The following is a 57,671-nucleotide window of genomic DNA, read 5'->3' on the forward strand; positions in this document are numbered from 1 at the left end:
CGGTATGCGGAGGAAGATCGCGCTCCTGTGTGGCGCCTTGACTGTTGCATTGGCGCTGGCGTCTGGGGCTACGGCGGTGGCTGATCCTGCAGATGACTTGGCGGCCGCTCAGGCGAGGAAGCTGGCCCAGGTCGAGGCCGAGGGCGGCTACCAGCCAGCCCCACCGTCGCCAGATGACCCGGAAGTGATCTGGAGCAACGCGTTGGGTTCCTGCTACGAGATGCTGGTCAAGGTCGAGGAAGGCATCCCAGCCGAGTTCAAGGCGGGCAGCGAGTGCCCCGACCCGATGGCGAAGAAGGCCGTCGTCTACCTGGCAGGCGGCACGGAGGCTGTCGCCAACGTCGGACCGGGCGTGGTGAGCGATGCCAAGGCGGCCGGTTTCACCGTCCAGATCGTGCCGGTGAAGTACAGCACCCAGCAGTTGGAAGCCGTGGTGGAGGGAAGCTCGCGGTGGTCGCCCGAGGTCCAAAAGGTCCTCGGTCCGGGGCTGGTCGGCATCGGGATCTCCTCGAAGGACAACGCCATCGCGATCTCCGCTGAACGATCTGCCACCTGGACCGAAGCCCAAGCCGCAGAGCTGCTCGGTGTCCCAGTCATCCGGACCACCGACACCATCCCACTCGCGTCCAAGGTCGAAGGCTGAGATCCCCTCAGCCCGGGTCACCCTCGGATTTCTCGTTGTCGAACCAGCTCCTCGAGGCGACCGGCGGGGGCAGCCTTGGATGCCTTCGGATGTGCACTTCCAAGGAGCAACGGCTTCTCGGCAGGGGGGCGTCGGCCGCCTTGTGTAGATCTCGCACCGGTCAAACCGTCAGAAGGGAACGCTCAAGACACACATTGCTGCGCAGCGAACCTCTTGGCGCCCTCCATGGCGGAGTCCCGGACGGCGATCGCAGAAGCCAGCATGGTCCTACTGCACGCAAGCCTCCGGACACACCAACAGCAGGCCCGCCGAACTCCGTAAATCTTGCTATGTCTATCCCCTCATAGCTTTCCGTTAAGGCCGCTTAGATATCGTTAGGATCGGGGGATGGACGAACTCACCAACCCCTACTCCCCCGGGGCTGGGCTGCGCCCCGCCGCGCTGGCCGGCCGGGAAACCCAGCTGCGGGTCTGGTCCACGGCCACCGGGCGACTGGAAAGCCACCGCACTGCCCGGTCGGTGGTCCTTCAAGGACTGCGAGGGGTGGGCAAGACCGTCCTCTTGGGAGAGTTCCAACGACTCGCCTCCACAGATGGATGGATCACCGCCATGGTGGAGGCCGGAACTGGGCAATCCCTGCGGGCCAGCCTCGCGCAAGCACTGCACCCCGAACTGGCCGACCTGGCCAAACCGTCGGCCGGGGCACGCATCCGCAAGGCGCTACGCACCTTCTCCGCCTTCACCGTCAAGGTGGACCTCGAGGGAACCTGGTCGTTCGGGCTGGACCTCCATGATGACCCACCCTCGGCCGCCAACACCGGCAACCTCGAGCTTGACCTCATCCAACTGGGACGAGACCTGTCAGCAGCAGCAGCCGAATCGGGGACCGGCCTGGCCCTCCTCATCGACGAAGCCCAAGACCTCACCCGCGACGAACTGACCGCCCTGTGCTCCCTCAGCCACCAGGCTGGCCAGCGGGGATGGCCCCTCCTGATCGCATTGGCCGGTCTCCCCTCCCTCCCCCGAGTGCTCTCAGAGGCGAAGTCGTACTCCGAACGACTCTTCAGCTACCACCGGATCGGCGAACTCGACCCCACCGCCGCCGGACAAGCCCTCACCTTCCCAGCCCAGCAAGAGGGAGTCGACTGGGAACCAGCTGCAGTCGAGTTCGTCATCGCCGAGACGGCCGGCTACCCCTACTTCCTGCAGGAGTACGGCCAGGCCACGTGGAATGCTGCCCCCGGCAGCCCCCTCCGACTGGACGACGCCCGTCTGGGTGCGGCTTTGGGACAAGCCCACCTCGATCAGGGCTTCTACCGCTCCAGATGGGAACGAGCCACCCCCCAACAACGGGCCTACCTCCAAGCCATGGCCGAAGACGGCAACGGGCCCAGCCTGTCCTCCACGGTCGCCAAACGACTCGGCAAGACCCCCACCGCCCTGGGCCCCGCCCGAGATGCCCTGATCAAGAAGGGGCTGGTCTACGCACCCGAACACGGCCATATCGGGTTCACTGTCCCCCGCATGGCCGACTTCATCACCAAACAATCAACCACCTGACCCACCCCCAGTCCTCCGCAGCCCCGCCCGCGACACCCACGACAGCTGATACCGCCAACCACAAGGACGCGCCCGGGGGCAGGGTCACCCCGTGACCCCAACCAAGTCCCTCCGCCGTGACGGGCCACGCCCCCTGTTGCAGCATCGCAGGGACGTGGTCGGCCGCCGTGGTCAGTGGGCGGCCGAGAAGGCCTCACGAATGGCTGCCGGCACTCGTCCACGCTCAGAGACGTTCATCCCCTGGGCACGGGCCCACTCGCGGATCTCGTTGGTCGACCCAGTGCCCTGACGCGGGCCCCGACGGCGACCGGCGGGCCTGGCTGCCTTCCGGGCATGCGCCACCCACGGAGCCACAACCTCACGCAGCTGGGCCGCGTTCGCCTCGCTCAGGTCGATCTCGTAGGCCGTGCCGTCGAACGCGAAGGACACCGTTACATCGGCCGGGGTGCCATCAATGTCATCCTCAAGCACCACATTCACACGCTGAGCCATACTCGGGTCCTCTCTCACCAATCACATCGCGCCGGTTCAGCACCGGCCATACTTTGGCACAATCCCGGTGAAGCATTGAAATGCGACCACGCCCACTCCCCTCACGTTGCCACCCCCATGACATGACACGCTCCGGGCCGATATCTCCCACCATGCGCCACGATGGTGCTCGATGACCATGCCAGAAGAGACCGTGTGGCTGACCAGATCCGAGACCGCAGCCGCACTCGGCGTCGGAGTGCACGCCCTTCCCGGCTGGATCGCCGAGGGTTTCCTGCCTCTCCCCACTCGCCGCGGCCGCGGCGCAGGGCACCACTGGCGCCTCACCGACATCGCCCCAGCCCTGGCCGCCCGCGCAGCACACGTTCAGAGCCGCCTCCACATTTCCGACGTTGCCGCGCGGCTGGGCGTCAGCCGCGAAGCGCTGAAGTCCCGTCGCCGACGAGGCACGATCCCTCCCCCCGACGGGCGGGACGGTGAAGGATCCTGGTGGCACTCCTCGACCATCGACGCCCACCAAGCCGACGATCAGACCCCACCCGATGCCGTCATGGGGCTTGCCGGCGCGGCCGCGTTCCTCCACGTCGGCCGATCGACCATCAACCTGGCAGCACTCCCCCACCCCGACGGCCGACGAAGCGGCGTCAGCTGGTGGCTGCCACAGACGCTGTCTCCCACCCGGACCCTGCTCCATCAGCCTCAGCTGTGGACCCTGCAGGAGGTCAGCGCGCACCTCCGCGTCCCCGTCGACGAGCTGCACGCCATCCCCGCAATGCCTGCCCCGGTCGCCACCTTGCCCGACCGCTGGGAGGCGCAGGAGATCCGACTGTGGTGGACCGCATGGTGGCAGTCGATCCGCACCAACCCCGACGTCCTCTTCAGCCGGGACCTGCCCGAGGTCACCGGCCTCACCTACGACACGATCCGCACCTACAACGCCAAGGGGCGACTCCCCTCCCCCGACGGCAGGCTGCGGGGGCTGCCCTGGTGGCACCGTCGCACCATCACCGACTGGGTGACCACCCGCCCGCTGGGGCCAGGAGGCCGCCGACCCATCAGCGAGCGCTCCTCCTAGCCGGAACTGGCCTCCATCGGTCGAATCCTTCCGGCAGCCATCCACTGGGTCTCCACATGGCCAGGGGCGGATGCCAGGCCCACGCATCCTTCCCATCCAGCAGCGGTCCGACGCCACCCCACCAACAGTCCGAGCTCGTGGCCATCCACCACCACATGCGCCACCTTGGTCACAATCCGAGGAGCCGCCACGGCCTCCACGCCCCGCCGATCGGACAGCCCGCCGAAGGCAGACAACTTGGTGGTCATGGCCCGACCGTAACGACCGACCCTGACACACCTGATGGACCGCTCGGCAGGCAGGAAGCCCACCGGCCCACAGGTGGACAGCACCGGTCCGTCGACGCAACAGATCGGGGCGTTGGCAAATGGCTTCCGTCGGCCTCACTGAGGGACGCACGTGACCCACACCACCTGCAGGGCTTGATATCGAAGGGCACCGCTGGTCGAAGCGTGAATCAGTGGGGTTCTGTGTGTTCACCTGCGTGCACCAATAGGCACGTGTCGAGTGGTGGGTCACCCTGGTCCTAATGCGCGATCCTCGGTCTCTCACAGTCGCAGACAGTGCGGCGGAGGATAGCGGGGACCCGACCATGGGGAAGCGCCCACCCCGGGCCGGGGTGGGCGCGTTTCGTCCTCAATGCGGGCCGCTCTTCGGTGCTCGTCCCAGGGGGAGGTCTCAGTACATCTGGGGGGAGAGACCGATCCACCGATCGGGGGGGATTGGACGATGCGGATGAAGGGCGGCCCGCAAGCAAATCGTTACACATGGCTCGGGCCGCTGTGAACCGAATCGCCCATTGAAGACAACCCTCGACCAGAGCATCATGTTCGACGGGCACCGCATCTGTGATCTGCGGGGGCACAGCAGGGTCGGATGATGGACGCTCCGGCCCCTTCTACAGTCGGCGGCGGCGGCGATGTACATGGTGACGCGACGGTCCCTGCTGCGCAGTTCCTCGATGACTTGGCACGAGGCCAACCGGCCCACGGGTGGACAGCACCGGTCCGTCGACGCACACAGATCGGCGCGTTGCTCGGCTGTAGCTGGACGTTCACACGGCGCGCGGAGTTCTGGTCGGCGCCAACGAGTCATCCGAACACGTCGTGACGAGCACCACTAGCCGCCGTGGTGTTGGTCATGGTCAATCGCGCTGCCTGATGTCGGCGGCGTCTGGGGGCCGGGCCCGCCGCCGACACCACTGATGGCCGGTCCGACGACCAGAGCAGAGACGAGGAACATCGCAGTGAAGACGGCAACGCCGATCGCGGGGGCCTTGACAGTGCCAAACCGCCGACGAATCCGGATGAGCAGGGGAATGCTGAGGATCAGCCCGAGCACGTACAGCAACGCGTTACCAAACACCCCGGTGAGGAGAGCCGCGCCCGCCAAGATGCCGACGTGATGAATGACGTGCGGTAGCAGTCCCAGCAGTGCGCCGACCGCGGCCCGCAACCCCGCCCAAGCGCTCCCCCACCGCCCCCACCGCGTGGGTGCATCGAAGGGTGCCACAGCCGGGGTCGATGCCCGGGCCCCGGGGATGGGAACGGTATCCATGTCATTTCCTTGTGTTGTCGAACTAGGTGGGGCTGAACGCGTGGATGTCTCGTTCATCGCTGCGCCGTCTGGGTGTCGATCCTGACAAGGCCGAGGCCTGCTGGGATGGGGGGCCTTCGCCGCCCGTGAAGGATCAGAACGGCCCCGATGATCATGCTGGCGACCCCCGTGAGCTGGGCTTGGGTGAGACCCACAAGGATTGGGGTGTTGAGCCGGACGAACTCGACCAGCAGTCGGGCCAGTCCGCTGAGCACCAGATACGAACCGAAGACTGACACCGGTGCCCATCGTGTGCGCAGAGTCCACAGGATGCCGGCGATCGTGAAGGCTCCAGCCGCCTCGTACAGCTGGGCAGGGTGAACGGGGACATTGACTGGGACGACCCCACGCGGGAACGTCATCCCCCACGGCAGGTCGGTGGGTCGCCCGTAGGTGCCGTCCCCCGCCAAGAAGCAGCCGATCCGGCCGATGCCGTAGGCCACCGACAGGGGCGCCGCCATCATTCCAGCGACGGTGGCCAGGCCAAGCTGGTGGCGGCGGGTGATGACGATGACCGCAGCTGCTCCACCGATCAAACCGCCATACCACGTGAATCCTGACCCCCCCAGCATGTGCCAGGCGAGGTGGCGTCCGTTCTCAAGGAGGAAGTAGACCTTCGCCCCCACGAACCCCCACACCGTCGCCCACAGGACCAAGGAGTGCGCCGTGTCCTTGTCAAGCCCGACCCGTTCGAACGCCCGGCCCAGCAGGTACGCCGCCACAAGGGCGGCGGCGGCTTTGCTCACCCCGTACGCCTGAATCTGGACACCGAAGATTGAGAACAGGACCGGCCACACGATTGGACTCCCTCACGTTGTCGTCGCTGACCCATCGGTGGCGACCATCACTACCCTCGCCGGTCGACATCAAGGCAAGGCTTCGTGGACGAGCAAGGTTCGATCAAGACGTGGCCGGGCGCACCTCTCGGGGTGCCCACATCGGGACGAGCGGGCGGGACCCGGGTCGCCCCGCACTGTTGGCCTGGCGTTCACAACGGTGATACCTCACCAGGGCGGGTGACGAAGAGCTGCCCGTCGGGCATGCCTGCCGACCAGGTGAAGCCAGGGCCGCAGCCATGGCCGAGGGTCGGCGCCGCAGGCAGGCGGGCCGTGTTTCGTCTCCGACTGACTGTGGTGTCAGCTGAGGCGACCGGTAACCTCCTTGAGCAGATCGCCGGGGGCGATCCACATGGACGGGTAGTCCCCCTGCCATCGCTGGTTCCCGTCCGCGTCGATCAGCACGAAGCCGTGGCCCGGCAGGCCTTCATGCATGCCCTTGCCGAGAGTGTCGTAGGCCTTGGAGACGGTTCCGTCGTCCAGCAGATAGGGGGTCTTGACTCCGAAAGTGGCCAAGTCAGGCTCGATCTGCTCGGCGGTGTTCATGACGATGGGCAGCACCGTGATCCCAGATCGTGTGAAGCCGGGGTCCTTCTCGATGGCCGCCATCTGTTGGGTGCAGGAGCCACACCCTGCCCCTTCGTTGAAGTACAGGATGACCGGCTTGCCGCGGTAGTCCGACAATGACACCGTGGTGCCCGCCGTTGTCGTGAGGCTGAACGCCGGCGCCTGACGGGAGACGTTGGAGTCGGTCGAGCGCGCGCTCCACAGTCCGAAGGCCACCAGTGCGGCCACCGCCACCACCAAAGCGCCCCCGAGGAAACCGATGACGCGGCGGCGGATGACGTCTCGAGCCTTTTCACGGATCAGTTGCTGCTGGAGTTGTTGGCGGGCCGTGGCCCCTGTGACGGTGGGGTGGTGACGTGTGGCCATGTCAAGTCCTGGGTGCAGTGGTGGGGTGGGCGGATGTCCCGTCCGTGGACGGGTTGGGTGGCTGGTCATGACAGGCCGGTGTCTCGACCTGCGACTGGCTGACAGCGTCAGGGTCGAAGGGATCTGGTCCTTGGGCGGGTCGTCGCCGGTCCCGCAGCGTGAACCAGACGAAGACCGCAGCCAAGCCGAGCAACCCCAGCCCCAGGGCCGCATCCGGTACCGGGGCCAACCAGCCCAGGACGGACTGGGCGAATCTGGTCACCCCCTGGCCAGCTGCTCGCTGGAACCACGTGGAGTTGCCCGTCATCGTCGTGGAGCCGGCCAGAGAGATCACCCCGATGCCCATCGCGACAAACACGACCGCCACGGCGAGGTTGACCGTCGTGGTGTGCAGCCGGTGACCCGCCACGTGGAAGGTGAGGGATCGAGCCCTGCCCCAGCGGCGTCGGTCCAGGTGGGCGACGTCCCAGACCAGGGCCATGACCAGCAGCGGAATGACCATGCCGAAGACGAACGCCAAACCCAACAGCAGGCCCCCGAACGCTGTCCCGGACAGGGCTGAAAGGGCCATGACCCCCGCCAGGACAGGGGCGCAGCAGCTGGACGCGATGCCGGAGAAGACTCCGAGGCTGAAGAAGGTTCCAGAATCGCCGCGGCTGGTGTCGGGTGGCCGCAGGAACGACGGCATGGACCACATCTTCCCTGCCAGGGCCAACATGCCGAGCCCGATCATCAGCAGGCCCCCGGCCCAGTACAGGGGGCCGTGGTACTTGGCAATCGCCCCCGCCAGGACGCTCACCCCCAACGTGATCGGAACCAGGACCAGGGCCAGTCCTACCGCGAAGACCAGCGTGAGAGGCAGCAGGCGCCATCGGTTGTTCTTCACTGCCGCCGCAAGGTAGGAGGGGGCGAGGAACACGATGCAGCAGGGTGCGAAGAGGGCGACGGTACCGGCGAAGAATGCCGCCAGCACACTGCCCGTGTTGAGGAGTTCGGCACCCATCAGTTCGTGGTCCCGCGGGCGAGCATCCGGTCGAGTTTACGGCGCGGGAGCCGGCCGACACTGAACTGCTTCCCCTCGATGAGGACCAAGGGGAACATGGCCGGCCGATGAGTTGCTTGGAGCGCCTCACCCTCCTTCGATGCGAGGGGAACCACCTCGAGCTGCAACTCCCCCAACGCAACCCGAGTGGCGAGCTCCTCGCTGGCATCCTCGCAGTAGTGGCATCCCGTGGTGACGAGCAAGGTGACCTGGGGCGGGGATCCCGTGGCTTGCCCCCCGGGGGTCAGGGTGGGCTGTGAGGGTTTCATGCTGTCCAGCGTCATACGGTCAGATGTCCGGGTCGATCAAGGCATCATCAAGATTCGGTGTCCATCACAGGGCCCGCGTGCGGTGCGGGACGTTGCCCGGCAACACGGCAACCCCGCAGGAGTTCACTTCGGCTAACGGGATCCGACGCCATGCTGCCGAGGCCAACCTCGACTGCTCCCGCAGGGGGCGGACCACCGTTCAGTGTCGGTGGCCCCGACCACGACCGCCCGTGCCGTCGCTGGTGCCCCGGTTCATCATCACCATCATCGCGCCCATCATCGCCACACAGCCGATGGCGTACAGGACCGCGCCCCCGCCGGCCTTGCCGGTCAGCAGCAGGTAGCCGACGACCAGGAGCATGGGTGCACACATCAGCACATGCATCCAGTGGCTGTGTCCGTGGTGGCCGTGGGGAGAGGGCTCTGCCCCCGGTTGCGGTCTCTCGCCGGGCCCAGCAGGGGCAGAGGTCTGCGCGGCGACCCTGCCGGCTGTAGCCGGGTCGACGTCGGTCTGTGGGCCGGGGCTGTAGGGGGAGTCGGGATCCATGGTCACTCCTGGGTGCGCGCGATGGGCTGGTTGTGATTCGAGGGTCGCGCACGAACGTGGTGGCTTGGGATCGGTGCGGTCAAGATCCCATCAAGCCTGCCCCATCGGGCCGAGGGGGGAGGGCCCGGTGGGACAGACGCTTGGGGGTGCGGGGATGACGGCGGAATCAGCGAAGTACTCGAGTCAGCTGACGTACTTCAGGGCGATCATCATCCCAGCTTCGGCGTGGTAGATGTTGTGGCAGTGGACCGCCCAGTCGCCGGCATTGTCGGCGTCCAGATCGATGGGCAGCTGTTCCATGGGGGCCAGCAGCACCGTGTCTTTGCGCAGTCCGGACGGCAGGGCAAAGGTGTGGCCGTGAAGATGCAGCGGGTGGGTCATCATCGTCATGTTCACCACGTTGATGCGCATGCGCTGCCCGGCCCTGACCGTCAAGGGATCGTTCTTCCCGAAGACGGCACCATTGATGCCCCATCGGTAGGGCTGCATGGAACCTTCCAAGCTCAGGGCCTCAACCGTGTCGGGTGACTTGGACGGCAGCTTCGCCGACTCGGCGGGCTGCAACTGCGACGCCCTCAGCACCTCTCCACGCAGCTCGACCGGGCTGACGTCGGCTCCGGGCGCGGTGCCGGCACCGGTTCGGATGAGGCCCAGGGCCTGCCCACCCGAGGTCTTCCCGAACGGTTTGGCCACCAAGGGGAAGACTCCATCCCGGAGGGTGACGACCGCGTCGTAGCGCTCCCCCATCCCGATGTAGAACGCGGCGGCCTCGTGGGGTACCACCGGATGCCCGTCGGTGTGTGTGATCGTCATCCGATGCCCCCCCAGTGCGACGGTGAAGATGGTGTCGGAGGCGGCGTTGATGATCCGCAACCGCACCCGCTGTCCGACTTTGGCTTTGAACGTTTCAGGCGTAGCGGGCACCTTGCCGTTCAGCACGAAGTACGGATAGGTCACGTCCCCGGCATCACCCCACGGCTGCGCGCCGCGGGCAGAGCCGTGATCCATCCCGCCCATCGAGGCAGCTGGGGCGGATCCGCCAGCCTCGATCAGCTTCGCCAGCACCTCATCAGGGGTGCGGCCAGTGCCGTCGACCCAGTCGTCGAGCACCACGATCCATTCGGTGTCGTAGCCGCCGGGCTCGCCCGGATCGTCGATGATCAGCGGCGCATACAGCCCCCGGTCGAGCTGAACACCCACATGGGGGTGGAAGAAGTACGTGCCTGGGTCTGGGGCGGTGAACTCGTAGGTGAAGTTTCCCCCGGCCTGGATGGGATCCTGCGTCATGCCGGGAACACCATCAGCTGCGTTGCGCAGCCGGATGCCATGCCAGTGGATCGACGTGGGGGCGGTCAGCTGGTTGTTCACGCTGATGCGCAGAAAGTCCCCCGCGTTGGCGCGGATCAGCGGGCCCGGAACCGTGTCACCGTAGGCCCAGGTCGCAACCTTGGGGCCGCCCAAGTCGATGGTGGTGCGCTGGGCCGACAGTGTCTTCTCCAGCACTGTTTGCCCCGAGGAGGGGGTCGCGGACGCCACCGGTCCGATGGTGGAGGGCCCCGCGGTGACAGGATCCCGGTTGGAGCAGGCGCTCAGCGCTCCGGCGCCCAGACCTAGGCCTCCGATAAGGAGGGCCCGACGTGGTAGTCGTTGCATGGTAATGCCTTTCGTGTAGGTAAAGGAGCACGCGGCGACCGTCGACCAAGGGCGGTCAGACGTGGCTCGCTACTGTCTGGGCTCCTGCGCGGCTGTCTGGCCGCCAGCCCGTTCCCCCGACTCATTCGCTTCCCTGAACCGATCGGGCGCGGAGCTGGAGGCCCGATCGAAGTAGAGGGCCCGCACCGCGATGAAGACGGCAACCCAGAAGGCCACCGTGCCGACGATCATGATGATCCACATGACCCAAAGGGAATAGCCGCCTGCCATGTCAACGGTGCCCCCTCCCGGGCCGAAACGTTCATCACCGACTCTTACGGCCACAGATGGAGAGCGGGTCTCGATTGTGTTCAGGTTCGATCAAGATCGCTGCGGTGCGAACTGCTCTGATGAGACAGCAGGGACCACCGGTCTCACACTGAGGACGTGAGTGCAGACGAATCAGAACCCGCGGCGACCCAGGTGTTGGTGGTCGACGACGAGAAGCCACTGGCGGCCATGATCGCGGCCTACCTATCCAGGGAGGGCTATCAACCCCTGCTCGCCCACACCGGCCCCGACGCTGTTGCAGTCGTCAAGGACCATTCGCCGGAAGTGATGATCCTCGACCTCGGTCTCCCCGGATTGGATGGGGTCGAGGTCTGCCGCACGGTCCGCACCTTCAGTGATTGCTACATCATCATGGTGACGGCTCGGCAGGACGAGGTCGACAAGCTCATCGGGCTGTCGGTCGGAGCCGATGACTACATGACCAAACCACTCAGCATGCGTGAACTCGTGGCCCGGGTCCGGGCAGTGCTGCGCCGCCCCCGCAATCGGGGCCGAATCTCCCCCTTGATGGAGGAGCCCGTTCGCGTGTTCGGCGACCTGAGGGTTGACCCTGCCGGCCGAGAGGTCCACGTCGCCGGCGTACTGGTCGACCTGACTCCGACGGAGTTCGACATCCTCGCGACTTTGACGTCTCGTCCCAAGCTTGCCTTCTCCCGCCGCCAAATCCTCCACGACGTGTGGGGTGAAGACTGGGTGGGTGACGACCACGTCGTCGATGTCCACGTCGCCCACCTCCGACACAAACTCGGCGATGACTCGACCACTCCCCGCTACATACGCACTGTCCGCGGTATCGGGTACCGGATCGGTCAAGGATGAACCCCATGCGCTGGTCCCGTGAGACCCTGGCCGGCCGACTGATGCTCGGTCAGACGATTGTTCTTCTCGCCAGCATCCTCACTGCAGGTCTGGTCGCTTCGACCGTCGGACCCCAGATCTTCCATGACCATCTCGTCGAGTCCGGCCATGCGAAGAACTCCGCCGAATTGGTCCACGTCGAACGGGCGTACCGGGAAGCCAGCGCGTTGGCCCTGGGAGTCGCCCTGCTGATCTCCTTGGCCTGCGCCATCCTCGTGTCGTGGCTGGTCAGCCGTCGGCTGCGGCGGGCCCTGCATGACCTGACCCAAGCTGCGCGCCAGCTTTCAAGCGGCCATTACACCCGACGCGTCCCCACCGTCGGTGGCGGGTCGGAGCTCGACACCTTCGCCGCTGCCTTCAACTCCATGGCCGGACGGCTAGAGGATGTCGAGGCCACCCGTAGGCGCCTGTTGTCTGACCTCGCCCATGAACTCCGCACCCCGATCGCGACGCTGAGTGCCTACCACGAAGGCCTGGTCGACGGCGTCATCGAGCTCGACGTTGACACGCGAGCCGTTCTCACGGCCCAGACCGACCGTTTGGCGCGACTCGCCGAAGACATCGACGACGTGTCCCGGGCAGAGGAGGGACGGCTCCGACTCGAGCTTCGTCCCCATCGGGTCGCCGACCTGGTCGCCATGGCTGCGGACAGCGCCCGGGCCTCCTACACCGACAAGGGTGTCAGCTTGGTCGCTGACCTCGACCTGAATGCTCCGACCACCGTCGGAGTCGACGCGGACCGGGTCGGACAGGCACTCGGCAACCTGCTCACGAACGCGCTAAGGCACACCCCTGAGGGCGGGCAGGTCAGCATCAGCGCGCGACCCGAGCGCGACGAGGTCGTCATCACCATCACCGATACCGGCGAGGGCATCTCCCCGGCTCAACTGCCCCACATCTTCGAACGCTTCTATCGCGGCGACAGCGCACGTGACCGCAACCGCTCTGGTTCGGGAATCGGCCTCACCATCAGCAAGGCCATCATCGAGGCCCACGGCGGCACCATCACCGCCCACAGCAGCGGTCACGGGCACGGAGCCACCTTCGCAGTTCTGCTGCCCCGGCGACGCCTCTGACAGTAGCGATGAGGCTCGACCCGGTCTCTGGGCCGATACCGAAGCTTGACTGAATCTGAACCTCCGAGCGCTGGACTCCTCCCAACCAGGAACTAGGCTGATATATACCCCCTGGGGGTAATATCTTCTTCTGAAGGGAGACCACGATGGATCAGTCCGCCGTCGTCACCATCGTCCTTGCATCCGGTTTGACCGTCGGCGCGCTGTGGTTCTTCTTCGCCCCACGCAGGTCGCGGACCGCCCACGTGACAGACGGGGTGCAGGTCATCGAAGTCACCGTCAAAGGCGGCTACTCGCCCGACGTCGTCCGCGTGCGCCCCGGAATGCCGGTACGTCTGCTGTTCAACCGTCAGGAGGCAGGCGAGTGCACCTCGCACGTGGTGATCCCTGACGTCGGGGTCAACATGGCGCTACCGGCCTATGCCACCACCGCGCTCGAGTTCACCCCCGCGCACGCTGGCAGGATCGACTTCGCCTGTGGGATGAACATGATCCATGGCCGGATCGATGTCGTCGACGACGATCCCGAGGGCACGGCAGCCCTGTCGGCCGAGGCCGCGCTGCTGGCCGAGACGTCCGGTCCGGCCGCAGGCCGGGACCAGGCGAGGTCTGCCGCTGGCACGGGCGCCGACCACAGCGCTGCGGCCCTCACGGTGTCGCCGGAGGCCGCCGCCCAGGCCGAACAGGCCGAGATGGCCGAACGCCGCTCCGAGATCCGCGACCTCACTCGCAGGGTGGTCTTCGGTGCCGTGCTCACCGCGCCCGTCCTGTTCGCGGTGATGGCCACGGAGTTGTTCAAGGTGACGTGGGTGCCGCCGATCCTGATGAACCATTGGCTGCAACTGGCCCTGATCGCGCCGGTGATGGTCTACACCGGCTGGCCGATCCACAAGACCGGCTGGCTCTCGCTGTCCCACCGGTCGGCGGAGATGAACGCGCTGATCACCATCGGCACGTTCGCCGCGTTCCTCTACAGCCTGGTCGTCACGTTCGCGCCGGGGGTGGTGCCCGCCGACCTGCAGCGGGTGTACTACGAGGCTGTCGGGGTGATCCTGACCCTGATCCTTCTCGGCCGCCTGTTCGAGGCCCGCGCCAAGGCTGGCACCGGGGAAGCGATCCGCGCCCTGATCGGCCTGCAACCACACACTGCAAGGGTCATGCGCGAGGGCGCTGAGCAGGGGATCGCGATCGAGCAGGTCCTCGTCGGCGACGTCGTGGTCGTCCGCCCCGGTGAGAAGCTGCCGGTCGACGGTGAGGTCGTCGACGGCACCTCCGCGGTCGATGAGTCGATGGTGACCGGCGAGCCCATCGCGGTGACCAAGCGCGCCGGCGACGCCGTGATCGGTGCGACGATCAACCAGACCGGTAGCTTCACTTACCGGGCCACCAAGGTTGGCGCCGACACCCTGCTTGCGCAGATCATCACCATGGTCCGTCAGGCCCAAGGCTCCAAGGCCCCGATCCAACGGCTCGCCGACAAGGTCTCGAGCTACTTCGTGCCGGTCGTCGTGCTGATCGCGATCTGGACGTTCGCCGTCTGGATGGTGGTCGGCCCCCCGCCCACGTTCGTGTTTGCTCTGGTCGCGGCCGTGTCGGTACTGATCATCGCCTGCCCGTGCGCCCTCGGCCTGGCCACCCCGCTGTCCATCACCACCGGCACCGGCAAGGCGGCCCAGTACGGCATCCTGATCCGGTCGGCCGAGGCGTTGGAGACCGCGCACCGGCTCGACACCATCGTCCTGGACAAGACCGGCACGATCACCAAGGGCGCCCCGGCGCTCACCGACGTGGTCCCCGTCGGCCCGTACGCCGAGGATGAACTGCTGGCCGCGGTCGCCGCGGTCGAGCAATCCTCTGAACACCCCCTCGCGGCGGCCATCGTGGCCGGCACCCGCGACCGGGGCATCAGCCCCGGTGTGGCCGCCAGTTTCGACTCGCTCACCGGCCAAGGCGTGCGCGGGCTGGTCGAGGGCCTCGAGGTCCTGGTCGGCAACGCCCGGCTGCTGTCCGGTGCCGGGATCGACCCCGCGTCGCTGGCCGATGATGCAGCACGGCTGGCCGTGGCGGGCAAGTCCCCGATGCTGGTCGCGATCAACGGTCGTCCCGCCGGTGTGCTCGGCGTGGCCGACACGGTCAAGGACGGCGCGGCCGACGCGATCGCCGCCCTTCGCGGGCGTGGGATCGAGGTCGTGATGATGACCGGTGACAACCGGGCCACCGCCGCGGCGATCGCCCGCCAAGTCGGCATCACCCGCGTCGTCGCCGAGGTCCTGCCCCAGCACAAGGCCGGTGAGGTGGCCCGCCTGCAGCAGGAGGGCCGTGTCGTGGGAATGGTCGGCGATGGCATCAACGACGCCCCGGCGCTGGCCAAGGCCGATGTCGGGTCCGCCATTGGCACCGGTACCGACGTCGCGATCGAGTCCTCTGACATCACCCTGATCTCGGGTGCCCTGTCCGGGCTGGTCACCGCGATCGACCTGTCCCACGCCACGATGCGCAACATCCGTCAGAACCTGGCGTTCGCCTTCCTCTACAACGCCATCGGCATCCCCATCGCCGCCGGTGTGCTGTATCCGGTCGCCGGCGTCCTGCTCAGCCCGATGATCGCGGCGGCGGCGATGGCCCTGTCGTCTTTGTCGGTGGTCAGCAACGCCAACCGGCTGCGCGGCTACACCGCTCCCACGGTCGCGCCGGCAACGGTCCCGAACCTCGAACCGATCGTCGAGATCGGCGACGCCACCGAACTCCCCGATTCCGCCCACCATGGAAAGGAACCAGCAATGTCCCCCCTCTTCGGGAAGAAGACGAAGCAACCCAAGGCCGTCGACCCCGTCTGCGGCATGAGCATCGACCCGGCCCAGGCCGCAGCCACACGTGAACACGACGGAACCACGTTCTACTTCTGCTCCCCGCACTGCGCACAGACGTTCGACGCCGACCCGCACACCTACGGCCATCCCCAAGGGGCTGGCCACAGCCACTAACCCGAACCAACAACCTCCAGCAGGGACAGAGGTGATGAGCGTGACCAGGTCGACGCCCGACAAGGCCGCGCTCATCACCCGGCTCCACCGGATCGAGGGACAACTGCGAGGAATCGCCCGGATGATCGAGCAGGACTCCCCCTGCATCGACGTCCTCACCCAGATCTCGGCAGCCACCCAGGCCCTGCGGTCGGTCACCCTCATCGTCCTGGACGACCACCTCCACCACCGCGTGGACGTCATCTCACGATCCGAAGCAACCGACCGATCGGCCCTGACCCAGAAGGCGTGCACCGCAATCATCGAGGTCCTCACCCGACCCGAACACGTCCTCACCAAGGACGCCGAACCAGACATTCCCAGCCCGGACCACCCCGGCACGTGTCCATCCCTCGTCCTCGCCTGAATGTTGCCTCAACGGCGATGGTCTGGGCCCACGCTGTCGGCGTCCATCCTGATCGCTACAGTCGGCGTCGCCCGCGGGTGGGCCCTGCCGCGGCGGCCCTGCCGCGGAGCTCCTCGACGATCTGGTCGTGGGTCATCTCTGCCATGAGTCGCTCGAGGGCCAACCGGACGATGGCAGACCTCGACGCGTCGACCCGAGTCCGTCGACCAGCGAGGCTGGCTTCGGTGAGCCATTCGTCGGCGTCGGCGGCGATGTACATGGTGACGCGGCGGTCCTCGAGGATCGGCTGGGGTGCGGCACTCCCCCGCTCGACGGGCTGTGTCACCGTCGCCTGCTGCTGCTCGACCTCGACCGTGGCAGCTGGTGCCTGCGTCGCAGCAGGTGGGGCGGGGTTCCTGGGTCCCGGCATCCTGCGGCTCGGTGATGGCTGCTTGGTCAGGTTGGTGGTGGCCTTGCGGGTCGATTTGGCCCGCTTGGCGAGCATCTCGCTGATTCCGTCGCTCATGCTCCGTACTCCTTCACCAACTCGGCGAGCCGCCTGTACCCGTCGACCGCATCTTCCAAGGCCCTCGGTGTGGGGTCCTCGGCGCTCATCGCCATGCGACGTTTGCGGGTGGCGATCTTGCTCACGTGCGGGATCGGCACCCCCACCCTGACCGGGGTTCCGTGGACCATCGCCCCGAGACGTTTGATCTCCGGCGCCGGCGGGATCCTCGGCACCATGTTCGGGACCACCACCATCGGATAGTCGGCTGCCTCAGCCACGATCTGCTCCACCGCATCCAGGTCGCGGGTCCGCAGCCCGGTCGGAACCAGAACGACGTTGGCGGCCGCCATCGCCCCATGCGTCGACGCGGAGGCCCCCGGATGAGTGTCGATGACCACCCACTCACGACCCCACTCCCCCGCCCACGTGGTGAGGAGGTCCGCCCACGCCTCGGGGTCCAGCCCGACGTCAACCAACTCGGGGCTCCCCGGCACCAGATCCGGCTTCCTGAACCCGGTCAGCGGCCGCGGCGCCCGGTCATGTTCGATCGCAGCCATCAAGACGTCCCGAGCACGTTCCTCGGCGCGGTACCCCCACGCTCGGCTGACGCTGCCACCATCCCACTCCAGGTCGACGAGGACAGCTCCGAGACACTGAGCCACCTCGTAGGCGATGGTCGACTTCCCCACGCCACCCTTGCGAGACACCACCGCACAGATCTTTGCCATGTAAGAACGTTAAGTGGATTCAGCGCTAGAACGTTCCAGCAACACGCCGTTGGTACGAACTAACGTTAGAACGCTTCTCATGGGCTGCAGGGTTCGGGGGTCTGCGCGTTGCCGACACACCCGAGTGCGTGACTCAGCACAGCGTTGTAACGTTCGTTTCATACAACGTTACCCCGTTCTAACGCTATAACGTACTCGCGTTACAACGTTCTTTCCACGCTGCGAGCCGTCATCGGGCTTCGCCGGTGCTGGCTGTGGTGAGGTGGGACGTGGGACACTCGTGGTGCGCATGCAAGGCGCCAGTTGAGTGAGATTGATCCCTCCTTACTGTGTCGGCGGCCCCCTGATGAGCCAACATCATTCAAAGGGGGTCGCCGGCTTTGTCTTCCGGTCACGGTTGACCTGGTCGAGGTGACGGAAATGGGCGGTGAGCCCTGCGCGACGAGCGTGCCGTTTGGCCTGCAGTGAAGGGTCGGCCCGTTCTGCCTCCAGCTGGCTGTCACGGATGGCGGCAGCGGTGAGCCGCTGCTGGCGTTCGCGCAGGATCTCGGCGCGCTGTCGCATCGCTGCTTGTCGGGGGAGTTCTGGGACGTGGGGGAGAGCGGCCCGGAGTTGGTGGACCAAGAGCCCCAGAGGATGCCGTTGGGCATCCGCGGGGACGCTGGGGACGCCTCGGTGCCGGTTGTGGTGGTCGAGAACCTCGATCAGGTCGGTCGCAGTGGTGACCTCGGGGTCGATGTTGGCCGCAGCGAGCGCTGAACACACGTTGCCGATGTGGGTGCGCCCGAGCCAGGGGAGTCGCTGGACCAGAGCTGCCGCGAGTCGTTGCACGGCCAGCGATGGTCGTTGGGTGGTTTGGTGTCTTGTCGTTGCTGCTCCGGCGCGCGTTTGCGCGCGCCTTGGTGAGTCACTACGTGACGTGAGGTTCCCACTCTGGTTACCCCTACGGGGTAGGTGGACATTGGTTTCACGATGGGGATTCACCAACGCTCGTTCGGAGGCGATGCGCAGCTGGCGGTGACCGTGGTGTTCGCGGGCTTGTGCGCGTTCCTCGGTGGTGAGGTAACGGCCGCGCTCCACCACGGCACAGAACCCCATCACGATCAGCAGGGTGCGGGCCCGTTGGACCTGGCGTTCGCTGCAGCCGATCGCCTGGGCGACGGTGCGGTGGCTGGTGGCGACCCCACGTCCGGTGCGGGCGTCAGCGCTGCCGGCGTCGTGGGCGGCCACCAGGAGCACGGTGGAGGAGTGGACCTTGGCGGCCGCGCGCTGGGTCTCCCCGGTGGCGGTCTCCAGGTGGGCCTTGACGTTGTGCAGCCACTGTTTGGCGTTGTTCCAGCACGGCAGTCGGGACAGCTGTCCCGCGCCGGCCGGGGTGCGCCAAGCCTGCCCGCCACGCGTGGCTGCGGTCGGGACGGCCTTGAGCGGGACACCATCGGGGGCACGGAAATAGCGCCGCCGTCCTCGCGGCACACGCAACGAGGTACTAGACGGATTTGGGCACAGCGCTGCTACAGTAGGCGGCAACGGCGGCGTCCTTTCGGGGAGCTGTCGCAAGAAGCCCTCGGGCTTCGGGTTTGTGGAAACCAAAATTCGGTGAGCTACTCACTCACCTGGGGACTTGGCTGCACACCAAGGCGCCCCATCTGACTTACGAGGCCTCCTGCGCCAACAGGGGGCCTCGAGTCATGTCTGGGGTCAGCCAGTCATGGGAAGCTCCTGAGCTTTGGGGCGGATCGCCGGAACGGGATTCGAGACGTCGCGGGACAGTGCGGCAGCGATGTACTCGCTGATGGAGACGCCAGCGGCTAGGGCTCGCTCGCGGACAAGGATCGCGGTATCGCGAGGTGGCCGGGTGACCATGAGGTCCCGATCGCCTTTGTGTGGTTGAGCCATGCTGGCCAGCCTAGGGGCGCGTATCTGATTCGAGTCGGGCGGCGCGCCGAACCTCTTGCCACATTGGTCGATCATGCCGGCTCGAGACAGTAGATCGTTTGGCGGTCGACCACGAGCAGGCGGTGACCCGAGACGGCCACCGGCGTGGCCGGCTGGCTGAGGGTGGCCCGGTGCTGCAGGACGTGGGCTGTGGCCAGGTCGACGGTGACCGCTTCGTCGTTGCGGCGGCCGAAGCCCAGACCGTCCACCACGGTGCCCAGGGTGAGACCGTGGGGCAGTGGTGCGACGGTGTGCCGTTCCAGATCGAGCACGAGTTGGCCGACGACGATGGTTTCGGGTCGACGGGGGTCGAGGTCGGGTTGGCCGGTGGGGGAGAGGTCACTGGTAACCGCCATGACGGGGTCCCCAGTGCTGGTGTGGAAGCTGATCACCGTGCCGCCGGTGCCCTCGGTGGGGCGCCAGGCGATGGCGACGGTCTGTGTCCCGACCCCCAGGACGCGGTCGAGGGCGGATGCGCCGCGGGGTCGTGGCAGTTGTAGAGGGGCCGGCGTCTGGATGGCGTCGTTGTTGAGGCGCCAGAGGTGTCCGAGGCGGTCGGTGGCGATCAGGGTGGTGCCCTCCACGGCGCCGATTTGGGCGTCGGCGGGAACGGTTCTGCGTTGCGGTCGGGTGCTGGCCACCCAGGCATCGTTCTCGTGGACCCACCACAGGCCAGCTGTGGTGGCGGTGACCTGGCTGCCGTGGGGCAGGGGATGACTGGTGGCTCCGCCGGTGCGGGAGGGGACCCAGACCACGGTGGAGGTGGTGGCGGCCGCAACGACGGGATGCCCGCCGACTTGGGTGAGCCAAGGGCCGCGCGCGGACGGCCCGACCTGCCACCTCCCGCGGGGTTGGCCCGTGTCCGGGTCCACGGCGAGCAGGGCGCCGTCGCTGATCATCCACACGGCGTTGTCGAACACCACGGCCAGATCGGTGTCGGTGTTGTCGACATGCCAGACGGCGTGGGTGCTCCAGCCAGCGGGGGCAGGCACCGGCAGTTCGGCGATCTGGGGGGTGTATGGGCCGGCCGCCACCGGTGCCGGCCTGGACAGGTGACGACCGACCAGGAGTCCCCCGACGATCAGTGCGGGTACCAGGATGGCGGCAGCGAGGATGAGACCCAACTTGTGAAGGGGATGGGTGGGCCGGCTGGTGTCGTGGGCGGTCCGTTCGGATTCGTTGAGGTCGTGGCGTTCACCGTTGGAGCCCAGGATCATGGGCCACACGTGTCCGTCGGGGTCGACGGCGCTGACCCGGCAGGTGTCCCAGCCTCGTTCGGCGATCAGGGTGCTGGCGTGCTGCACGCTGGCCTCGATCACCGCATAGGGGTCGGTGGTGTCGACATCCTCGCTGAGGGGGATGGGGCGCCCACCCAAGTGGCCCTTGTAGACGGTGGGGTGCCCGGAGCCGGTGATCTCGAGGGTCAGTCGTGGCCACCGCGGCACCAGGTGGGGGTCGAAGTCTGGGGGGAAGTCCTTCATGGGATCACCCTCATCGCTGACACCTTCCATGGCTGGTCGGCTGATCCGCGCCCGCACGTGACGATCAGCGTCACCGGGGGCAGCGGTGAACCGGTCCACCCGCCGGCGCCGTGGGGGGTGGCGGTGACGGTGATGGCCCGCTGCGCCAAGGTGGGGGAGTCGGAGGGGCCTTCGCCCAGGCCGCCCTCGTGGAGCTGTGTGGTCGTGTATCCCCGATGGCTGGCCATCTCTGTCCACCAGGCACCCGGCTGGGCGCGGGTGCCGGCGGTGCGGAGCGCTTCGGCCATGTCAGGGGTGGCCAGGCTGGTCGCGCGACGTCCGGCGTCGCTGGGGGTGGCGTCGAGGGCGGTGTCGTAGCTCCAGGCCGTGGCCACGAAGCTGCGCGCCACCTGGGTGGCGTCACGGGTGTCGGGCGGGGTGGTGTGGATCATGCCGCGCGCGGTGCCGATGGTCCCGGTGGGGTGGGCGGATCGTGGATCTGTCGTGCTGGTGGGTGCCGGCCAGCTCGTCTCGTCGGCGCTGGGGTTGTCCCACGCGCTCGAGGTGGCCGCGGGCACAGTGCTGGTGCTCCACGTGGGATCCGAGGCGGGGGACGGGGAGGTGGATGTCCCCGCCGACGTGGGGGCTGGTGTGGAGGGTGGGGGTGGGGTGCCGCAGCCGGTGAGGATGCCGACGGCGGCCGCGAGGAGGGCGGCGCTGAAGCGGTGTGGCATGGGTCAGGCTCCCTTGACGCGGCGGTAGGTGGTGGGGTGGTTGGCGTAGTAGCCGGCGGTGACGTCGACGACCTCGACGGTCTTGCCCGGGCGGGGGGCGTGGACCATGCGGCCGTCACCGAGGTAGATCCCGACGTGGTCCCAGTCGCCGTGCAGCTGGAAGAAGATCAGGTCTCCCTTCTGCAGTTGATCGCGGCTGATGGTGGCCAGGGTGGGGGAGGTGACTTCTTGTTGGGTGGTGCGGGGGAGGGTGACTCCGAGGCTGTGGGTGACGGCTTGGGTGACCAGCCCGGAGCAGTCGTAGCCGTCCGGGCCGGACCCGCCCCAGATGTAGGGCTTGCCGATCTGTTGCAGGGCCCAGGCGGCGATGCCTGCGTGGCCACCGGCCGTCGTCGGGCCGGCGTGGGCGGTGATGAACGCCACGGGGTCGGCGAAGTCGGTGCGCTGCGGGGCGGACCATGACCAGGTGGGCAGGGTGGACAGGTGCACTTCGGCGTGGAGGTGGGGGCCGGAGACGTTCCCGGTGGCTCCGCTCAAGCCGACCTGCTGGCCCGCCGCGACCTGCTGGCCGACGGTGACGGTTGTCGCGGAGAGGTGGTTGTAGGTGGTCCACACGTGGCGTTGTCCGTGGTCGGTGGCCATCAGGCCGTGGTAGACGACCACCTGGTTGCCCCAGGCTGCTCCATGGCTGGATCCTCCGGGGTGGTTGACCTCGGCCACAACCCCCGGTCCCATGCTGACCACCGGGGTTCCGGTGGGTACGGGCCAGTCGGTGCCGGTGTGGTAGCCGGTCCACGACCACCACGATCCGACCGCCCCGAAGGCGGTGTCAGGTCCGCCGGGGGCGGGTGGGACCCACCCGCCGCCGTAGGCGCCGACCGTTCCGGAGATCACGCTCTGGAACCAGGCGGTGCGCTGTTTGATGCGGGCGATGTAGGTCAGTGTCTCGGGGTAGGGGGGGACGCCGGCGTACTGCTGCACCGCGCCGGGGCCGGCGTTGTAGCCGGCCAGCACCAGCGCCCACGTGTCCTGGCCGGGGAACGCTGCCGCCCATCTCTTCCACTCGGCGCACTGCAGGATGGCGGTGGCCATCACCGCGTCGGCGACGCTGTGGAGGTCCTTGGTGCCGTCTCCGTCGGCGTCCACGCCGTAGGCGGCCCAGGAGGCGGGAATCCACTGCGCTGGGCCGGCCGCTCCGGCTTGGTTGGGTGGGTGGTCCTTGAATCCGGACTCGGTCTCGATCTGGGCGGCCAGCATGGGCGCGGTCAGCTCGGGGCAGACGGTTCCGCCTTTGATCAGCCACGGCATGAACTCGGCTGGCACCTTCGAGGCGTCCAACACACTGCCCACCACCTCAGCGGCAGCCTGTTCACGGTCCTCGTCATCGGAGACGAGCAGGCCGAGCAGCATCACCAGCGCCAACGGCATGGCAATGAGGCCTGCAAGGCCCACCACGAGTAGGCCTCCACGACCCTTCTCGAACACGTTGATCCCTCTCCACTGTGGTGAGCACCAGGGCAGCCAAACCCTGGCGCTCGATCACTCAGCCATGACCCTCGATCCACGCCTGCAACGCCTCACGCGTCACCCGGAACATGCGGGTCACCCTGAATGCTTCGAGTTCGCCGTCTGTGACCAGCCGGCGAACCACGTCGTGACTCACCCCCAACACGGTCCCCACCTCGACCAGGGACATCGCCGCCGGCAGCCCTTCGGGTAGCACAGCCGACACTCCGGGCCGTCCCCGCATGAACTCCTCAATGGTGTTGAGGCCCACCCGGGGCAGGGAGGGGCGCACGCGCACGACAGGGAGTCGGGGGGGCGAATCGTCGTGGCTGACAGTGAGTCCGCGCGCGGTGGTGGGGGAGACCCCCAGCATGCGGGCAGCTGCTGTCAGCGTGACGAACCCACGAACAACCTCAGTCACGCCCTAACGCCTCCAGTGAGAAACAACGCTCGAACGCCAGATTAGCGGCCTTGTTGGCTGTTAGTCTCTGCTTTGAGGGATCAACTCAAATGCTGAGGTTTCGGAAATGGCATCCGAGGCGTTCAGTTCTCACCACGCTGGTCAGTCTTGCTGGCCAAGGGGTCACACTCCTTGGCCAGCTCGAGCCCGAGAGGTGTGTGCGCAATGACGAATCCGTTCCTGGGTCGTCCTCTGGTCGTCGATCAAACGGCCACCGATGCTGCGCCTGAAACCGACCCGTTGTTGGGTCGTCGGGTCGTGGAGCACGGCCCCCAACAACCACCCCGGCGGGCGCCGGCAGGACGGTTGTCGTTGGTGGATCCGGGCCACACGGCTGACCTGTGGATCTACCAACTCCACGGTGGAACAGGTGCCTCAACTCTCCAAGAGCTGCTGCGTCGCTACCACGGCCTCGACGCGCACATCCTCGCCAACGGCTGGCCCCACCACCCTGGCGGGGAACTAGCTCCCACCCTCGCGATCGCCCGCACCCACGGAGCGGGCGTGGAAGCAGCCCGCCAGGCCATGACCCAGTGGGGATCGGGTGAGCTGCCCCCAACCACCCGCGTGATGGGCCTCCTCCTGGTCTCCGATGGCCCCAAGGTGGTCGACCGGGCAGCCCTCAAGGCGCTGCGCGCCATGTCCCCGGCGGTGTGGCACCTGGGCTGGGTCGATCAGTGGCGCACGCTCACCCCCCAGTCCAGCGAGCACCAGTGCTCCATCCGCATCCGCATGACCCTGTCCTCGATCATCCGAGCCCTGCAACCAGCGACCTGGGTGAACCCGGCCGCCCCCCTCACCCCCTGAAAGGACCCCCTCATGGATCTCGTCACCCTGCTGCTGCAGTTGCCCCTCCAGATGCCGATGGATGGCCTGCCCGATCCCTCACCCACAGCACCACCGGGGTCGGATCGGATCTCCCTGGTGCTGGGCTGGGTGATGTGGGTGGTTGCAGCCTTCTGCCTGCTCATGACCATCATCGCTGGCGGCCGCATCGCTGCCGCCCACCGCCGCGGCGAGGAAGGCGAAGGCTTCAAGGCCCTCGCCATGCCGGTCGTCGGCCTGATCGTGGCCACCAGCGCCGCCAGCATCCTCACGTTCTTCGTCTGAGGCTGGAGGACTCCCCATGCTCTTGGAGACCGCACCCGAGTTCGGTGAACTGGTCACGATCATCGCCTGGGCGAAATGGATCGGACTGACGATCTGCCTCGGCGCCCTGATCGTCGGCGGCGGCCAGCTGGCCCACGCCCACGGACGAGGCGACCACTCCAACCTCAAAGGGATCGGGATGGTGGCCGTGGCGGCGCTGGTGATCTCCCTGTCGGCTGCCATCGTCAACGCCGCCTTGGCGTGAACGGAAGGAACACCCGATGAAACGCTCGACCCTGCTGGGAATCCTCGCCGCAGTGGTGGTGGTGGCCCTGGTCATCGGCGCAGTACTGGTCGGTATGACGTGGGGCACCAAGCAGACCGCCCCAACACCGACCGTCAGCAGCCCACCACCCTCCGCCCCGCCCACCCCGTCCACGCCGGACAGCTCAGCCCCGAGCAGCCCGACCGTCGCCGGTTGTGTCAGGACCGCCACCGCATCGGGGGCACCCATCACCGCCGCCCCCCACACCGATTGGTACATCGCCGACACCGGGCAGACCCTGCCCAAGACCAAGGCAGGTCCCTTCCTCATGAAGGACCGGCTCGCCCTCTGCTACACCCCGGACTCTCTCGGCGCCCTCACCGCTGCCGTGAACATCCGCTCGCGCATGCTCTCCGACGCATGGGAGCAGGTCGCCCGATACCAAACCGAGCCCGTGCCGACTGATCTGGAACTTCAGAAGGCTAGAGAGTCGCCTGATAAGGCAGGGCTCCAGAAGCCCTACCCGGTCGTCACCGGCTTTCGGATGCAGACCCCCATCGCCAACAACTTGGCCGTCGTAGAACTCCGTTACCAAGGAACGTTGGCCGGCAAGACCATCGACATGGGTGATCGAGTCACGCTGATCTGGACCGGTACTGACTGGAAACAGACTGGCTCCGACATACAGACCGAGACGGCTGGCTTTACTGATTGGCGGCCGTGATGCGACCAATCCTCTTGGAGTGCGAGTGGTACGACGCTGCCTGCAAGCTGGGCGACGCGGCCGGAAAGAAGCTCGATAGTGCCGCCAGCGGGGCGTTCGAGCGGTTCATCGTGTCCATGAACGAGGCCACGGGCCGGCTGATCAAGATCATGTTGTCGTGGTGGATGGACCCGGCTCTGTCGCCGCAGGTCTCTGGTGGGGGAGCGTCCCACAGCATCGCCTCCGTGCAAGGTGCGTTGTCGCAGCTGGTGTTGTTGGCCGCCCTGATCGGGATCGTCATCGCGATGGTCAAGATGGCCATCACTCATCACGCACGCTTCGGCAAGGAAGCCGTGTTCATGCTGGTCACCACCATGGTGGTGACCGCCATGGCAGCCGCCGCCACTCAGCTGTTCATCGGCTGGTCGGACCAGTACGCCTCCTGGATGATGTCGTGGGCGGCCAGCCAGACGGGGAAGGGTTCACCCGAGGAGCTGTTGACCGCCACCGTGACCACCAACATGCTCTCGGTGTCGCTGTTGTCGACCACCCTCACCGCGTTGGCGGCCCTGTTCCAAGCGGGGTTCATGGTGCTGCGGGCAGCCCTCATCCCAGCGATCCTGGTGTTCCTCCCAGTGTCGGCGGCCACCACTGCCACCGGCGCCGGGAAGGAGTCGTTCAACAAGCTGCTGAGCTGGCTGGTCGCCTTCGTGCTTTACAAGCCGGTCGCGGCGACGATCTACGCCCTCGGGATGATCCTGGTCACGGGCACCAAGAGCGACGGCGCCGACGACGACTCCACCTGGTTTATGACTTCCGTGAGTGGTCTGGTCGTCATCGCCTTGGCGGTGCTGGCGTTGCCAGCGCTGATCAAGCTGTGCGCGCCCATCGCATCAGCAGGGACCTCATCGATGTTCTCCGGAGGGTCCGCCTTGGTCATGGCCGCCGGGGCAGCCGCAGGAGCGGTGGCCCTGGGTGCCGGCGCCGGGGGTATGGCGCTGGCCGGTGCTGGCACAGGTGTGGGCTCTGCCGGGGCCCGGGGGACAGGGGCCACCGGCAGCGCTGGTGCTGGGGCAACCCAGGGTGCCTCCGAATCGGGGGCGGCATTCGCGCCCCCAGCGGTGGGTAGCGCGCCGCGAGCCATCACCTCCGCCGGAGGCTCGCCGTCGGGCGGCCCTAGGGGAACCTCGCCCTTGGGTGGATCCGGTGCCGGTGGCGCGGCCGCCGAGGGTCCGTCTGCCCAACCGTCGTCAGGTGGGTCAGCGCATCCTGCTCCCACCCGCCGGCCCCTGCCATCGGGCGGGGTGCCGTCGGCGGCTGCGGATGCGGCCCGATCGATCAAGAGGAACGCCGAGGGAGCGGTCAGCGACGACGTGTCGAGCTGACGCCGCATCGGACCAGGAGGGATCACCATGACCACCATCACTGATGAACCACGCAGGTACGGCAACCTTCGCCGGCCGGGGAGCCGGGGCGTGCTGGGGTTCGGCTGGGGCGCCAGCATCATCGGATTCTGCGGGCTCATCGTCACCCTGATCGGCACGGTGACCGGCGGCCTGGAAACCGGCCTGGTGCTGTTCGCCGCCGTCCTGGTCGCGATCATCCCCACCCGCCGCTCCTCCAAGGATGGGCGCACCGGCTACGACCGGTGGGGCAAGAGGTTGCTGAACCGCAGCAACCGCAAGGCTGGCCGGCATCTGCTGGTGCAGGGACCCGCCGGGTTCACCCCCGACGGGAAGCTTCGGTTGCCTGGCCTCCTAGCCGCCACTGAACTGCGCACCCTCACCGACCCCTACGGCAGCCCCTTCGGGGCCGTGATCCAACCCCACACCGGGCACTGGACCATCGTGATGGAGTGCCACGGCACCGGCATGGACCTGGTCGACCCCCAAACCCACGACCGGGAGGTCGCCCACTGGGGCCAGTTCCTGGCCGTCATGGGAGAGATGCCGGACGTCGACCAGGTGCAGGCCGTCGTCGAAACAGCCCCCGACACCGGGGTGAGGCTCCAAAACCAGGTGCTGACATCCCGCTCCGACGCGAGCCCCACCTTCGCCCGCCACGTCATGGATGAAGTCGTCGATGCCTTCCCGGCGGGGGAGTTCACGATCCGCACCTACGTGTCGGTCACGTTCAACTCCACCGTCGTGGACCCCACGACCGGGCGTGCCCGGCGCCTCTCGGAGGTGGAGATGCAGCAACGGATCTCCAACGCCGTCCCCACGATCCTGACCAGTCTGCGGCTGGCAGGGGCAGGGGAGACAGCCCACCTGATGGGTTCGGTCGACATCGCCGACATGGTTCGGGTCGCGTTCGACCCGAGCGTCGCCACCACCGTCGACGAGGCCCGCCGGGAAGGCGGCACCGAGCTGCGCTGGGACGAAGTCGGCCCGGTCCGCCTCGAGCCCTACGACGACAGGGTCCGCCACGACCGTGCCTGGTCGGCGTCGTGGCAGATGCTCGAGCCGCCGGCTGGGGTGTTCTCCTCCACGCAGCTGCGTGACCTGCTGCGCCCCCATCCCGACGTGATGCGCAAACGGGTGTGCCTCGTCTACCGCCCACACAACCAGGAGGACAAGGTCCGCGTCGTCGAACAAGACATCAACTCCTCCACCTTCCAGGTGTCGGCGAAGAACCGTGTCACGGCTCGGCAGGAACGAGAGATCTCAGCGGCCCGGCAGGCCGCCACGGAGGAATCCAACGGGGCCGGAGTGACCCGGTTCGGGATCATCGTCACCCTCACCGTCGCCCACGCCGATGACCTCGGCCGTGCCGAGTCGGCCCTCATGCAGATGAAGGCCTCCGCCCGGCTCCGCCTGCGCCCGGCCCTCGGCAATCAGGAGGTGGCCCTCACCTCCGGGTTGCCGCTCGGGTTGGTGCTGCCCAAACTGATGCGGCTCAGTGAATCCGTGCGGGAGTACCTGTGAGCAAACCGACCAGACCTGGGCTGGTGGCCACCAGCGACGACCTCGCCGCCCACGACACCAGTGAACGAGGCCCCCAGACCGGCACCGCCGCCGCGTCAAGGCGGGTGAAACCGTCTTGGCGGGGCTGGTTCACCCGTGGCGGGGGACGGGTCGCGACCGTTGAACCGGTACCGGAGTGGCGCGGCACCACCGTCCAGGTGTGTGGCCTGTGGCCGTTCAGCGGCGGCGCCGGCATGCCCGACGTCGGCGTCCCCATGGGCCACCACCTCGCCACCGGCGCCACCGTCTCCGCTGACCCCATCTCCTGGTTCACCCGTGGCCTGATCAACACACCTTCAGCGTTCGTCCTCGGCCGCCCCGGCCTCGGCAAATCGTCACTGATCCGCCACATGGTCACCGGGCTCGCCGACCAAGGGGTGTGGACGATGGTCCTCGGCGACATCAAACCCGACTACCCGCCCTTGGTGGAGGCCCTCGGCGGGCAGGTGATCAGCCTGTCCCGTTCGGCCGGCACCCAGAACCCGCTCGATCTGATGGGCGCCTTCGGTCGCATCACCGACCTGCCCGCCCAGATCCAGGACTGGGCGATGGCGCAGCTCGTCGACCGGCAGACCACGACCCTGCATGCCCTCCTCACCCTCGTCCGCGGATCCCACGTCAGCGGGGCAGAGGTGGCCTTGTTGGCGGCCGCCCTCAACCGGCTCCAACGCGACGACAACAACCGACCCGTCGACCGGGACGCCCCCCAGATCCGCGACGTCATCGCCCTGTTCGCCGACCGCGACCCGGCGCTGCGCCTCAAAACGTTGGCCGGCACCGATGATGCCGCCTTCGACCAGACCGTCAGAGACCTGCGGATCAGCCTGATGGGGTTGCTGTCCGACGGCCCCTTCGGCGGCCTGTTCGACGGGCCCACCACCACCCAGATGAACCTCGACCGGCCCGTCGTCTTCGACGTCCACGACTTCGAGAACTCCTCGGCCACCCTGCAGGCAGCGGTGCTGCTGACGTGCTGGGCCTACGGGTCAGCCTCAACCGGGCTAGCCACCCACCTCGCCGACCAACACCTCGGCCCACGGCGCCGCTACCTCCTCGTCATGGACGAGCTGTGGCGAACCCTGCGCGCCTCAGCCGACATGGTCGACCGCGTCGACGAGATCACCCGCCTCAACCGCCAACTCGGCGTCGGACAGATCCTGTGCACCCACACCATGCAAGACCTCAAACTCGGCACCCCCGAACAAACCGCCCGCGCCTGGGGCTTCGTCGAACGGTCATCCATGGTCTTCTTGGGCGGCCTGTCCCAAGGCGAGTTCGGGAACCTGTCGACCGTGTTCGCCCTGTCCCAGCGCGAACAGGACATGATCACCGACTGGTCCGGCGAAGGTTCCTCGATCATCAGCGCATCCGGGGGAGGGATCCCACCCGGCCGGGGGAAGTTCCTGCTCAAACTCGGCAAACGCCCAGGCATCCCGTTCCGCGTCGCCCTCACCCCCTCCGAGCTGGCCGTCAACGACACCAACCGCCGTTGGGTTGAACTCACCCACAACCCGGCACTCCCATGAGCAGCCGCAAGACCGACACCCCGTGGCGGCGCCACGAAACCGGAGCTCACAACGACACCTTCTGGATGATCATCTGCATCATCCTCATCGGCGGACTGCTCCTCCTGGGCCTCCTCGAGGTCGGGGCCATTCTCGGCGGCACCCGCCTCGGGAACCCGATCGCGATCCTCGCCGGCCGACGCGACGGCCCGCCCTGGACGACGGCCGCCACGATCTGGTGCATCGCTCTCCCCGCCCTCGTCCTCGCAGGTATCGCCGCCGCGGCGGTCATCTACCGCCGCCACCACGCCACCAGGCGGAAGAACGGCACCCGGGTCGACCACAAAGCCGCCAGCCTCGCCACCGTCTCCGACCTCGAGGTGATGCTCCCCGCAGGTGCCCGAGCCGACGCCGAACGACTCGGAGCCCTGCAAGCCGGGCCCGGGAACCCCGTCGGCTACCTGGTCCGCAACCGCCAACCGCTGGTCTCGCCGTGGGAATGGACTCAGGTGTGGATCATGGGTCCCCGCGCCGGGAAGACCAGCTGCGTGTGCGTCCGACAGGTCATCGAGACCACCGGCCCTGTGGTCACCACCTCCAACAAGCGCGACCTGGTGGACCTGACCAGGGGAGTGCGAGAAGAACGAGGCCACTGCTGGGTCTTCGACCCCCAAGGCCTCATCGGTGCCCCCGCCGACTGGTGGTGGAACCCCCTCACCTTCGTCACCGGCATCAACCGAGCCGAGGAACTCGCCGGCCTCTTCGCGGCCTCGAGCGCCGACCACAACGCCACCCGCGACTCCTTCTTCGAACCCGAAGCCCAGGCCTACCTGGCCTCACTACTGCTGGCGGCCGCCAAAGCCGACCAGCCCATCACGGTCGTGTTCGACTGGATGAACGACCTCGACGACTTCGCCCCCGTCGACATCCTCAAACTCGCCGACCAGCCCCGCGCGGCCGCCAGCGTCGCAGCCCTCATGAACCTGGTCGACGAAACCCGAGACGGCATCGTCGCCACCGCCCGCAAGATGGTCGGCTGGCTCCGCAACCCCGCCCTCCTCGACTGGATCACCAGCCGCGGACCAGGCGACGACCGGCCCCACTTCAACCCGGCCGACTTCATCACCACCCGCCAGACCCTCTACCTCCTCAGCAAAGAAGGAGACGGCACCGCCCGAGCCATCGCAGCCGCGATCGCCGTCGCCACCATGCGCGCCGCCGAACACCACGGCGCCCGCCAGCCCGGCGGCCGCCTCACCGTCCCAATGTCCGTCGTCCTCGACGAGGCCGCCAACGTCGTCCGCTGGCGCAGCCTCCCCTCGGAGTACTCCCACTTCGGCAGCCGTGGCATCATCTTGTCCAGCTTCTTCCAGTCCTGGGACCAAGGAGTCCGCGCTTACGGACGCGAAGGCATGACCGCCCTCTGGTCGGCAGCCAACGTCCGCGTCCTCGGTGCCGGTGACGCCGAACCCAGCTTCCTCGAAGACCTCTCCCGCCTCATCGGCGACCACGACATCGTCACCACCGACACCAGCCACAACCCCAGCCGAGACGGCGGTCTTCTCAGCTCCAACCGATCCACATCCACCAGGCTCCGCCGGGAACGAATCTTCGACGCCTCAGAACTGGCAGCCCTCCCACGCGGCCGTGCCGTCATGCTCTCCTCCGGAGCCCCAGCAACCCTCATCGGCCTCACGCACTGGTCCACGACCTCCTACGGTCAGACCGTCTCCCAGTCGCAAGAGCACTACGAGCGGATGACATCCCACAACCAGCACCCCTAACCCCAGCCGGACAACCCTGCCTCCAATAGGATCGCCAGACCGGGGGCGGCCCAGATGCCTCTAGACAACATGGAGGCTGTCGCGACGTGTCACGTCTATCCGATCTACTGAGGCAAGCACGCACCATCGACCCCCAACTGGGAAAAGACCTTGAAGTCGAAATCGAAAGCCTGAAGAACCAAAGGTCCTTCGGACTGGTCTTCGAGCAACACCAGCCCGAAGCCGTCGAACTCGCAGGACGCCCCGTTCGCCGCGGTGACAAAGTCCGGATACTCCCACCCCGCGGAGACACCAGCAGAGGAGACCAACGGCTGTGGTCAGTCGAACGGGTCGAAGGCGCTAAAGATACGCGCGTCGCCCACCTGGTCGAACTAGGCCCCGAGGAACCCGAGACGCAAGCCGTACTGTGTGACGATCTCGTGGTGGTCGCAGAGTTCCGCGACCGCATCTTCCCTGGATTGGTGGAGACCGGACGCGTGGAACGTGGTGGTGACAAGCCCTTCCAAACTGTCATCAACGCTGAGAACTACCACGCCTTGGAGATGCTCACCTACACGCATCGACACTCCATCGACGCCATCTACATCGACCCGCCGTACAACACCGGAGCACGGGACTGGAAGTACAACAACGATTACGTCTCGTCTGAAGATGACTACCGGCACTCCAAGTGGCTCGCTTTCATGGAGCGACGCTTGGAGATCGCCAAGGAACTTCTCAATCCAGATGACAGCGTCCTAATCGTCACGATTGACGAGAAGGAGTACCTTCGCCTCGGCATGCTCTTGGAACAAACATTCTTGGACGCCACGATTCAGATGGTCAGCATCATAATCAACCATAACGGCGCCACAAGGTCGAAGGAGTTCTCGCGCACCGACGAGTATGCATTCTTCTGCTTCTTCGGCAACGCTGGGCCCGCCAGCTTGAGCGACCCCCTATTCGGCGAATCGGTAACCAAGAATTCCCAAGATGTGAGGTGGGAATGGCTAATGCGCGGTGGCTCAAACTCACGACGCGCTGACCGCCCAAACCTCTTCTACCCCGTCTACGTGGACGAGGAACGCCGGATGATCGCGAGCGTCGGCGAGCCGGTCCCTCTGGATGCGGATCCGACGAAGATCAGCCCGCCCCCGGGCTCGAGGGCCGTTTGGCCCATCAGAGCCTCTGGAGAGCACGCTAACTGGCGCGCCTCGCACACCTACCTCCGTCGGCTGATCGAGCAGGGATATGCCCGACTGGGTGCATACGACAAGAAGAACGATCGCTGGTCACTTCTCTATCTGGGAAAGGCGCAAATCAGGCGGATTGAGGAAGGAGAAATCACTGTTGTGGGACGGGATCACGCTGGGGCAGTGCAACTCGAAATCTCAGGGGCCGCCCTTGCCAAGGTACCCTCCACCACGTGGAATAGGCAGCGCCACAACGCAGGAGAATATGGAACACGCCTAGTCAAGACTTTCGTGCCTGGCGTTGGGTTCACCTTCCCGAAGTCCCTATACGCCGTGGAAGACGCCCTACGTTCTGTGATCCAAGACAAGCCTGACGCCACGGTTCTTGACTTCTTTGCAGGATCAGGAACGACCGCCCACGCTGTGATGCGCCTCAACAAGCAGGATGGCGGTCGGCGGCAGTGCATCTCGGTGACGAACAACGAGGTCAGCGCGGATGAGCAGGTGACCCTACGCAAGCAAGGGCTACGCCCTGGAGACTCGGAATGGGAGCGGCTGGGCATCTGTGACTACATCACCAAACCTCGGCTGACCGCCGCCATCACGGGCCAGACTCCGGATGGTGCACCGGTCAAGGGTGTGTACAAGTTCACCGATGAGTTCCCGATGTCCGAGGGGTTCGAGGAGAACGCTGCGTACTTCACGCTCACGTATGAGTCACCGCTCGTAATCCGCCACCATCGCGCCTTCGAGCGAGTGGCTCCAATGCTGTGGCTCCGAGCGGGGGCGCGGGGCCGGATCGTCACCAGTCTCGAGGATGAGGGCTGGGACGTGGCTGAGGCCTATGGCGTGATCGAGAACATCGACCAGCTGCCCGACTTCGTAGCGAGGGTCGAGGAGGCCGGCACAGTCGAGACCGTCTTCGTAGTGACCGACTCCGATGCTGCGTTCCAGACTGCCTGCCGTGACCTGCCAGGAAGGGTGACGGTAGTGCGGCTGTACGAGTCCTACCTGCACAACTTCACGATCAACCGGAGGGCCGGGGCATGAGGTACACACTGAAGGACTACCAGGCTGATGCCGTCGGGCAGGTCCTGAACCGGCTAGCCATGGCAAGGGACTCCTTCCACCGGTTCGGCCAGGCGTCTCAGTTCTCACTCGCTGCCACCACGGGCGCGGGGAAGACTGTGATGGCCGCGGCTGTGATCGAGGCGTTGTTTTTTGGGTCAGATGAGTTCGGCTTCGAGGCTGACCCTGGGGCAACAGTGCTGTGGTTCTCCGATGACCCGTCGCTGAACGAACAGTCCCGGGGTCGCATCCAGGCTGCTGCCTCGGAACTGGACTTCCGGCTGCGTGTCATCGAGAACACGTTCTCGCAGGCCACGTTCGAGCCGGGGATGGTCTACTTCCTCAACGCCCAGAAACTTCGTGATGGTGGGCGCTTGGTCCGTGGGGCGGGGGGAGAGAGCCCCAACGCGGACCCGTTGACCTGGGTCAAACCCGACATGGTGCAGCAGACGATCTATGACGTGATCCGCAACACCGTCGAAGCCGACGGGCGGACCCTCTACTTCGTTCTGGATGAGGCACACCGGGGTATGAAGGTCGCCCGGGACCGGGAGACCATCGTCCAGCGGATCATCAACGGAGGCTCAGGCGCCCCGGCCATGCCAGTGGTCTTTGGCATCTCCGCGACGGTGGACCGTTTCACGCAGGCGATGAAGAAGGCCACGAACCGAACGGGGCTACCTCCAGTCGAGGTCGACTCCGGCCTGGTGCAAGCCTCAGGCTTGCTGAAGGACGACATCGTGCTCGACATCCCCACTGAGCAGGGCGCCTTTGACACCACCATGCTCCGTCGCGCCGTCCAGAAGGTGAAGGCCTCCACCGAAGCTTGGTCTTCCTACGCCTCCGAACAGGAAGAAGCCGACACGGTCATCCCGCTACTGGTGGTTCAAGTGGCCGACAAGCCCTCGGATGCTGACTTGGTGCGGGTGCTCGACGCGATCTATGAAGAGTGGCCCGACCTGCCACTTGATGCCGTGGCTCATGTGTTCGGCACTCACACTGACCTGCTCGTGGGTCAGCAGGGCGTCCCCTACATCGCGCCGCAGAGGGTGCAGGACGCCAAGCACGTGCGGGTGTTGTTGGCGATGGAGGCCATCTCGACCGGATGGGACTGCCCTCGCGCCGAGGTTCTCGTCTCGTTCCGTCCCCGCAGCGATGCCACCTACATCCACCAGCTGCTCGGACGAATGCTGCGTACCCCGCTCGCTCGCCGCATCCCCGGCAACGAGGTCCTCAACTCGGTCGACTGTCTCCTGCCGTACTTCGACCGCGAGACTTCCAAGTCCATCGCCACGATGCTGATGAAGGGGAAGACCGCGGTGGACGACTCCGACCAGGGCGGGGGCGACGAGGACACCCAAAAGGCACGCCGAGTCTTGTTCGACCCGGTTCGACTGGAACCGAACCCCGACGTTCCGCAGGAAGTCTGGGACCTGTTCGAGGCCATCCCTTCGGTCACCATCCCGAAGCGAAGCGTGAAACCCATCAAACGACTCGACGCGCTCGCCGTCGCCCTGTCGAAGGACGGCTTGGTGCCGAACGCCGTCACGAAAGCCCAGTCAGCCCTATGCGCGGTCCTAGATGGTCGCGCGGTCCAGTACAAAGAGAAGGTCACTCACGCCCGCCAGGACGTCCTCACCATGTCCGGTGAAGAACTTCGAGGACGCGTCGGCAAGGACGGCTTCACCTACAAGGCCTTCGACGTCGCCGCCGACACCCGAGCCATCGAAGATGCCTACCAGTACGCAGCCCGACTCCTCACCAAGGGACTCGCCGGCGCCTACGTGAACCACCTCGTCGGACCCGACGAGGAAGACATCGACCTGCTCGAGGCCAACATCATCGTCGCCTCCCTGGGCCGCGTTCCCGAGGTCGTGACCGATGTCGAAGAAGAAGCCGACGACCTCGCCCGCCGGTGGCTCACCCAGACACGAGTCGCCCGCAAGGGACTCCCGGACGAGCCTCAGGCGGAGTACGACCGCATTCAAGGTATGTCCACTCACCCTGAACGCATCTCCCTCAGGGCACCCAAGGTCACGCAGGCCGACCGCAAAGCACGCGAGAAGGACGGCACCGAACACGACCTCCCCGTTCGTACGGGCCACCTCATGGTTTCAGAAGATGGCACCACGCCGATCGACCTGAACGAGTGGGAGCGCAAGGTGCTGGACTCCGAGACGGCACAGCCCGGGTTCAAGGCCTGGTACCGCAACCCCTCACGCGCCACCAACGAGTCCCTCGCCATCGCCTACAAGGACGGAACCGGCGACTGGAAGGCAATGCGACCCGACTTCCTCTTCTTCGGCTCGCAGCACGACGGGAAGATTGTGGTCGATCTGGTGGATCCTCACGGCCACCACCTGTCCGACGCTCTGCCGAAACTGCGCGGTCTGGCGGACTTCGCTGAGAAGTACGGAGCAGAGTTCCGGCGCATCGAGTCCATCGCGGAGACCAAGGGCGAGCTGAAGGTGCTCGACCTCACCAAGCACCATGTCCGTCAAGCGGTGCGGGACGCCACCGATGCCAAGGCCCTGTACGAGTCGGGGGTCGCCACCGCCTACTAGCAAGGCTGTGGATACAGGGCCTGTGACCCCGTGCCTGCACATGATGGGGGTATGGCTCATCCACTAGACAATGCGGCTGCCTTGCTTCAGCTTGCTGCTCACCGCGTAGCGATGACCGACGACCCGTTGGCACAGAACCGAGCAGCTGCTCACACCTTGGCCAATCTGGGACTCGAATCGCTCATCATCAGCGGGGGAACGTTCGAGACGATCCCCCTCAACGACCCGCGCACGGCACAACAGCTCATCGTCGACGCCTGGGCAGCGACGAGCGACTGGGCTCCCGTGGAGCCCAGCGAACAGGAGTTCCTGACCCGACTCTTCGATTTGGCTCACTCGTGAGCGTCGAGAAGTTCATCGCTCTCGCCCGCCAGCAAGGCTGGGATCCGGCCACCACCCAGGTAGGGGAGTGGGCCAGAGCAGCGAGCCTGCTCCGCTGTGACGATCCCGCCCTGGCCCTCACGGCACAGCTCGCGCGTACGTGGGCCGCCCCAATCGACTCACCCATCGTGACTGCGGCCCAGGAGCTCGGTGACCAGCTCCGGGCAGCACCGAACCCAGCGGTGGTCGAGCAAGCACACGCCGCACTGCACCAGTACACCCACTACGTGCTCCACGGCGCCGATCTTGAACCGAGTCGGCGCCTCCTCCTCGAGGTCATCGAGCAGAGGCTGAGCGCCCCACAGCCCACCTCTGAACTCCAAGCCGGACTCACCCAGTGGCGAGACCACCTGTCCGGGTCAACTGCCGGCGCATGGCATCCGTTGCTGGCCGCAGCCCTCGCCAACGCCCAGTCACTACTTCTGCAGGACGTGCGAGCCAGGCTTGACCAGGTCTCACTCCCCGATGACGCACCCGTCAGCCGCGAGCAGCTGAGCGAACTCATCGACCACTCCTTGCGAGACTGGAAGACCGCCGCCACACAGTGGCTGACCTCCCCAGGGACAAGACGACCCCTGCCCGATCAGAAGACGATGCTGCCCCTGCAGCTCGCCGCTCGAGGATTGCAGCAAACCCTCTCCCGCCAGCAACTCACTTCCGCCACTGACTACGTGAAGGATGCGCTAGCAACCAGCCTGGGAGGCAACCGGGCTGCCGCCGCGCTCATCGCCGCGGCGATGCCGGACGACCTCTACGCAGCCAGGGTGCTCACCTCCGCAGTACGACTCGAGGGCCCTGTCGCGCTTCTCCACGAGAACAGCGCACCCATCCACGAGACCATCAGCACCATAGAAAGTCGACCCTCTGAGCAGACCCTGTCACCGACACCGGCTGCTCTGGTCCATCAAGTCGCTGACGCCCGCCCAGTGCCGTCACCTAGTCCAGACACCACAACCCCGTCTCCCGAGGTGGACTCCTCGATCGCTGACCCAGACGAACTCCTGGAGCTGGTGCGGCGACGGGACGCCGGCGTCATAGCGGCCGCTGCACTCGCCGGCAACCCCCAGGCAGCAGCGCTGGCGAAGGATGCCTTGGCTGGGGAACTGGAGTGGCTGGCCAGCGATGGGCGCACCGCTGTGGCACGCATGGTCGCATCCATGACCGGCCTCGCCTACAAGATCGCCCAACGAGGCCCGTACGGAAACAGAGAGATCGAAGACACCGCCCACACCCTCCTGCTGGCAACCTTCACCGCAGCCCACACCTGGAGCCCCGACGGCGGCCGCACATGGCCAGGCTGGGCAGGACAACACATGACCTGGCGACTCTCACGAGTCATCAGCGACCACATCAAACATCAGGCAACAGAAGTACCAGATGGAGCGATATCCGCTGCCCACGACTACGCCGCGACCGTCGGCAGCCCAGTTCCTGTCGATCTCGACAGCATCGTGATCGTCCGAAAGGCCCTGGACTCGCTCACAGACGACCAGCGCCGCGACGTCTCAGCACGCCTCGGCCTGAACGGAGGCCATGGCCTGAGCGCCCGGGAGATCGCTGAACTCACAGGCACCACCCGCAAAAACGTCTACGCCAACCTCAACGCAGCCCTGGACACACTCCGACCCCTCATGGACACCTCGGCCATCCCGTCCCACGGATGGGCCCCACCCACTCGGAACAGACCGTCGATCGCCGACGACACACACCTGACGCCACCTGCGAGTGATCCCCAGAAGCGGCACACGCCCAGGCATCGCTAGATTCACATAGGGAAACGCCGACATAGCCGGGTCGAGGTTCTTGGACCTACGGTGCTCAGGAGTGTTCAAAGAACGTCGAACAGGGAGGCGAGCTGCCCACCGACGTCAGTGCCGTCCTCCTGCGTCCTGGTGGCGATGAACTGGTGGAACAGGTCTCGCTGCCACAGCCCTGCATCGTTCCGAATAGAAGGAACAGGAGTCTCGTCATGAGCACCGACGCGCGTTGCGACGAGTCGTCTTCATCATCCCAGTTCACGGGGTTCTCGATGCTGATGTCTCCGACGAGAGCCTCGAACAGGGCGCCCATGAGCCGCGCTGCATCCAGGGACGCCTCGGCTTCGTTCAGCTGGGCTTGGTATGAGGCCGGCGGCTCGTATCCTGGCGCCAGAAACAGAAGGGGCTCGAAGTTGTCTGGCAGGTCCTCCAAGCTGATCGTGAAGGTCCGCCCCTCATCGGTCGGCTCAGCTTTCCAGATCGGTGACCTGCAGTGTGGCGAAGTCGCACGTCATCACCCAGCGCGGCCACTCCGGCCGCTTGACGTCGCCACCCCAGAGGTAGTCGTAGGCCTGCTGTTCAGCGTTTGACTGCTCAGCTGGCCCAGGTCAAACGATCTTCCCAGCTGACTTGTGCTCGGCTAGCAGCCCCGGGGATGAAGAGGTCGATGTACCCAGTTGAGTCAGTGCTCGCCCTCCGCGCCGGCCTCTCGAACGCGCCGCCTCGTTCGCGGCGGGTCATGCCGAACGCCTCCAAGAGGTCGTTCCAGAACGACTGGGCTTCGGCCCGTTCGCGCGTCACCGATCGGTAGCTGTGGCGCAACCTCACCAAGTTCTCGTGGATCTGAAGACGAGACAGCGCCTTAACGTTCTCCATGGTCCGCAACAGCAGGGGCAATCAGCGCCCTGCTGCAGCACGCCAGCGAAGAGGGCCCCGGAACTCGAGAACGTCGACTGCGAACCCGCCGCTTTCCGCTCCTCGACTCCGAAGCCATACCCCTTCTCCCCTGCTAAATGGTAAGGGAGTCGCCAGACAGACAGTCACCCCAGTGACGATCGGATGAGGACCGGTGCTGGCTCTCCACAGCCTCTTCCCTTCTGAGACGAGCCGTTCGGCCCGAGCGGCAGGGCATGATTCGAGAATGACCACACCTGAGCAGCCTGCGCCACGGAACGAGAGTGGAGGCGAAGCCAGCGAAGGGCGGCGACGCCCTACCCAAGGATGGCACTTAGTGGTGGTGTTCGCGGTGATCCTCTTAGCGCTGATCGCCACCGTCTGGACTATGGGGTGGCTGCTCATCGGCCGGCCATGGTGGTTCAGGGCAGCGCAGCCGGTCGATGCGGACTCCCAGGTAATGCTGGACATCACTCGGATCGCGGTCACGGTTCTCGGTGTCATCGGGGTCGGGATCGGTAGCTACATCGGCTACCGGAGACAACTCCTGGGGGAACACGCCCACCAGCAAGAGCGACGGCGCGACCAAGCAGCAGCCGCTCGCGATGCCGCACTAGTGGAGCGGGATCGGCGCGACTACCGCCGGGCAGTCATCCTCGACCTGCGCGACCGCTACATCACCGCGGCCCAGCAACTCGGAGACCCCGCCCTCTCCGTTCGCCTAGCCGGGACCTACTCCATGGCCGGCGTCGCAGACTCATGGCTCACACTGGGTGACGAGTCCGGCGTCGACCACGACGGTCGACGACGCGAAGCGCAGGCCTGTCTCGACGTGCTCTCCGCCTACATTCGCTCCGATCAACCCAACCCAACCCGTGACGCCACAGACGACTCGACGACGGCACCTTGGGACGTCGAGATCCGCCAAACGATCATCGCGATCACGACCCAGCACTTGCAGGATGGTGCACCCACGCCTTGGCATGGACTCGCGCTGAACTACACCGGCGCACGATTCCACGGGTCCTTCAGGTTCCAAGGAGCAGCGTTCTCGGCCGGTGAGGTGTCGTTCGTCGGGGCGACGTTCTCGGGCGGCGAGGTGTTCTTCGTCGGGGCGACATTCTCGGGCGGCCGGGTGATCTTCGACGGGGCGACGTTCTCGGGCGGCCGGGTGATCTTCGGCGGGGCGACGTTCTCGGGCGGCGAGGTGTCGTTCGTCGGGGCGACATTCTCGGGCGGCCAGGTGTCCTTCGACGGGGCGACGTTCTCGGGCGGCCAGGTGTCCTTCGACGGGGCGACGTTCTCGGGTGGCCGGGTGGCCTTCGGCGAGGCGGAGTTCTCGGGCGGCCAGGTGATCTTCGACGGGGCGACATTCTCGAGCGGCTGGGTGTCGTTGGTCGGGGCGACGTTCTCGGGTGGCCGGGTGGCCTTCGGCGGGGCGACGTTCTCGGGCGGCCTGGTGTCGTTCTTCAGGGCGACGTTCTCGGGCGGCCAGGTGTCCTTCGACGAGGCGGAGTTCTCGGGCGGCCAGGTGTCCTTCGACGAGGCGGAGTTCTCGGGCGGCCAGGTGTCCTTCGACGAGGCGGAGTTCTCGGGCGGCTCGGTGATCTTCGACGGGGCGACATTCTCGGGCGGCTCGGTGATCTTCGACGGGGCGACATTCTCGAGCGGCTGGGTGATCTTCGACGGGGCGACATTCTCGGGTGGCGAGGTGTTCTTCGTCGGGGCGACATTCTCGGGTGGCGAGGTGTCGTTCAACGGGAGTCACCTGAGGCGTCGATGGCCTGGGTTGGAATCTGGGGAACCCGCCATGGGGTGCTCCCCCATGGTCATCAACTTGTGGGGCGCGACACCGCTGCAGTCAGTTCCCGGGTTCCTCGTCGAAGCGGCCAAGGACCTGGACCCGCCCACGCCATGGCCCAACCCGTGACTATCCGCCCAGTAACGATCGGTTTCGGATCGGCAGAGTGACTCGTCCTGGGATCCTCTGGTTCCTCGTGTCGTTCGGTACGAAACCCCCGCTCAGTACCTCCCCTGTACGGAAGGCATCACCGGAGGGCCCTTTCGGATTCCGGTGCGGACGAGGGGGAGAATCACGCGGTGAAGACGTGGGGCTATGTGCGGGTATGGACGCTGCACCAGGATCCATCGCCTCAGGTGGAGGCACTACGCCAGGCTGGCGTGTCCGGGGAGCACCTGGTGGTGGAACGGATGTCGGGGGCAACCAAGGGATCGGCCCGGCCTGTCGCGCCTCCTCGAGCAAGCACGCCCCGGCGATGTGTCCACGACGTGGTACAGAGCCACGCGCAGCTGCACGGATACCCCCGGGGGTATGACCGATAAGTTTTATTATGTCAGCGTGGCTGGCTGAGCTCGCTCGTCACGGCCGCTCTAGCTGATCGCACACGTGGGGGAATTTATCGCCCCAGGCAAGACAACCTCGACGCCGCGCTGGTGTGACCAAGTCCTCACTACTCACCCGGCGCCCCCAACGCTGATCGACGAACTGGTGGACAGCGAGCGCATCGACACCTCGCGCATCCACGTGCTGGGGTGCTCGAACCCACGACCGGGTCCAACTGCCTCACCGCAACTGTTGATCTCCGGCCCGGCAAGATTCCATTCCTAATTCCAAGCGCAACCCATTGCGGTGCTCACGCCAGCGGTTGAGTTCCCGCAATATGCGCGAGCTGAGGCGTATGCCGGTTGCTGAGTCGTGAAAACCATGTTGGCGTAAGCGAAGTAAAACCTAGGACCCGTGGTCACCATGTTGGCGTTCTTGATCTCTACGTATGCGCCAGCGGAAGCAACCGAAGTAATTGCCTTGGCAGATCGAAGGTTCTTGAGTGAGGTCGAATATGCAGTGCCAGGTGAGACAGGGCCACAATAGTAGACAGTGCCCAGCATTGAACTATTCGACACACCTCCACACCAGTCCGCTTCCGCCTGGGCGTGGGCGCGCGCAGGAATCGCCGCTCCGGACAGTGTAAGTGCGATGGTTATTGCGGCTACGCGGAGCCAATTGTTCATGTGATATGTTCTCCTGTGCTTGGTGGCGGAATCTAGGAGCACTGTGGCTGAATGGTGGAGCCGTCTTCATCCATGAGCGCTGAGGGCAACTGTCGCATAGTTTTCCCGCGGTCGTCGATGACAGTAACAGTGAACCTACCAGCTGGTGGCGAGTCGATGACGGCAATGTTATTGCTGAACGCACACTTCAGAGTTGGACGTCCAGGCAATGTGAGTTCGACGTAGGAGGCCCATGCGGGACCAAATGCCACGAGTTGGCTGCGGCCAAGTACCTTGTGATCAGCATCCGGGTCTGTGTCGACCTCAATGGTCAGCCCTGAGTCTTCGACGCCCGCCTGCCCTCTAGGACAGGCAGCGGTCGACCGTTGGGTTGCCAGCGTGTACTGCAGGAAGCAGATCGTGTTGTCAGACTTGCGTGCGAGGTACACGTTACCCATCCTGGTGGATCGCAACCATCTCCAGTCAGTGATGGACACGCCCTTTGGCAAGCTGTCCGCGACGGCGGCCAATGACGCCTCCGGAGGCTTGTCCCCGATGCGTTGAGGGCGTTCCAGAATCGGGAAGGCCTTAACCGTTTGATCTGTCGGAGTGACCGACGCCGGGAGTGGTTGACGAGTGGTGCACGAGCCAGCACCTATCGCGAGTGCGACCGCGACTGCAACCGCTGAGTAGCCTCGAACCGTCTTCATTTGACTCCTGTGAGGAGACATCCCTAGCGAGAGCCCCGGATGTCAATCGACTGGGCTGGGCTGGGGAGGACCCAGAAGCCCATGAGAGGGGCGTCACAAGTGCCTGTGACGATACTGCTGACAGCATCCCACCATGGGTCTGGGGCCACTTCGTGAGTGCCGTGCTGGCACATATGGACCTATGTTCCGCGGGGCTGCCTTGGGGGCGTCATTCACTAGCGCCAGTCGTCGATGCCGGGATCCAGACCCGTAGCAGCCAGCCAACGTCACGACAGCAGAGATCCGCGGCTACATGACTGAAGATGTTGCCCCCGCCCCCCAAGCAGGGACCACTCCCCTGAAGCAGAACGAGTGGCGCGACCAAACCCAGCCGGAGCCAGCACGGGCATCGGCCGGTTCAGGACTCACCCGCTATCCGCCTCAGCAAGTTCGCAAGCGAGATCACCGCGTCGGTGGTGATCCCCGCTCGCATGCTGTCTGCGCTAGGCGGGTGCTTGACCTTGTCGGCCGGAGCGGAGGCCCCTTGGCCAGCCCGCGGACCGTGGCCAGCGCGACGTCGTCGTCAAGGTCCACACCGACAGTGGCAAGACTGTGCTCGGCCTGCTCATCGCCAGGAGTTCGCTGGCCGAAGGCAAGGGCCCGCTTGCCTACCTCGTGCCCCACAAGTACCTGGTCGACCAGGGCGGAGTGTCTTGCGGGCTGGGCTGATGCGTTCATCCTCGCTGCCCTCGACCCGGTCTCTCCAAGCATTCCTGACACTAGATGGCTGCTGCAACTGATCCGGTGCGCCAACGCAGCCAATGGATAAGCTTCCGACCCCGCTCTTCTGGCCCTCTGCCTCACGTATGGATCACCAAATAGTCCAACACCATGAGCGGCCCCTTCAGGAAATGCTCCTGGGCCTCCTCCGATGCCGGGCCACGCCGCTCTCGCTCGCGCTTGTCTGCACGCGAACCAAGGTTTTGACCTGGCAACGACATGAGTGGATACCAGCGATCCGCCTTCACTATCTTTCGAATCTTGCCAATGATCTTCACCGCGCCGTCGAACTCTTGGTCCCCCGAGATCCATCTTGGCTCTAGGGAGCCAACCACTTTCCACTCAGTTTCATCGTCCTCCCCCACCACAACCGGCACCACGTCAAGGGTCTCCAAGAAGCTCGCCGCCGCGTCGATTTCCGCGAAATTTATGCCGTCGAGGTCCCCTAACCCTAAGACATCCGCCGCGGGCCGCAGCCTCTGCAATGCCCTCACTGCCTCACTGAAACCGCCCTTATTGAGCATTGCTCGAATGACATCCGGTACGAAGATCTCACAATCCCATTCGATTATGGACCCGATAGACGCCATTGGAAACTCGATGGCTGGCTGTAGAATCTCTATCCAATCGAGTTCATCCGACCTTTCATGCCCTGCTGCTATGAGGCGTTTGAGTCGGGCCAAATCGTGATCCGTAGTGTTGATTCTCCTCGCCGTCTGCGATCCACGACCTCCCTCTGCCCTCGCGACCTTAACGTCGACCCCCGCGCGGGCGTCGCGAACGGCAGTGACAGTCTCCTCTCCGGATTCGCGCACGCCATCCTCCAGGTTCGCCATGTACCGGAGAAGCGATTCACTATTCAAGTACTGCGGATTGATCAGCATGTCGCCATCATGTCACTGCGCCCCCTCATAACGACGCACCCAGACGGAGGTCCAAGGCTGTAGGGCTGGATCTATGCGAACCCGATGGAGCCACGCGCACTGATACCCCCGAGCGTATGGCCGAGATGCTCGATTATGTCACAGCGGCTCGGTCGCCCCCGTCACGTGGCCCGGATGTGAGCGCCTCCACCCCGCGTCGACGCACTCTTGACAACGCGGGCCCTTGGGTACCTTCCTGAATCTCCAGCTCCACATCGCCCACGTGGAGGCAGGGGTGGATTAGGCGGGCGAAGCATCACGTGCCCCCGCTCGAGATGACTTCTGGCTCGGGTACAGTCGTCGACAGAATGGGTGGCGCTGGTCGAGGCGTCCAGAGTACTCAAATGGGGGAACTATGAGAGTCGCTTGCATCGTGGCACGTGACAACGCAGACCTGGGAACCGTCGTTGAGATGAGAAAGTGGGAGCGGTATCTCCTCCGACTTGGTCATCAGGCCATTCGGATCACCGGTGATCCAGACGTGCAAGAGTCCCGCCGCCTTGGACGCGGCTCTTATCACGTGGTTCCTAGACTGTCACCGAGTCACCCCGAAACCCTCGCGACTCGCGCCCTGATTGCCGAGGGAGACCGACCTACCACTCAAGCATCCAAGGACGCCACTTGGCGAAGCATAAACGAGCGGCTTCGCAATGCTTCCGACGCGCTGCGACATGAGCTTGCCGCTGTTTTGGACCAAGTAAAGCCCGACGGCCTTCTCGTCGACGCCCTGCTCTCCTATCCAATCTCCCTTCCAGCAAACACGGCCATCCTCGAAGAAGCCACCGCGCGCAGTCTGAAACTCCTCTCGCGTTCACACAACTTCGTGTGGGACGGCGTAGCGGGGAGCTCGTCCTACTACAACTCTCTTGCCGGAACAACCCTCCCCCCGATCGACAAGGTCGTTCGACATTTAGTCCTGACAAAGGTCGCCTACGATGGTTTGGTGGCCAAGTTTCCACGCGCGAACGCCCACGTGGTCCCCAACCTGTTTGCCAAAGGTGTCGTCCCGACGGGACACCACGCCGCCGCGGTTCGCGAGGCTTCCGGCGTCAGCACTCGAGACCTCCTGGGATTACAGCCCACGCGCTGCATTCCGAGCAAGGGTGTGCATCTGGCCATACATGCACTACACGAACTGGGTCAACGCACGGGGCGCCGAGCGTTCCTCGGCTTGACTGCCTCGACACTTGGACTCGGTGGCAAGACCGCCCACAGCGTGGGCGCCCGGTACAGGGACGAACTTGACCGATTGGCCTCACGGCTCGGCGTGACGATCCTCGACCTGGGCCCCTTCGCGTCATGTCCAGACCCTGCAGGCCACTCAGGCACCTGCATCAACGATGCTTACCTCGCTTGCGACCTGGTCACCTACCTAGGGGTGTCGGAATCCTTCGGCAACCCGGTGATGGAGACATCATTGCTCCGTACGCCGATCTTGGTTTCGGACTATGCCGTTCTCCGAGAGCAGTTCCATGACCAAGGCTTTCGTTTCTTCACCGCGCCGGCGTTGGGAACGTCGTCGGTCACCTCGACCGATTGGCTCTTTGACATCAATCAGCACAATATTCCGACGGCAACCCTGGATGCTTTGGCGGCTGAGCTGGACGACTATTCCTGCACAACGCGAGCAATGACCAACCAAGCTCTCGCTGAACGACTGTACGGCGAGGACGACAGCGTCCTGATTGACCGGATCGCCCCACACTTTCGGTGGCTGGAGCAATGACTCCCGCACTCGACGGACAGTGGCCTAGATGGCTTCAGCCGTACACCTACTTTCGCGACACCCATGGGGTTATATCTTACTACCTCGGCGCGGGGATGGCGCCGTTGGCCGATGGCAGAGTGAGAGCAATTGCTGTCTATTTGCCTCTTGATACGGCTGGGCTGGCCGTCGGACAGCGCCTGCAGCCAGCCAGCATCGATCCACGGGACGGCATGGTTTACACCAAGACCGCCTACCAGGGGCGCACCTATGAGCATGCGCAGGCGTCGGGCGTGGCCAGTCCTGACATCCTCGCATGGCTGGAGGAGAACACAGTAGCCGACCTTGGCGGCATGTCGTTGGGCATCCTTCCTGAGGACATTGTCGAGATCTTCGACGGGCGCGAGGCTCTTCAGCGACTCCTCCACACTTCCGGAGATGATCCCACATCATTGTTCGCCGTCCAAGCGGACATTCTTACGGCGCTCCACTCAGCGGTCGACGCATTGGAACGCGCGGGCATCAGTCCCGAATCGTTGCGCCTCTACGGAAGCCTTGCGTGTGGGATTAGGCGAGTCATTGGCGGAGTCACTGATATCGACCTTGTGGTTGACGACCGATCCGCCAAAGCAGGAATCACGTCGATCTGCGCCGGCAACTCGGTCGTTGAAACAAAGATTCAAGGGTGGCTACGCCAAGACGCCAAGCGATTCGCCAACGCCGTACGGCGGGGAGAGACCTCCCAGTTTCATGTGGAGACACACAGCGGTGACCTGACGCAGATCGACATCAGGATCAGTGCCGGGTCCCCCCTATCTGATGTCTATCCTCGCCTGAGGACCTATCCATTCTTTGGATCAAGGATCGCCTCACGTGGCAGAATCATCGACGATACCGGGGGATTGTCGTTTCCACCGACGTTCATAGTCGCCTGTTTCGACGGCGTCATTCGCCGGGTTTGCTCCGATTACTATCAATGGATCGGAGCCGCCGCCACTGGAGATGAAGTAACGTTTCGGGGCACAAAGCTTGGCTCAGACACAGTCCTTCTTGGAGACACACCCGTTGACTATCTCGTGGTGGAGGAGCGGGCCAAGCCTTTAACGCCTTCTGGCGGATCCAGCGATCTACGCGCCGGTTGAGGCCGGACTGGATCACCCGCCGCAACGGCGGGCGACTTCCTGCTTCGACCCGCCGACTTCGTGGACTGCTAAAGGGTTCCAAGACAATCCAAAGATGGGCGTAGAGAACCCGGTGGCTTCGAGCCGCTACCCCTCCGAACCTTCATCGCGAGACCGCCGTTTGGTCGTAGCGTGTCAGGGCTCGGATGACCGATGAAGCGCCGACGCCGAGCTCGCGGGCGATAGCGCTGATGCTGTTGCCGGCATCGCGCAACTGCACCGCGGCGGTGACGCGTTCCTCGGTCATGACGGTGGGGCGTCCGTTGGCGCGGGCATGTTGAAGCCCGCGGCGGGTGTTCTCCCGAACGGTGTCCGCGCGTAGCTGGGCGAACACGGCGACGGTTCCGAACAATGCCCGACCCATCGGGGTCGTGGTGACGATGTCAGGTTCGGTCAGGCTCTTGATGTTGATCCCGCGGTGGTGCAGCTCAGAGATGGTCTCGATGGCCATCGTGGTTGTGCCGGCAACCCGGTCGAGCGCGCGGACCACGAGCGTGTCACCCTTGCGCAGGTAGTCGAGGCAGACCACCCACTGCGGACGATCCCGCAGCCGGCTCGATTCGCCGTGGTCGACGAACACTCGAACGGCACCCGCCGCATCAAGCTCCCGTTCCTGCGAGCCCGGCTCCTGGTCACCAGTAGACACACGGGCATACCCCACGATGGTCAACGTTTCCTCCCCGGGGCGAGGCAGCTGGAGGACCCGAGCACCGGGCAGACAGCCCCGGCGGTCGTCGCATGTCCTGGGTCGTCGGCGCTGGAAAGCCAACCTGATGGCGCCCTTGTGGATCGGGCATCGTCTCACCGGTCAGCCCAGGACTCGACCCTTCTTCCTTCTCACTGCCCGACCTCTGGAGCGTGGCAGCCCACCGGAGGCCGTGGGCCTTGACCTCCTCCAAGGCCTCGGCCCCGACCCCATAGCGGGCAACCTGCGCAGGCCGTAGCCGGACCGCGGACGCAAGCTGCTGAGCAAACATGCGGGTGTCGAAACCCGGGTCACGCTCGGCCGCCGCGGTGACCAGCTGCTCGTCACTGATCTCGGGCTGCGCCGCAGCGACGTCCCGGCTCTCTCCCCCGGGGTCGATCCACCTTCGGGGACTGGAGTTCTCAACCCGCGCCCATGCCGACCTGGGACGAAACGGTAAGCGGACCATGCTGTTCCGACCCGCCGGAACTCCTTCGCCGCAGGCCCGCGAGTACATCGCCCAAGGCGAGGCCGAGGGCGTCCACCAAGCGTACAAATGCCGAGTCCGGAAACAGTGGTGGCGCGTTCCCCTCGTCAGCCGAGCTGATCTGCTGCTCACCTACATGAACGCTGACACGCCTCGGCTGACCACCAAGACCGCTGGCGCCCTCCATCTGAACTCGGTCCACGGGGTCTACCTGACACCCGCTCATCGAGATCTGGCCCGCGAGCTGCTGCCTCTCGCCGCCCTCAACTCCGTCACCATGCTCGGTGCGGAGTTCACTGGCCGCGCCTACGGCGGGGGCCTGCTGAAGATGGAGCCGGGGGAGGCAGGCCTGTGGGCGATGCCCTCCCCCCGCATCGTGAAGCAGGCACGTGACGCTCTTATCGCTGTCAGGCCCCAAGTCGCTGGAAGGCTCCGGAATGGGGAGGTGCTGGAGGCCGCCAAGCTCGTCGACGATGCCCTCCTCATCCGGGCCGTCGGTATGCGACGACCAGATATCGCTGACATCCGCGCTGCGCGCCAAGCGCTCGCATCACACCGGGAAGCCAGGAGCCGCCGTGGAACGCGTTGATCACAGCCCCAGGGGGCCCCTAGGCCTGTGAACCGGCGCACAAGGGCCATCGTCCATGATGAGCCTCGTCTCCGTGTCGCATGCCCCAGCGCGGGGCCGTCGCCGGTTATTCTGTTCCGCCGCTTGGGCTGACGTACTTGTGGCTGCGGACGGTGAACACCCAGACGGACAGTGCGAACAGTCCGATGCCGAGCAGTGGGGAGATGTAGACCAGCGGATGCCAGATCGGCACCTCGGTGCTGCGGCCGAGCAGCACCGAGGTGGGCAGGTAACTCACAAAAGCGATTGGGAAGCCGAAGGTGAGCACCCAGACGCCGATCCGTCCGAAGATGGTCAGTGGGTAGCTGCCGAACTGGGTGAACAGCACGTCCGTGAAGATCGCGAACCCACCAGTCGAGGTGACGGTGAACGCGAACGAGGCTATGAAGGTCTGGATGGCCGTTTCGACCAGCCCGCCGGCGACGACGGCGAGCAACAGGTAGGCCACCTTAATCGGCGTCCAGTGCACCGGTGAGTACAGACTGAAACCGATCAGCGCGCAGACGCCTATCGCCCCGTCCCCGACGCTCATGATGGCGAACCGGCGGGTGATGACCTGGATGAACAGGTTCACCGGACGCAGCAGCACCCGATCGAAGTCCCCGAGCCGGATCATCCGGTCCACGCTGGACACCGGGTTGAATGGCATCACATACAGTGCATGGGCGGCCAGCCGGATTCCGAAGAGGAGCCCGATCTCATGGAAGTCCCAACCACCGATCAGGTCGAACCGCTCAAGCAGGATTGCGAGGAACGCGACCTGGATGCCCTGGTAAGTGACCCCGCCAAGCATGCCGACGAGGAAGTTGCCGCGGTACTGGCCCTGCGAGCGGATCGCCATCCGCTCCAACCGCCACCACGACCACAGCGTGTTCGGCAGGCGGCGGTGCTGCTTCCACCCGGAGGCCGCCAGCGTGAGTTGGGTCATGTTCTGTTCAGCCACCAAGGACCACCACCTTGTGCATGGCACGCTTCCAGACCAGCCAGCTCAACGCGATCATGAGCAGCACCCAGAACAGTTGGACGCTCAGGGCGCGGACGATGCCTGCGCCCTCGACCTGACCGAAGTAGATGCTCAGCGGCGAGAACATCTGCGCCTGGAAGGGCAGCCACTTCAGTGCTCCGGCCAGCCAGCCGGGCATGAACCAGAGCGGGATCAGCGCCCCGGAAGCCAAGGCGGTCCCAAGCCGGTAGAGCATCATGTAGCCGCCCACCTCCAGGCTCCAGAAGGTGATGAAGCTCATCAACAGGTTCATCAGCATCACCAGCACCACACCTAGGACGAGGCTGAGTGCGAACCAGATCACAGTGGCGCCGTGCGGGGGTAGGGTGAAGGCCCCGATCAGGGCCGCGGCGACCAGACCAACCATGGTGATCGGTAGCCGGGCGATCAGCGTTCCGGTGTTCTGCGCTAGGCATTGGCCGATCAGGCCGAGTGGACGGGTGATGTCGATTCCGATCTGCCCTCCGCGGACGCGGTCTGCCAGTGAGGAGAAGTTCCACGGCATCAGCGCGGTCTGCAGGCAGCCGGCGAGCACGGCGTAGTTCACCGACTGGGTGCGGCTGATCCCGTTGACACTGGAAGCCCCGCCGTAGACAGTGGTCCAGACCACCTTGAGCAGCCACACAGTGATGATCTGCGAGGCGAAAGAGATCAGCAGGTCGAGCCGGTACATCCAGACCGACCGGATCGCATTGCGGATGTAGGCACCGATCGCCGGGCCGGGTCTGGGGTCAAGCGCCGCCGGGGCCGGTGCGATCAGGGTGCTCATGCGGTCTTCCTGCTCCGAACCGCGGACTCGGCGTAGATCTGCGAAATCACGTCTGACAAGGGCGTGTCGGCCAGCGACAGGTCGGTCACCTCGAAGCGCTCGGTGACGGCACGCATCAGCGTGGGTGCCGACAGCGTCCGCGGGTCGAAGCGCAGCGCCACCAACCCGTCATCGCTGACCTCGGCGGTGGTGCCGTCCACCGTGATGGACGTCGGGTTGATACCGTCGGCCGGGGTCAGCTGCAGCACCCGTTCGGTGACATAGCGCCGCTTCAGTTCAGTCAGCGCACCGTCGAACAGCACCTGCCCATCATCGATGATGATGATCCGTTTGCACAGCGCCTCGATGTCCTCCATGTCGTGGGTGGTAAGCATGATCGTGGTGGCCAGCTGGTCATTGATCGCCGCGATAAACTCACGAATCGTGCGCTTGGCCACCACATCCAGCCCGACGGTGGGCTCGTCCAGGTAGAGGATCTCCGGCTCGTACAGCAGCGCCGCGACTAGGTCACCACGCATCCGCTGCCCCAACGACAGGAACCGCACCGGGGTGTCTAGGAACTCGGCCAGCCCGAGCAGTTCGGTGAGCTGGGCCAAGCGCTGCCCGTACACGTCCTGCGGCACGCCGTACAGGTCGCGGACTAATTCCAGCGAGTCACGCAGCGGCAGGTCGGTCCACAGCTGAGTGCGCTGACCGAACACCGCACCGATACGCAGCGCATTGGCCTTGCGGTCCTGCCATGGGACCACGCCGGCCACCTCGACCGTGCCCGAAGTCGGCACCAGAATTCCGGTCAGCATCTTGATCGTGGTCGACTTGCCCGCACCATTCGCGCCCAGGTAACCGATCAGCTCGCCGGCTTCGATGTCGAAACTAACGCCCTGCACCGCCTTCTTTATCACCCGCTCACGGGTGAACAAACGCCGGATCGTCGAGAAGCGTCCGGTTGGCTCCTTGGTTCGGACGAACTCCTTGCTCAGGTCGTGCACATGGATCAAGCTCACCCGGCCGACCCTAGCTGCTGCAGCGCGGGACGTTGGTGACGCGTGCCCGTGTTCTCGACACCGGGGGCCCTATGCAGGCCGTATGAGGTCCATGGCAGGTGTAATGGTTGAGGGGTTCGCCGCAACACCTGCCTCGTCGAGGGGCTGCCCCGTCAACAACGGCCTACCCCGCACCACCTAGCGTCTGAGAACTCACAAGGATCCCAAAGGCCACGCCCAGAGATACGTCCTCAAGGTCCGCGAGGTCGGCTCACACATCCCCTCCAGAACTCTCACCCTGCCGAAGAGCCTGTCGACGCGGTAATCACCATCGGATAGGCCTCGCCGCACCAACCTCAGCATGCTTCCCCGGCGCAGCGAGGTAGTCGAACTCAACTCCCACAGGCCTCAACCATAGGAACCGGCCACAGTGCGCCCGAGCAGGCTCACACGTGTCAAACCCCTTCGGTTGTGTATGGCGGGGTTCCGACGCTGGGTCTCTCGCTAGACTCGGCGACTCAGGGAATCCGAGATGGCGGCGGGGCAAGGTCAGGGCAGGCGCGCAAAGACCGGCTCGGGTGCCTCCACCCGGTTGCCCACGCCCAGTTGGCGGATCAGAATCGCCGCGCCTGTGGGGCAGAAGGGCGTCAGCTCCGTTGCGATGGTTCGGCATGCCCGCGCGACGGTGCTGAGCAGTCGGTGTGTCCGTCGCGGGTCAGCGTCGAGGGTTCTGACCTCCTTCCAAGGCTCTGCCGCGTTCAACAACTGGTTGGCAACATCCACACTGGCGATGAGGTGGCCCGTCGCCGACCGGAAGTCCGCCGTTTGGAGAGCGGTATCGATCTTCGAAGGCAGCTCAGCGCAAGCGGTCTCGAGCTCAAGGCTGCTCCACCTGGGCCCGGTCGCGGGCTTGTCGGCTGGGTGCAGCTGTCCGTTGTAATGCTTGTGCAGCAGGGTCAATGTCCGGTTGGCCAGGTTTCCGAGCCCGTTGGCCAAGTCGTTGTTGTACGCCTGAACCAATCGAGCGGTCGTGAATTCAGTGTCGCCGAGCAAGGGCACCTCTCGGGTCATCCACCACCGAAGTGCGTTGATCCCGAACTCGTCAATAAGCATGGTGGGGTCGACCACGTTGCCGGTGCTCTTGGAGAGCTTGGTCCCACCCGCATTGACGTAGTCGTGCACGTGGATGGTCGTGGGTAGCGGGCGCCCGGCCGAGAGGAGGAGTCCGATCCAGTAGACGGCGTGGAAACGTGTGATCCCCTTCCCGATGATGTGAACACGTTCTCCGTCGCCGCACCACCAGTACCTGTAGTCGTCGCCGTCCTGGTCGACGCCGAGTGCGGTGATGTAGTTGGTCAGAGCGTCCCACCACACGTAGATCACCTGGCTAGGGTCGCTAGGGACGGGGATGCCCCAACCGTCGGCGCGAGCACTTGGACGCGAGACGCTGAAGTCCTTCAGGCCGGCGTCGATGAGGGCCAGGACCTCGTTGCGCTTCTGAGGTGGATTGATGGTCAGCGCTTCCGACTCGATGACAGCCTTGATCTGACGTCCGTAGCGCGACAAGCGGAAGAACCAGTTGGTCTCGGTGACACGCTCCGGTGCTGTGCCGTGCTCGGGGCACAACCCGGCGGCCAGAGACTCTGCCTCGTAGAACTGCTCGCATCCGATGCAGTGGAGACCTTCGTACGTGTGCTGATAGAAGTCCCCAGAGTCCACGCATCGCTGCCAGAGAAACTCAACGCCGCGCCGGTGTCGGGTGTCGGATGACGTCCGGATGTAGTCATCACAGCTCAGCTCCAACCGTGTCTGGAGTACCTCGAACCGATCGGCAGCGCTAGCAACGTAGTCGGCGACCGGGATCCTGGCGTTACGCGCGGCGATGACGTTCTTCAGTGCGTTATCGTCCGTTCCAGACAGGAAGCGGACCGGATATCCACGAAGGCGTCTGTGACGTGCGAGCACGTCAGCCTGAACAAACTCCAGCGCATGCCCCAAGTGGGGAGCAGCATTCACGTACGGGATCGCGGTGGTGATGTAGTAAGGCCTCACTGCGGGACTCCTTCTGCGTCAGGTCGACAGGGAGGCCGCTCCTAGTAGAGCCCCACTGTCTGAGGGCTCGACTGGCTGAGAATCAGTGCGCTACGATCGCATCACCGGCGTCAGCCGGGGACCCCAACCCTCTTGATGTCGATGTGGATCGTGTAGCCGCGCCAGTGCGCCATTCAGGAGTAGCTCAGCGTGCTGCCTCCAACTGCCGTCAGCCGCGTACCCAATCAGCCAGATCACAAATGATAACGCCAGCGTCCAGCCAACCTCATTCATTCTTCACACTCAAACCGGCCCTCAACAAGTCATTTACCGATGGTGGCACGACCCCCTATTGCAGACGCAATAAATTCCTCGATAACAGAATACATGCGGGCACTGTCTCCAGCAGAGCCTAGGCCGTGCCCACCCTCATGACGGTACCCTTCGCACTCCCAGCCTCGCGCGGCCGCATCCTCCAGAAATCTATCAACATCAGTTACCGAGACACGCGCATCATCCGCACCACGCGCGATAAACATCGGACAGAAACTCTCCACACATTCATCCTTCACAAGGACTGCAGGAGAAATCTCCTCAAGACAACCTGGCTCGGCTTGCGCGTCACCTATGAAATAGGCTAACCGATACCTAATTGCACTCCATGAACGAGGCATTCCTTCCAACATACTAACGAGATTCACAGGCGGCGAGATCGCAACAGCAAACTTGACCTCTGGCCAGCACAGAGAACCCAGGATCGCAGCAAATCCGCCATACGACCACCCGAACAACCCGAATTCCTCAGACGTCACCCAGCCGCGTCGGCGACAATGCTCAACCGCGTCGATCAGATCAGTCTGCATTGCACGCCCCCATTGACGCACCCCCGCCTCCGACACCATACCGCCCACGCCAACCGACCCACGAAAGTTAACCTGGAGGCACGCAAAGCCCAAGTCGCACAGCCACTGACACTCCGCGTCATACGCCCACTCATTCCGCGCCCACGGACCACCGTGAATATTCACAACCAACCCTGATTCGCCGAGCTCCCCAGTCAAGTACCCGTTCATCGCCAGTCCGTCACGTGCAACGAACTCGAAACCTCGGCATCTCCACGGACGAACGACCGAAACAGAGCGCTGCGGCCTAAAGACAACGCTTTCCCCGTCAAGGCAAACGACGGCGATACTCGGCGCCTCCACGTCAGATAGAAAAAGGGCGGCATATCTTCCACTCGGCCCTAGGCTAAGGAGGCGAAAATCGACATCCCGCCCTAGATCACTCCGCACCAGCTCGCATAGTCTTCTTCCCTCCAACGAGCATGGGATCGTCGATGCGCGCGTTGCGTGTACTGTCACAGTCAGGGGCTCCTCAGCAGGGTTGAAGGCCATGTCAGAGAAGAACGCAAGTTCTTCCGTCTCAAACGCCGTCTCCACAGCCGCCCCATGATGCTCAACCACCGAGTGTCCCTTGACCGTTCTGGAGATCCAGAGGGTTCCGTCGCGACACACTCTCAGGACCTTCACATTCAACGCCTCAGGCGGCGGAACGTGAAGCGTCTCACCAACGCCGTCGCACGAGATCAAAACAGAGCCATCTTGCTGCTCGCGCACCCCTCCATGCACAACTCCTAGGTCGTCGACCAGCCACTGCGAATACCCGGCCTCATTATGCCAGGCCTCACACCACAAACCATTCGAGGTATCCAACTCGTACAGATGCTCAAGATCACCGTCCCCGCCCAACGCGCCAACGAGCACTGACCGCGACTCCCCGATCGCCCCGTAAATTCTAGTGCACACGAGAGAAGGGATACCAACAATCCTCGACTCCACGCCTTCTCCGAAATGAACGATGCACAGTCTGGGGCTGTCTCTCATTCCGGGGTCGCATCGCACAACCGCACTCGCATTACCCCGACATAGGGTGTATTCAGTCACGGCCTCGAGCGAGAAACGCTCGACTTCTTCGGGATGATCCAACGCTGCCTTCGCCAAGATCGAAACGCCAAGCGACGACTCAATCCAGAATATGGAGTCCCCACTCGAATCCAAAGAGGGACAGGACATCTGAGCTACCCGGAACCGGTGCATCCGGTCCATATCAACTCCTACAGAAGAACGAGTACACGGCATGGCCGAACACAGAGGACGACTCCGGAGCAAGAAGGCAGTCAACCTCCGCAACATCCAGAAGGCTAGCTTTCGGAGCACTCCTCTCTAATATGCTGTTGCTCGACACTGTCTGACCCGTGGTACCACTACTCATCCAAGCGAGTTCCCTGCAGTTCAGAGGACTTTCCCAGACGAACTCGGGGAACGAATGTCTCACACACCCTCCGGGCTGGATTGTGTAAGGGAAATCAGTCGTTGGAGGGACGCCAAGCCCGGCAACTAGTATCCTTCCCACAGGTCTGCATACCGCCAGGTGAAGAGCAGCGACAGCGAGGCACTCTGTCGCTAAAATATCCGTGCCGTTTAGACTCAGGTCGTCCCATCTCTTAATCAAGTCTGCCAAGCTCGGGACATCAATCATGAACCGGATGGCATGGGACAGAGACAATTGCTCCACCTGGCAGACCCAGAACTGGGTGCCCATATCACATGGCCCTAATAACAGCAACTGTCTGCTGGACCTCGAGCGCCATCCTTCAATCGAGACTTGGGCCAACAGGTCAGGCATCGCGCGCACCACCTTCCACTAGCGGGACATCGAAGATGTCGCCCGCCGAAAACTCCACGCACTCAAAGTTGCGTGGGGCGGCTCCTGCGCCACCGCCAAACTCGAACAGTCGGGCGACTATCATGTCATCGTCGCCTACGCGGAGAGACGAGCAGGCTACACCGCGAGGAATCGGCTCCAGAGGAGCGTACCTGGTCGGCCTACCCGGGGCCCACCGATCGACCCAATGAACCATTGGGTGCCGGGATCGCTCATAGACCGACCAGCGGTCGAGGAAAGTCCCCGAATCCGCAACTATCGTATACTCGATGGTGTGATTGCCGATATCCGCCAAGGGATCAGGAAAGACCGCACC

Annotated in this window: 48 protein-coding genes (1 of these 48 running past the window's edge); 23 read left to right on the plus strand and 25 right to left on the minus strand. The window is 65.2% G+C overall.

Annotation, left to right across the window (positions count from 1 at the left end; genetic code table 11):
* Positions 1-76 precede the first annotated feature (76 nt).
* Entirely contained in the window at positions 77-643 is a 567-nt protein-coding gene (locus QQZ11_RS13260) for a hypothetical protein (protein ID WP_284550791.1), read from the plus strand.
* A gap of 387 nt (positions 644-1,030) precedes the next feature.
* Entirely contained in the window at positions 1,031-2,203 is a 1,173-nt protein-coding gene (locus tag QQZ11_RS13265) for an ATP-binding protein (protein ID WP_284550792.1), read from the plus strand.
* A gap of 171 nt (positions 2,204-2,374) precedes the next feature.
* Here QQZ11_RS13265 and QQZ11_RS13270 read toward each other — a convergent pair whose 3' ends face one another.
* Positions 2,375-2,695, minus strand: a complete 321-nt coding sequence (locus QQZ11_RS13270) for a histone-like nucleoid-structuring protein Lsr2 (protein WP_284550793.1) — start codon at positions 2,693-2,695, stop codon at positions 2,375-2,377.
* A gap of 172 nt (positions 2,696-2,867) precedes the next feature.
* Between QQZ11_RS13270 and QQZ11_RS13275 the strand changes: the two genes are divergently transcribed.
* A complete protein-coding gene (locus QQZ11_RS13275; RefSeq protein WP_284550794.1) occupies positions 2,868-3,770 on the plus strand; it encodes a helix-turn-helix transcriptional regulator in 903 nt (300 codons plus the stop codon).
* A 1,119-nt stretch (positions 3,771-4,889) separates the two neighbouring features.
* Here QQZ11_RS13275 and QQZ11_RS13280 read toward each other — a convergent pair.
* From QQZ11_RS13280 to QQZ11_RS13315, 8 genes are all read right to left on the minus strand, one after another.
* Positions 4,890-5,327 (minus strand): hypothetical protein, encoded by a 438-nt coding sequence (locus QQZ11_RS13280; protein WP_284550795.1) that lies wholly within the window; start codon positions 5,325-5,327, stop codon positions 4,890-4,892.
* 53 nt (positions 5,328-5,380) lie between these two features.
* Positions 5,381-6,163 (minus strand): prolipoprotein diacylglyceryl transferase, encoded by a 783-nt coding sequence (locus QQZ11_RS13285; protein ID WP_284550796.1) that lies wholly within the window; start codon positions 6,161-6,163, stop codon positions 5,381-5,383.
* Between the two features lie 339 nt (positions 6,164-6,502).
* On the minus strand, positions 6,503-7,135 hold the full coding sequence (locus tag QQZ11_RS13290; protein ID WP_284550797.1) for a peroxiredoxin family protein: 633 nt from the start codon (positions 7,133-7,135) through the stop codon (positions 6,503-6,505).
* Position 7,136: 1 nt separating this feature from the next.
* Complete coding sequence (locus QQZ11_RS13295) at positions 7,137-8,138, minus strand: cytochrome c biogenesis CcdA family protein (protein ID WP_284550798.1); 1,002 nt, start codon at positions 8,136-8,138, stop codon at positions 7,137-7,139.
* Positions 8,138-8,446 carry a glutaredoxin family protein gene (locus QQZ11_RS13300; protein ID WP_284550799.1) on the minus strand — a complete coding sequence of 103 codons (309 nt, stop codon included), beginning with the start codon at positions 8,444-8,446 and terminating at the stop codon, positions 8,138-8,140. Before QQZ11_RS13300 ends, QQZ11_RS13295 begins: the two co-directional genes overlap by 1 nt.
* Before the next feature lie 199 nt (positions 8,447-8,645).
* Positions 8,646-8,819, minus strand: a complete 174-nt coding sequence (locus QQZ11_RS13305) for a hypothetical protein (protein WP_284550800.1) — start codon at positions 8,817-8,819, stop codon at positions 8,646-8,648.
* A gap of 357 nt (positions 8,820-9,176) precedes the next feature.
* Positions 9,177-10,646, minus strand: a complete 1,470-nt coding sequence (locus QQZ11_RS13310; protein WP_284550801.1) for a multicopper oxidase family protein — start codon at positions 10,644-10,646, stop codon at positions 9,177-9,179.
* 69 nt (positions 10,647-10,715) lie between these two features.
* Entirely contained in the window at positions 10,716-10,889 is a 174-nt protein-coding gene (locus tag QQZ11_RS13315) for a hypothetical protein (protein WP_284550803.1), read from the minus strand.
* A 183-nt stretch (positions 10,890-11,072) separates the two neighbouring features.
* Here QQZ11_RS13315 and QQZ11_RS13320 point away from each other — a divergent pair, with 183 nt between their 5' ends.
* The 4 genes from QQZ11_RS13320 to QQZ11_RS13335 all read left to right on the plus strand — a co-directional run bounded on the left by QQZ11_RS13320 (position 11,073) and on the right by QQZ11_RS13335 (position 16,300).
* On the plus strand, positions 11,073-11,795 hold the full coding sequence (locus tag QQZ11_RS13320) for a response regulator transcription factor (protein WP_284550804.1): 723 nt from the start codon (positions 11,073-11,075) through the stop codon (positions 11,793-11,795).
* A 5-nt stretch (positions 11,796-11,800) separates the two neighbouring features.
* Positions 11,801-12,910 (plus strand): sensor histidine kinase, encoded by a 1,110-nt coding sequence (locus QQZ11_RS13325; RefSeq protein WP_284550805.1) that lies wholly within the window; start codon positions 11,801-11,803, stop codon positions 12,908-12,910.
* A 146-nt stretch (positions 12,911-13,056) separates the two neighbouring features.
* The gene (locus QQZ11_RS13330; protein ID WP_284550806.1) at positions 13,057-15,894 is read left to right on the plus strand and encodes a heavy metal translocating P-type ATPase; all 2,838 of its coding nucleotides are present in this window, start codon (positions 13,057-13,059) and stop codon (positions 15,892-15,894) included.
* A 40-nt stretch (positions 15,895-15,934) separates the two neighbouring features.
* On the plus strand, positions 15,935-16,300 hold the full coding sequence (locus tag QQZ11_RS13335) for a metal-sensitive transcriptional regulator (RefSeq protein ID WP_284550808.1): 366 nt from the start codon (positions 15,935-15,937) through the stop codon (positions 16,298-16,300).
* Between the two features lie 55 nt (positions 16,301-16,355).
* Here the strand turns inward: QQZ11_RS13335 and QQZ11_RS13340 are convergent, their stop codons facing one another.
* The 7 genes from QQZ11_RS13340 to QQZ11_RS13370 all read right to left on the minus strand — a co-directional run bounded on the left by QQZ11_RS13340 (position 16,356) and on the right by QQZ11_RS13370 (position 23,571).
* On the minus strand, positions 16,356-16,805 hold the full coding sequence (locus QQZ11_RS13340) for a hypothetical protein (protein WP_284550809.1): 450 nt from the start codon (positions 16,803-16,805) through the stop codon (positions 16,356-16,358).
* Positions 16,802-17,515, minus strand: a complete 714-nt coding sequence (locus tag QQZ11_RS13345) for a ParA family protein (protein WP_284550810.1) — start codon at positions 17,513-17,515, stop codon at positions 16,802-16,804. Before QQZ11_RS13345 ends, QQZ11_RS13340 begins: the two co-directional genes overlap by 4 nt.
* A 357-nt stretch (positions 17,516-17,872) precedes the next feature.
* Positions 17,873-18,988 carry a hypothetical protein gene (locus QQZ11_RS13350; protein WP_284550811.1) on the minus strand — a complete coding sequence of 372 codons (1,116 nt, stop codon included), beginning with the start codon at positions 18,986-18,988 and terminating at the stop codon, positions 17,873-17,875.
* A gap of 494 nt (positions 18,989-19,482) precedes the next feature.
* Positions 19,483-20,931, minus strand: a complete 1,449-nt coding sequence (locus QQZ11_RS13355; protein WP_284550812.1) for a hypothetical protein — start codon at positions 20,929-20,931, stop codon at positions 19,483-19,485.
* On the minus strand, positions 20,928-21,644 hold the full coding sequence (locus QQZ11_RS13360; protein ID WP_284550813.1) for a hypothetical protein: 717 nt from the start codon (positions 21,642-21,644) through the stop codon (positions 20,928-20,930). The genes QQZ11_RS13355 and QQZ11_RS13360 overlap by 4 nt, the downstream gene beginning before the upstream one ends.
* A 3-nt stretch (positions 21,645-21,647) precedes the next feature.
* Positions 21,648-23,099 carry an NlpC/P60 family protein gene (locus QQZ11_RS13365; protein ID WP_284550814.1) on the minus strand — a complete coding sequence of 484 codons (1,452 nt, stop codon included), beginning with the start codon at positions 23,097-23,099 and terminating at the stop codon, positions 21,648-21,650.
* Positions 23,100-23,187: 88 nt separating this feature from the next.
* Entirely contained in the window at positions 23,188-23,571 is a 384-nt protein-coding gene (locus tag QQZ11_RS13370; protein ID WP_284550815.1) for a helix-turn-helix domain-containing protein, read from the minus strand.
* Between the two features lie 204 nt (positions 23,572-23,775).
* On the opposite strand from QQZ11_RS13370, the gene QQZ11_RS13375 reads away from it, so the two are divergent.
* The 12 genes from QQZ11_RS13375 to QQZ11_RS13430 all read left to right on the plus strand — a co-directional run bounded on the left by QQZ11_RS13375 (position 23,776) and on the right by QQZ11_RS13430 (position 38,870).
* Entirely contained in the window at positions 23,776-24,417 is a 642-nt protein-coding gene (locus QQZ11_RS13375; RefSeq protein WP_284550816.1) for a DUF6668 family protein, read from the plus strand.
* Between the two features lie 12 nt (positions 24,418-24,429).
* Positions 24,430-24,720, plus strand: coding sequence for a hypothetical protein (locus tag QQZ11_RS13380; RefSeq protein ID WP_284550817.1), 291 nt, complete (start codon positions 24,430-24,432; stop codon positions 24,718-24,720).
* A 16-nt stretch (positions 24,721-24,736) separates the two neighbouring features.
* Positions 24,737-24,964, plus strand: coding sequence for a hypothetical protein (locus QQZ11_RS13385; RefSeq protein WP_284550818.1), 228 nt, complete (start codon positions 24,737-24,739; stop codon positions 24,962-24,964).
* Between the two features lie 16 nt (positions 24,965-24,980).
* Complete coding sequence (locus QQZ11_RS13390; RefSeq protein WP_284550820.1) at positions 24,981-25,688, plus strand: hypothetical protein; 708 nt, start codon at positions 24,981-24,983, stop codon at positions 25,686-25,688.
* Entirely contained in the window at positions 25,688-27,052 is a 1,365-nt protein-coding gene (locus QQZ11_RS13395) for a hypothetical protein (RefSeq protein WP_284550822.1), read from the plus strand. The genes QQZ11_RS13390 and QQZ11_RS13395 overlap by 1 nt, the downstream gene beginning before the upstream one ends.
* A gap of 27 nt (positions 27,053-27,079) precedes the next feature.
* Entirely contained in the window at positions 27,080-28,594 is a 1,515-nt protein-coding gene (locus QQZ11_RS13400) for an SCO6880 family protein (RefSeq protein ID WP_284550824.1), read from the plus strand.
* A 23-nt stretch (positions 28,595-28,617) separates the two neighbouring features.
* Positions 28,618-30,159 carry an ATP/GTP-binding protein gene (locus QQZ11_RS13405; protein ID WP_284550825.1) on the plus strand — a complete coding sequence of 514 codons (1,542 nt, stop codon included), beginning with the start codon at positions 28,618-28,620 and terminating at the stop codon, positions 30,157-30,159.
* Positions 30,156-31,922: a type IV secretory system conjugative DNA transfer family protein gene (locus tag QQZ11_RS13410; protein ID WP_284550826.1), complete on the plus strand. Its 1,767-nt coding sequence runs from the start codon at positions 30,156-30,158 to the stop codon at positions 31,920-31,922. The genes QQZ11_RS13405 and QQZ11_RS13410 overlap by 4 nt, the downstream gene beginning before the upstream one ends.
* Before the next feature lie 86 nt (positions 31,923-32,008).
* Positions 32,009-34,144: a site-specific DNA-methyltransferase gene (locus QQZ11_RS13415; RefSeq protein ID WP_284550827.1), complete on the plus strand. Its 2,136-nt coding sequence runs from the start codon at positions 32,009-32,011 to the stop codon at positions 34,142-34,144.
* Positions 34,141-36,726 (plus strand): DEAD/DEAH box helicase, encoded by a 2,586-nt coding sequence (locus QQZ11_RS13420; RefSeq protein WP_284550828.1) that lies wholly within the window; start codon positions 34,141-34,143, stop codon positions 36,724-36,726. Before QQZ11_RS13415 ends, QQZ11_RS13420 begins: the two co-directional genes overlap by 4 nt.
* Positions 36,727-36,837: 111 nt before the next feature.
* Positions 36,838-37,068, plus strand: coding sequence for a hypothetical protein (locus QQZ11_RS13425; protein ID WP_284550829.1), 231 nt, complete (start codon positions 36,838-36,840; stop codon positions 37,066-37,068).
* Entirely contained in the window at positions 37,065-38,870 is a 1,806-nt protein-coding gene (locus tag QQZ11_RS13430; RefSeq protein ID WP_284550830.1) for a sigma-70 family RNA polymerase sigma factor, read from the plus strand. The genes QQZ11_RS13425 and QQZ11_RS13430 overlap by 4 nt, the downstream gene beginning before the upstream one ends.
* A gap of 588 nt (positions 38,871-39,458) precedes the next feature.
* Here the strand turns inward: QQZ11_RS13430 and QQZ11_RS13700 are convergent.
* A complete protein-coding gene (locus QQZ11_RS13700) occupies positions 39,459-39,740 on the minus strand; it encodes a type IIL restriction-modification enzyme MmeI (RefSeq protein WP_446698873.1) in 282 nt (93 codons plus the stop codon).
* A 355-nt stretch (positions 39,741-40,095) separates the two neighbouring features.
* Here QQZ11_RS13700 and QQZ11_RS13435 point away from each other — a divergent pair, with 355 nt between their 5' ends.
* Positions 40,096-41,688 carry a pentapeptide repeat-containing protein gene (locus tag QQZ11_RS13435; RefSeq protein WP_284550832.1) on the plus strand — a complete coding sequence of 531 codons (1,593 nt, stop codon included), beginning with the start codon at positions 40,096-40,098 and terminating at the stop codon, positions 41,686-41,688.
* Positions 41,689-44,316: 2,628 nt separating this feature from the next.
* Here QQZ11_RS13435 and QQZ11_RS13440 read toward each other — a convergent pair.
* Positions 44,317-45,120 (minus strand): DUF6414 family protein, encoded by an 804-nt coding sequence (locus QQZ11_RS13440; protein WP_284550833.1) that lies wholly within the window; start codon positions 45,118-45,120, stop codon positions 44,317-44,319.
* A 412-nt stretch (positions 45,121-45,532) separates the two neighbouring features.
* Between QQZ11_RS13440 and QQZ11_RS13445 the strand changes: the two genes are divergently transcribed.
* Together QQZ11_RS13445 and QQZ11_RS13450 are read left to right on the plus strand one after the other, a co-directional pair.
* Entirely contained in the window at positions 45,533-46,885 is a 1,353-nt protein-coding gene (locus tag QQZ11_RS13445) for a hypothetical protein (RefSeq protein WP_284550834.1), read from the plus strand.
* Entirely contained in the window at positions 46,882-48,006 is a 1,125-nt protein-coding gene (locus QQZ11_RS13450; RefSeq protein ID WP_284550835.1) for a hypothetical protein, read from the plus strand. Before QQZ11_RS13445 ends, QQZ11_RS13450 begins: the two co-directional genes overlap by 4 nt.
* A gap of 142 nt (positions 48,007-48,148) precedes the next feature.
* Here the strand turns inward: QQZ11_RS13450 and QQZ11_RS13455 are convergent, their stop codons facing one another.
* Complete coding sequence (locus tag QQZ11_RS13455) at positions 48,149-48,706, minus strand: recombinase family protein (protein WP_284550851.1); 558 nt, start codon at positions 48,704-48,706, stop codon at positions 48,149-48,151.
* A 491-nt stretch (positions 48,707-49,197) separates the two neighbouring features.
* On the opposite strand from QQZ11_RS13455, the gene QQZ11_RS13460 reads away from it, so the two are divergent.
* Entirely contained in the window at positions 49,198-49,806 is a 609-nt protein-coding gene (locus QQZ11_RS13460; RefSeq protein WP_284550836.1) for a hypothetical protein, read from the plus strand.
* A 106-nt stretch (positions 49,807-49,912) separates the two neighbouring features.
* Here QQZ11_RS13460 and QQZ11_RS13465 read toward each other — a convergent pair whose 3' ends face one another.
* The 6 genes from QQZ11_RS13465 to QQZ11_RS13705 all read right to left on the minus strand — a co-directional run.
* A complete protein-coding gene (locus QQZ11_RS13465; RefSeq protein ID WP_284550837.1) occupies positions 49,913-50,788 on the minus strand; it encodes an ABC transporter permease in 876 nt (291 codons plus the stop codon).
* On the minus strand, positions 50,781-51,617 hold the full coding sequence (locus QQZ11_RS13470; protein ID WP_284550839.1) for an ABC transporter permease: 837 nt from the start codon (positions 51,615-51,617) through the stop codon (positions 50,781-50,783). Before QQZ11_RS13470 ends, QQZ11_RS13465 begins: the two co-directional genes overlap by 8 nt.
* A complete protein-coding gene (locus tag QQZ11_RS13475; RefSeq protein ID WP_284550840.1) occupies positions 51,614-52,606 on the minus strand; it encodes an ABC transporter ATP-binding protein in 993 nt (330 codons plus the stop codon). Before QQZ11_RS13475 ends, QQZ11_RS13470 begins: the two co-directional genes overlap by 4 nt.
* A gap of 543 nt (positions 52,607-53,149) precedes the next feature.
* Positions 53,150-54,652, minus strand: coding sequence for a methionine--tRNA ligase (gene metG / locus QQZ11_RS13480; RefSeq protein ID WP_284550841.1), 1,503 nt, complete (start codon positions 54,650-54,652; stop codon positions 53,150-53,152).
* Positions 54,653-54,954: 302 nt separating this feature from the next.
* Positions 54,955-56,823, minus strand: coding sequence for an alpha/beta hydrolase family protein (locus QQZ11_RS13610; protein ID WP_342395087.1), 1,869 nt, complete (start codon positions 56,821-56,823; stop codon positions 54,955-54,957).
* 485 nt (positions 56,824-57,308) lie between these two features.
* Positions 57,309-57,671, minus strand: the final stretch of a protein-coding gene (locus QQZ11_RS13705) for a glycoside hydrolase family 38 N-terminal domain-containing protein (RefSeq protein WP_446698874.1). It continues 2,082 nt past the right edge of the window; the window shows 363 of its 2,445 coding nt (coding positions 2,083-2,445); the start codon falls outside the window, past its right edge; its stop codon occupies positions 57,309-57,311.

The organism is Aestuariimicrobium sp. T2.26MG-19.2B (genome assembly GCF_950101875.1).
GTDB lineage: Bacteria > Actinomycetota > Actinomycetes > Propionibacteriales > Propionibacteriaceae > Aestuariimicrobium > Aestuariimicrobium kwangyangense.

What these genes read in the sequence shown, in the direction of transcription:
- QQZ11_RS13440 (WP_284550833.1), bottom strand. Translation starts at nt 45,120, where the DNA reads ATGCTGATCAATCCGCAGTACTTGAATAGTGAATCGCTTCTCCGGTAC.
- QQZ11_RS13355 (WP_284550812.1), bottom strand. Translation starts at nt 20,931, where the DNA reads ATGAAGGACTTCCCCCCAGACTTCGACCCCCACCTGGTGCCGCGGTGG.
- QQZ11_RS13315 (WP_284550803.1), bottom strand. Translation starts at nt 10,889, where the DNA reads ATGTGGATCATCATGATCGTCGGCACGGTGGCCTTCTGGGTTGCCGTC.
- QQZ11_RS13700 (WP_446698873.1), bottom strand. Translation starts at nt 39,740, where the DNA reads ATGGAGAACGTTAAGGCGCTGTCTCGTCTTCAGATCCACGAGAACTTG.
- QQZ11_RS13420 (WP_284550828.1), top strand. Translation starts at nt 34,141, where the DNA reads ATGAGGTACACACTGAAGGACTACCAGGCTGATGCCGTCGGGCAGGTC.
- QQZ11_RS13310 (WP_284550801.1), bottom strand. Translation starts at nt 10,646, where the DNA reads ATGCAACGACTACCACGTCGGGCCCTCCTTATCGGAGGCCTAGGTCTG.
- QQZ11_RS13390 (WP_284550820.1), top strand. Translation starts at nt 24,981, where the DNA reads ATGAAACGCTCGACCCTGCTGGGAATCCTCGCCGCAGTGGTGGTGGTG.
- QQZ11_RS13270 (WP_284550793.1), bottom strand. Translation starts at nt 2,695, where the DNA reads ATGGCTCAGCGTGTGAATGTGGTGCTTGAGGATGACATTGATGGCACC.
- QQZ11_RS13410 (WP_284550826.1), top strand. Translation starts at nt 30,156, where the DNA reads ATGAGCAGCCGCAAGACCGACACCCCGTGGCGGCGCCACGAAACCGGA.
- QQZ11_RS13300 (WP_284550799.1), bottom strand. Translation starts at nt 8,446, where the DNA reads ATGAAACCCTCACAGCCCACCCTGACCCCCGGGGGGCAAGCCACGGGA.
- QQZ11_RS13345 (WP_284550810.1), bottom strand. Translation starts at nt 17,515, where the DNA reads ATGGCAAAGATCTGTGCGGTGGTGTCTCGCAAGGGTGGCGTGGGGAAG.
- QQZ11_RS13385 (WP_284550818.1), top strand. Translation starts at nt 24,737, where the DNA reads ATGCTCTTGGAGACCGCACCCGAGTTCGGTGAACTGGTCACGATCATC.
- QQZ11_RS13460 (WP_284550836.1), top strand. Translation starts at nt 49,198, where the DNA reads ATGCTGTTCCGACCCGCCGGAACTCCTTCGCCGCAGGCCCGCGAGTAC.
- QQZ11_RS13295 (WP_284550798.1), bottom strand. Translation starts at nt 8,138, where the DNA reads ATGGGTGCCGAACTCCTCAACACGGGCAGTGTGCTGGCGGCATTCTTC.
- QQZ11_RS13400 (WP_284550824.1), top strand. Translation starts at nt 27,080, where the DNA reads ATGACCACCATCACTGATGAACCACGCAGGTACGGCAACCTTCGCCGG.
- QQZ11_RS13305 (WP_284550800.1), bottom strand. Translation starts at nt 8,819, where the DNA reads ATGTGTGCACCCATGCTCCTGGTCGTCGGCTACCTGCTGCTGACCGGC.
- QQZ11_RS13290 (WP_284550797.1), bottom strand. Translation starts at nt 7,135, where the DNA reads ATGGCCACACGTCACCACCCCACCGTCACAGGGGCCACGGCCCGCCAA.
- QQZ11_RS13360 (WP_284550813.1), bottom strand. Translation starts at nt 21,644, where the DNA reads ATGCCACACCGCTTCAGCGCCGCCCTCCTCGCGGCCGCCGTCGGCATC.
- QQZ11_RS13340 (WP_284550809.1), bottom strand. Translation starts at nt 16,805, where the DNA reads ATGAGCGACGGAATCAGCGAGATGCTCGCCAAGCGGGCCAAATCGACC.
- QQZ11_RS13275 (WP_284550794.1), top strand. Translation starts at nt 2,868, where the DNA reads ATGACCATGCCAGAAGAGACCGTGTGGCTGACCAGATCCGAGACCGCA.
- QQZ11_RS13395 (WP_284550822.1), top strand. Translation starts at nt 25,688, where the DNA reads ATGCGACCAATCCTCTTGGAGTGCGAGTGGTACGACGCTGCCTGCAAG.
- QQZ11_RS13425 (WP_284550829.1), top strand. Translation starts at nt 36,838, where the DNA reads ATGACCGACGACCCGTTGGCACAGAACCGAGCAGCTGCTCACACCTTG.
- QQZ11_RS13265 (WP_284550792.1), top strand. Translation starts at nt 1,031, where the DNA reads ATGGACGAACTCACCAACCCCTACTCCCCCGGGGCTGGGCTGCGCCCC.
- QQZ11_RS13380 (WP_284550817.1), top strand. Translation starts at nt 24,430, where the DNA reads ATGGATCTCGTCACCCTGCTGCTGCAGTTGCCCCTCCAGATGCCGATG.
- QQZ11_RS13470 (WP_284550839.1), bottom strand. Translation starts at nt 51,617, where the DNA reads ATGAGCACCCTGATCGCACCGGCCCCGGCGGCGCTTGACCCCAGACCC.
- QQZ11_RS13375 (WP_284550816.1), top strand. Translation starts at nt 23,776, where the DNA reads ATGACGAATCCGTTCCTGGGTCGTCCTCTGGTCGTCGATCAAACGGCC.
- QQZ11_RS13280 (WP_284550795.1), bottom strand. Translation starts at nt 5,327, where the DNA reads ATGGATACCGTTCCCATCCCCGGGGCCCGGGCATCGACCCCGGCTGTG.
- QQZ11_RS13325 (WP_284550805.1), top strand. Translation starts at nt 11,801, where the DNA reads ATGCGCTGGTCCCGTGAGACCCTGGCCGGCCGACTGATGCTCGGTCAG.
- QQZ11_RS13450 (WP_284550835.1), top strand. Translation starts at nt 46,882, where the DNA reads ATGACTCCCGCACTCGACGGACAGTGGCCTAGATGGCTTCAGCCGTAC.
- QQZ11_RS13330 (WP_284550806.1), top strand. Translation starts at nt 13,057, where the DNA reads ATGGATCAGTCCGCCGTCGTCACCATCGTCCTTGCATCCGGTTTGACC.
- QQZ11_RS13610 (WP_342395087.1), bottom strand. Translation starts at nt 56,823, where the DNA reads ATGTTGCGGAGGTTGACTGCCTTCTTGCTCCGGAGTCGTCCTCTGTGT.